53 protein-coding genes, 1 tRNA gene and 1 pseudogene (1 of these 55 only partly in view) are annotated in these 56,831 nt (G+C 63.8%); 16 read left to right on the plus strand and 39 right to left on the minus strand.

The features are described 5' to 3' along the window. Positions 1-18: 18 nt before the first annotated feature. Positions 19-216, minus strand: a pseudogene (locus tag FQ755_RS18695) (type II toxin-antitoxin system VapB family antitoxin). A 522-nt stretch (positions 217-738) separates the two neighbouring features. Between FQ755_RS18695 and FQ755_RS18700 the strand changes: the two are divergent. The 3 genes from FQ755_RS18700 to FQ755_RS18710 are packed head-to-tail and all read left to right on the plus strand — an operon-like array spanning position 739 to position 2,273. Further along, complete coding sequence (locus FQ755_RS18700; RefSeq protein WP_144156311.1) at positions 739-1,023, plus strand: H-NS family nucleoid-associated regulatory protein; 285 nt, start codon at positions 739-741, stop codon at positions 1,021-1,023. Between the two features lie 38 nt (positions 1,024-1,061). Beyond that, entirely contained in the window at positions 1,062-1,388 is a 327-nt protein-coding gene (locus FQ755_RS18705) for a hypothetical protein (protein ID WP_186308622.1), read from the plus strand. Positions 1,389-1,397: 9 nt separating this feature from the next. After that, entirely contained in the window at positions 1,398-2,273 is an 876-nt protein-coding gene (locus tag FQ755_RS18710) for a hypothetical protein (protein ID WP_144156312.1), read from the plus strand. Between the two features lie 54 nt (positions 2,274-2,327). Here FQ755_RS18710 and FQ755_RS18715 read toward each other — a convergent pair whose 3' ends face one another. From FQ755_RS18715 to FQ755_RS18835, 26 genes are all read right to left on the minus strand, one after another. Further along, the gene (locus FQ755_RS18715; protein WP_144156313.1) at positions 2,328-2,576 is read right to left on the minus strand and encodes a hypothetical protein; all 249 of its coding nucleotides are present in this window, start codon (positions 2,574-2,576) and stop codon (positions 2,328-2,330) included. A gap of 232 nt (positions 2,577-2,808) precedes the next feature. Beyond that, positions 2,809-3,621 (minus strand): DNA adenine methylase, encoded by an 813-nt coding sequence (locus FQ755_RS18720; RefSeq protein ID WP_144156314.1) that lies wholly within the window; start codon positions 3,619-3,621, stop codon positions 2,809-2,811. A 22-nt stretch (positions 3,622-3,643) separates the two neighbouring features. Then, complete coding sequence (locus FQ755_RS18725) at positions 3,644-4,708, minus strand: relaxase/mobilization nuclease domain-containing protein (protein ID WP_144156315.1); 1,065 nt, start codon at positions 4,706-4,708, stop codon at positions 3,644-3,646. 2 nt (positions 4,709-4,710) lie between these two features. Continuing rightward, on the minus strand, positions 4,711-5,298 hold the full coding sequence (locus tag FQ755_RS18730; protein ID WP_144156316.1) for a plasmid mobilization protein: 588 nt from the start codon (positions 5,296-5,298) through the stop codon (positions 4,711-4,713). A gap of 2 nt (positions 5,299-5,300) precedes the next feature. Next, entirely contained in the window at positions 5,301-7,058 is a 1,758-nt protein-coding gene (locus tag FQ755_RS18735; protein ID WP_144156317.1) for an LPD7 domain-containing protein, read from the minus strand. 42 nt (positions 7,059-7,100) lie between these two features. Continuing rightward, positions 7,101-9,035 carry a PriCT-2 domain-containing protein gene (locus FQ755_RS18740; RefSeq protein ID WP_260858699.1) on the minus strand — a complete coding sequence of 645 codons (1,935 nt, stop codon included), beginning with the start codon at positions 9,033-9,035 and terminating at the stop codon, positions 7,101-7,103. After that, positions 9,032-11,176 (minus strand): type IV secretory system conjugative DNA transfer family protein, encoded by a 2,145-nt coding sequence (locus FQ755_RS18745; protein WP_144156318.1) that lies wholly within the window; start codon positions 11,174-11,176, stop codon positions 9,032-9,034. Before FQ755_RS18745 ends, FQ755_RS18740 begins: the two co-directional genes overlap by 4 nt. Further along, positions 11,080-11,478, minus strand: coding sequence for a hypothetical protein (locus tag FQ755_RS18750; protein WP_144156319.1), 399 nt, complete (start codon positions 11,476-11,478; stop codon positions 11,080-11,082). Before FQ755_RS18750 ends, FQ755_RS18745 begins: the two co-directional genes overlap by 97 nt. 52 nt (positions 11,479-11,530) lie before the next feature. Then, entirely contained in the window at positions 11,531-12,631 is a 1,101-nt protein-coding gene (gene virB11 / locus FQ755_RS18755; protein ID WP_144156320.1) for a P-type DNA transfer ATPase VirB11, read from the minus strand. Beyond that, positions 12,618-14,024 carry a type IV secretion system protein VirB10 gene (gene virB10 / locus FQ755_RS18760; RefSeq protein WP_260858700.1) on the minus strand — a complete coding sequence of 469 codons (1,407 nt, stop codon included), beginning with the start codon at positions 14,022-14,024 and terminating at the stop codon, positions 12,618-12,620. Before virB10 ends, virB11 begins: the two co-directional genes overlap by 14 nt. Further along, positions 14,017-14,883, minus strand: a complete 867-nt coding sequence (locus FQ755_RS18765) for a TrbG/VirB9 family P-type conjugative transfer protein (RefSeq protein WP_409937528.1) — start codon at positions 14,881-14,883, stop codon at positions 14,017-14,019. Before FQ755_RS18765 ends, virB10 begins: the two co-directional genes overlap by 8 nt. Further along, positions 14,880-15,620 (minus strand): virB8 family protein, encoded by a 741-nt coding sequence (locus FQ755_RS18770; protein ID WP_144156321.1) that lies wholly within the window; start codon positions 15,618-15,620, stop codon positions 14,880-14,882. The genes FQ755_RS18765 and FQ755_RS18770 overlap by 4 nt, the downstream gene beginning before the upstream one ends. Then, a complete protein-coding gene (locus tag FQ755_RS37490; RefSeq protein ID WP_186308584.1) occupies positions 15,617-15,778 on the minus strand; it encodes a hypothetical protein in 162 nt (53 codons plus the stop codon). The genes FQ755_RS18770 and FQ755_RS37490 overlap by 4 nt, the downstream gene beginning before the upstream one ends. Before the next feature lie 12 nt (positions 15,779-15,790). Beyond that, entirely contained in the window at positions 15,791-16,456 is a 666-nt protein-coding gene (gene virB5 / locus FQ755_RS18775; RefSeq protein WP_260858769.1) for a P-type DNA transfer protein VirB5, read from the minus strand. 157 nt (positions 16,457-16,613) lie between these two features. After that, a complete protein-coding gene (locus tag FQ755_RS18780) occupies positions 16,614-17,807 on the minus strand; it encodes a type IV secretion system protein (RefSeq protein ID WP_144156323.1) in 1,194 nt (397 codons plus the stop codon). Continuing rightward, entirely contained in the window at positions 17,804-20,311 is a 2,508-nt protein-coding gene (locus FQ755_RS18785; RefSeq protein WP_144156324.1) for a VirB4 family type IV secretion/conjugal transfer ATPase, read from the minus strand. Before FQ755_RS18785 ends, FQ755_RS18780 begins: the two co-directional genes overlap by 4 nt. A gap of 1 nt (position 20,312) precedes the next feature. Beyond that, on the minus strand, positions 20,313-20,645 hold the full coding sequence (locus FQ755_RS18790) for a type IV secretion system protein VirB3 (RefSeq protein WP_144156325.1): 333 nt from the start codon (positions 20,643-20,645) through the stop codon (positions 20,313-20,315). 12 nt (positions 20,646-20,657) lie between these two features. Next, on the minus strand, positions 20,658-21,014 hold the full coding sequence (locus tag FQ755_RS18795) for a TrbC/VirB2 family protein (RefSeq protein ID WP_144156326.1): 357 nt from the start codon (positions 21,012-21,014) through the stop codon (positions 20,658-20,660). A 47-nt stretch (positions 21,015-21,061) separates the two neighbouring features. Then, positions 21,062-21,748: a lytic transglycosylase domain-containing protein gene (locus tag FQ755_RS18800; RefSeq protein ID WP_144157025.1), complete on the minus strand. Its 687-nt coding sequence runs from the start codon at positions 21,746-21,748 to the stop codon at positions 21,062-21,064. Beyond that, positions 21,748-22,347, minus strand: coding sequence for a hypothetical protein (locus FQ755_RS18805; protein WP_144156327.1), 600 nt, complete (start codon positions 22,345-22,347; stop codon positions 21,748-21,750). Before FQ755_RS18805 ends, FQ755_RS18800 begins: the two co-directional genes overlap by 1 nt. A 1-nt stretch (position 22,348) precedes the next feature. Continuing rightward, positions 22,349-23,371, minus strand: a complete 1,023-nt coding sequence (locus FQ755_RS18810) for a ParB/RepB/Spo0J family partition protein (RefSeq protein ID WP_186308585.1) — start codon at positions 23,369-23,371, stop codon at positions 22,349-22,351. After that, complete coding sequence (locus FQ755_RS18815; protein ID WP_186308586.1) at positions 23,361-24,242, minus strand: ParA family protein; 882 nt, start codon at positions 24,240-24,242, stop codon at positions 23,361-23,363. Before FQ755_RS18815 ends, FQ755_RS18810 begins: the two co-directional genes overlap by 11 nt. A 402-nt stretch (positions 24,243-24,644) precedes the next feature. Continuing rightward, on the minus strand, positions 24,645-24,926 hold the full coding sequence (locus FQ755_RS18820) for a hypothetical protein (RefSeq protein ID WP_144156330.1): 282 nt from the start codon (positions 24,924-24,926) through the stop codon (positions 24,645-24,647). Beyond that, the gene (locus tag FQ755_RS18825; RefSeq protein WP_144156331.1) at positions 24,926-25,171 is read right to left on the minus strand and encodes a helix-turn-helix transcriptional regulator; all 246 of its coding nucleotides are present in this window, start codon (positions 25,169-25,171) and stop codon (positions 24,926-24,928) included. Before FQ755_RS18825 ends, FQ755_RS18820 begins: the two co-directional genes overlap by 1 nt. A gap of 490 nt (positions 25,172-25,661) precedes the next feature. Continuing rightward, positions 25,662-26,171, minus strand: a complete 510-nt coding sequence (locus FQ755_RS38230; RefSeq protein WP_260858701.1) for a hypothetical protein — start codon at positions 26,169-26,171, stop codon at positions 25,662-25,664. Between the two features lie 121 nt (positions 26,172-26,292). After that, positions 26,293-26,928, minus strand: coding sequence for a hypothetical protein (locus tag FQ755_RS18835; protein WP_144156332.1), 636 nt, complete (start codon positions 26,926-26,928; stop codon positions 26,293-26,295). Positions 26,929-27,070: 142 nt separating this feature from the next. On the opposite strand from FQ755_RS18835, the gene FQ755_RS18840 reads away from it, so the two are divergent. Both FQ755_RS18840 and FQ755_RS18845 read left to right on the plus strand, forming a co-directional pair. Beyond that, complete coding sequence (locus FQ755_RS18840) at positions 27,071-28,117, plus strand: hypothetical protein (protein ID WP_144156333.1); 1,047 nt, start codon at positions 27,071-27,073, stop codon at positions 28,115-28,117. A 183-nt stretch (positions 28,118-28,300) separates the two neighbouring features. Continuing rightward, on the plus strand, positions 28,301-29,050 hold the full coding sequence (locus tag FQ755_RS18845) for a hypothetical protein (RefSeq protein WP_260858702.1): 750 nt from the start codon (positions 28,301-28,303) through the stop codon (positions 29,048-29,050). Between the two features lie 788 nt (positions 29,051-29,838). Here the strand turns inward: FQ755_RS18845 and FQ755_RS18850 are convergent. The 6 genes from FQ755_RS18850 to cysS all read right to left on the minus strand — a co-directional run bounded on the left by FQ755_RS18850 (position 29,839) and on the right by cysS (position 37,019). Next, positions 29,839-29,932: transfer RNA gene (locus FQ755_RS18850), tRNA-Ser, on the minus strand. A gap of 253 nt (positions 29,933-30,185) precedes the next feature. Next, positions 30,186-31,436, minus strand: coding sequence for an aspartate kinase (locus FQ755_RS18855; RefSeq protein ID WP_144156334.1), 1,251 nt, complete (start codon positions 31,434-31,436; stop codon positions 30,186-30,188). A 476-nt stretch (positions 31,437-31,912) separates the two neighbouring features. Then, positions 31,913-33,388 carry a tRNA lysidine(34) synthetase TilS gene (tilS, locus tag FQ755_RS18860; RefSeq protein WP_144156335.1) on the minus strand — a complete coding sequence of 492 codons (1,476 nt, stop codon included), beginning with the start codon at positions 33,386-33,388 and terminating at the stop codon, positions 31,913-31,915. 45 nt (positions 33,389-33,433) lie between these two features. Further along, the gene (locus tag FQ755_RS18865) at positions 33,434-34,405 is read right to left on the minus strand and encodes an acetyl-CoA carboxylase carboxyltransferase subunit alpha (RefSeq protein WP_144156336.1); all 972 of its coding nucleotides are present in this window, start codon (positions 34,403-34,405) and stop codon (positions 33,434-33,436) included. 125 nt (positions 34,406-34,530) lie between these two features. Next, positions 34,531-35,574 carry a DNA-3-methyladenine glycosylase family protein gene (locus FQ755_RS18870; RefSeq protein WP_144156337.1) on the minus strand — a complete coding sequence of 348 codons (1,044 nt, stop codon included), beginning with the start codon at positions 35,572-35,574 and terminating at the stop codon, positions 34,531-34,533. Between the two features lie 47 nt (positions 35,575-35,621). After that, a complete protein-coding gene (gene cysS, locus FQ755_RS18875) occupies positions 35,622-37,019 on the minus strand; it encodes a cysteine--tRNA ligase (RefSeq protein ID WP_144156338.1) in 1,398 nt (465 codons plus the stop codon). Positions 37,020-37,262: 243 nt separating this feature from the next. Between cysS and FQ755_RS18880 the strand changes: the two genes are divergently transcribed. From FQ755_RS18880 to FQ755_RS18895, 4 genes are all read left to right on the plus strand, one after another. Next, positions 37,263-37,994 carry a tetratricopeptide repeat protein gene (locus tag FQ755_RS18880; protein WP_144156339.1) on the plus strand — a complete coding sequence of 244 codons (732 nt, stop codon included), beginning with the start codon at positions 37,263-37,265 and terminating at the stop codon, positions 37,992-37,994. A gap of 42 nt (positions 37,995-38,036) precedes the next feature. Beyond that, complete coding sequence (locus FQ755_RS18885; RefSeq protein WP_144156340.1) at positions 38,037-38,618, plus strand: peptidylprolyl isomerase; 582 nt, start codon at positions 38,037-38,039, stop codon at positions 38,616-38,618. Between the two features lie 124 nt (positions 38,619-38,742). Then, on the plus strand, positions 38,743-39,237 hold the full coding sequence (locus tag FQ755_RS18890) for a peptidylprolyl isomerase (protein WP_144156341.1): 495 nt from the start codon (positions 38,743-38,745) through the stop codon (positions 39,235-39,237). A 14-nt stretch (positions 39,238-39,251) separates the two neighbouring features. After that, complete coding sequence (locus tag FQ755_RS18895) at positions 39,252-40,049, plus strand: UDP-2,3-diacylglucosamine diphosphatase (RefSeq protein WP_144156342.1); 798 nt, start codon at positions 39,252-39,254, stop codon at positions 40,047-40,049. A gap of 36 nt (positions 40,050-40,085) precedes the next feature. Here FQ755_RS18895 and cysE read toward each other — a convergent pair whose 3' ends face one another. Both cysE and FQ755_RS18905 read right to left on the minus strand, forming a co-directional pair. Next, on the minus strand, positions 40,086-40,901 hold the full coding sequence (gene cysE, locus FQ755_RS18900) for a serine O-acetyltransferase (protein ID WP_144156343.1): 816 nt from the start codon (positions 40,899-40,901) through the stop codon (positions 40,086-40,088). A 246-nt stretch (positions 40,902-41,147) separates the two neighbouring features. Beyond that, complete coding sequence (locus FQ755_RS18905) at positions 41,148-42,035, minus strand: RNA methyltransferase (protein WP_409937533.1); 888 nt, start codon at positions 42,033-42,035, stop codon at positions 41,148-41,150. Between the two features lie 278 nt (positions 42,036-42,313). On the opposite strand from FQ755_RS18905, the gene FQ755_RS18910 reads away from it, so the two are divergent. The 4 genes from FQ755_RS18910 to FQ755_RS18925 all read left to right on the plus strand — a co-directional run bounded on the left by FQ755_RS18910 (position 42,314) and on the right by FQ755_RS18925 (position 48,798). Next, positions 42,314-43,117 (plus strand): inositol monophosphatase family protein, encoded by an 804-nt coding sequence (locus tag FQ755_RS18910; RefSeq protein ID WP_144156344.1) that lies wholly within the window; start codon positions 42,314-42,316, stop codon positions 43,115-43,117. A gap of 258 nt (positions 43,118-43,375) precedes the next feature. Continuing rightward, the gene (gene lplT, locus FQ755_RS18915; RefSeq protein WP_144156345.1) at positions 43,376-44,674 is read left to right on the plus strand and encodes a lysophospholipid transporter LplT; all 1,299 of its coding nucleotides are present in this window, start codon (positions 43,376-43,378) and stop codon (positions 44,672-44,674) included. A gap of 127 nt (positions 44,675-44,801) precedes the next feature. After that, positions 44,802-47,483, plus strand: a complete 2,682-nt coding sequence (mutS, locus tag FQ755_RS18920) for a DNA mismatch repair protein MutS (protein WP_144156346.1) — start codon at positions 44,802-44,804, stop codon at positions 47,481-47,483. Continuing rightward, entirely contained in the window at positions 47,470-48,798 is a 1,329-nt protein-coding gene (locus tag FQ755_RS18925; RefSeq protein ID WP_260858772.1) for a hypothetical protein, read from the plus strand. Before mutS ends, FQ755_RS18925 begins: the two co-directional genes overlap by 14 nt. Here FQ755_RS18925 and FQ755_RS18930 read toward each other — a convergent pair. Further along, positions 48,778-49,320 (minus strand): peptidylprolyl isomerase, encoded by a 543-nt coding sequence (locus FQ755_RS18930; RefSeq protein ID WP_074264206.1) that lies wholly within the window; start codon positions 49,318-49,320, stop codon positions 48,778-48,780. The two genes, FQ755_RS18925 and FQ755_RS18930, sit on opposite strands and share 21 nt — an antisense overlap. A gap of 32 nt (positions 49,321-49,352) precedes the next feature. On the opposite strand from FQ755_RS18930, the gene FQ755_RS18935 reads away from it, so the two are divergent. Together FQ755_RS18935 and FQ755_RS37495 are read left to right on the plus strand one after the other, a co-directional pair. Then, a complete protein-coding gene (locus FQ755_RS18935) occupies positions 49,353-50,588 on the plus strand; it encodes a cupin domain-containing protein (protein WP_144156348.1) in 1,236 nt (411 codons plus the stop codon). Positions 50,589-50,819: 231 nt separating this feature from the next. Then, on the plus strand, positions 50,820-51,089 hold the full coding sequence (locus FQ755_RS37495; protein WP_074299784.1) for a hypothetical protein: 270 nt from the start codon (positions 50,820-50,822) through the stop codon (positions 51,087-51,089). A 218-nt stretch (positions 51,090-51,307) separates the two neighbouring features. Here the strand turns inward: FQ755_RS37495 and FQ755_RS18950 are convergent, their stop codons facing one another. The 3 genes from FQ755_RS18950 to FQ755_RS18960 form a co-directional block, all read right to left on the minus strand. Next, on the minus strand, positions 51,308-53,575 hold the full coding sequence (locus FQ755_RS18950; protein WP_144156349.1) for an ATP-dependent DNA helicase: 2,268 nt from the start codon (positions 53,573-53,575) through the stop codon (positions 51,308-51,310). Between the two features lie 63 nt (positions 53,576-53,638). Then, the gene (locus FQ755_RS18955; protein WP_137955558.1) at positions 53,639-53,857 is read right to left on the minus strand and encodes a DUF465 domain-containing protein; all 219 of its coding nucleotides are present in this window, start codon (positions 53,855-53,857) and stop codon (positions 53,639-53,641) included. 80 nt (positions 53,858-53,937) lie between these two features. Further along, positions 53,938-54,924 (minus strand): hypothetical protein, encoded by a 987-nt coding sequence (locus tag FQ755_RS18960; protein ID WP_144156350.1) that lies wholly within the window; start codon positions 54,922-54,924, stop codon positions 53,938-53,940. A 145-nt stretch (positions 54,925-55,069) separates the two neighbouring features. On the opposite strand from FQ755_RS18960, the gene FQ755_RS18965 reads away from it, so the two are divergent. Beyond that, positions 55,070-56,831 carry the 5' portion of a Tex family protein gene (locus FQ755_RS18965; RefSeq protein WP_144156351.1) on the plus strand. 587 nt of this gene lie beyond the right edge of the window, so 1,762 of the gene's 2,349 nt are visible here — the first part of the coding sequence; its start codon is at positions 55,070-55,072; the stop codon falls past the right edge of the window.

Raw genomic sequence — 56,831 nt, forward strand, 5'->3', positions numbered from 1 at the left:
CCGACGTATCTACGAGAATCATTCAACGCCCTGCCGGCGGCGAGGTGCCCCCTTGATGCCCGGCTGGCTACCGCCGAGGTTCGCGAGCCGCTTCGCGGCTTCACGCTGGATCAAGGCCCTTAAAGCTTCGCGCACGAGTGCCGATTTTTCCTCGATACCCGTATAGGCTTAAGCCTTGGCGATCAAGTCGTCATCAAGCGAAATAGTCGTCCGCATGGGGAACTCACGTAACCGTGACCATTGGTTATCGCACCATTTGATGCCCGAAAAAGTGACTGAAGTCGTCTCGGAATACGCGTGCTTCGTCACAATATTCCGAGGCGGTTGCACACAGGGATTGCGGAAATAGCGCACGAACAGAGACCTGATATCGATTCCTCGGAAATTCGGGGCCGCCGGCAACCCCTCATCCGTGCGCCAGGCGCCCGTCCGTGGTGCCGGGATGTTCTAGGTCACTGCGCTCGCCGACGGAAAGGGCTTGTTGGCCGCGTATTGTGACAAGTTAAATGCAGTCCGGCTGATCTCTCCCGTCGGAGCGGCAAGCGCCAAATTCCGTATCGGCGCCACACCGCCTGAAGACTTGGCCGCAATTGGCCTGAGAGCGGCCAGATTGATACAATCGCCCTGTTGATAGCGGCATCAAAACAAATGAAGACAGGCAGTTCATTTGCAGTATCAAACAAAACCGCAAGGCATTCAGCATGAATCCTTTCTGCCTGACATGAAGCGGAGTGATTGATGGCGACTTATCTGGAGCTCAAGGCCCAGGCCGAAGAATTTGCGGCAAAAGCGGAACAGGCCCGCCTGTCAGAACTGCAGACCGTGCTTGACGAGGTTCGGGCACGGGTGAAGGAATATGGACTGACGCCTGAGCAGGTATTCGGCCGCAAACGGGCCACATCCAACCGGGCATCCAATGGCGCGTCCTCCCCAACCGCCAGGAATGGCACACCTCTGCCGCCCGTGTATCGGGACCCAAAAACCGGCAAGACCTGGAGCGGCCGAGGTCGCGAGCCATCCTAGATCAAGGGCAAGAAGCGCGACCGGTTCCTGATCGCGACGTGAGCCAGGACCTTGTCGGCGCGGAGTCTCGCGAGCGCTCATTGACATCGGCTCAGGTGCGGACGAAAACGCTGCCGCCGTCTGACGGCCTGACGATCTCGCCCCGCATCACCGCCTCGCGTCGGCGCAAACCTGCCAAACGGCGCACCAACCCAGTCTGCCCACCAATCCGGTCGCTGATGCGCTATCAGGACCGGATTGTCCGTGTCGTCGCGGAAGCACGCGGGCAACGCGTTATCATCGAATCCATCGACGACACGGGGCGCCTGCACAAGAGCCCTGTCAAATGGACAAGCCTTGAACCGTGTGGAGAGCAGCTATTCTGAGGCACTGTCATGGACCAACTGGATATCTTCGATAACAGCCGGGACGTGATGCTGCGTAACGATGTCATCGGCGCGCTGCAGCACGACGAGACAGCCGCTGCCGGGCGGTTGCTGCTTGCGCTCGTTGCGGAGTATCCGGATGACCGCAGTATTGCCTCGCTGCGAACGATGCTGTGCGCGCTCGAAGAAAAAGCCACCGCATCATTTGCGGATCACGATGCCGCAGTTGCCGCGCGCGACCAGTTGCTCTCCCGGCTTGAGCCCGCCGCCGTTGAACTGCTCGGACAACGCGAGGCGAGTGCATGGCTTGCGAGGCGCTGGAAGGAGATGGCATGCCGTGCAGCTTCGCTTTCCTTCCGGCCTGAGCACGGCGACTGCCATGCCGCGCCCTTCTGGCTTCGAGCCGGAGACTGGGCTTCGGCGATCGATGCGGTCGGGCGTATTGAATCGTGGAGGCGCATCCCCGCGCCGCTCGCCTGGATGAGCGAGGCCACCTACCGGCTCAGTGGCATGGAAGCCGCGTGGCCCATGATGGCCGAACTCGCATGGCTGTCACCGGAGCGCCTTGACTCGCTGGCAAGGTCCCTTGCTGACCCATCACTCGACGCGCTTCTCGCGCGGTTCAATGCCACTTTCGACGGCAACGGCGACACGTCCGATCTCTGCTGGTTTCCGGCCTGGGCACTCGTGGAAAAGACCGGCCTCGCGCGATGGCTTGCACAAGCGCAGCCATCTCGACAACTCCCGCCTGAGCGGGCAATGCACCTCATCCTCGATCTGCTGAACCTCGAACGCCAGGGCCGTCATCACGAACTGGTCGAGCGACGCAAGGTGCTGCGCGATCTCAGCCCCCCGCTCTATGCGACGTACATGAAGACCCGATAGAGACCTCGATAGACGCCGCGATCGACGGCACGCTACCACATCCTTCTGTGCGGGTCACACCACGACTTCGCAAACGCCCCAACGGGTGTCGATCAACGACCCAGCTGCAAGCGCGCCTCTGCCGGCCAGACGAGCCCGGAAGCGGGCCGGCGCCTCACCGACCGCGAGTGGAAACGGTCCGATTTCCACCACATCAAGCTCAATGCCCTGATGGCTGATGCGTGAACCCACGAACGCGCTCGTACGGGTACGCACGCCTGCCGGGAGATCTCGTTCGCCGAACACCGGATCGCGCGCATTCATGCGAGAACCACCCTGACGACAACAATGCCGCCGGCCACGAACGAAACGAGACAGGGCAAATCGAGACTGTGCAAATTCATAGGTATTTCACTCCGTCACGAGGACGGCCATTTTACCCGGCGGGCGGCCCGCACGAAAATGCGCGCCGCCCGCCCTGCAACTTGCCTTGTCATCTTGCCGGCTACCGGTTCCCGTTCATGCGGCGCTGGACGCTGCGGTCACGGCGAAAAATTCAACCTGTTCCCATAGGTTTTTGGGAGATGCGTTGCGGGTCCTGGCGTCGATCCCAGCTGTAGATGATGAGTTCCGTGCGACGCACACTGCTGCCCCGCCCGCCTGCCGTATATCTGACGTCGACCGTTTCCTGCGGGAAGTCCGTAAAAAGCCGCCTCATCTCCGGGTGGTCATTCAGGCTCACGATGGCACGTCCCTTGAGCCGTTTCAGAATCTCGGCCATCTGGCCATATTCCTCGAAAGCAAAGGGCCGACTGTAGCCCCCGGTTTCCCAGAAAGGAGGGTCAAGATACATGAAAGTATGGGCCCGATCGTACTTAGCCACGCAGGTCTGCCAGTCGAGGTTTTCGACATAAGCGCCCGAGAGCCGCAGGTGCGCGGCCGACAGCGTTTCTTCGAGCCTCAGCAGGTTAAGGCTCGGTGGACTGGTGGTCCTCGTGCCGAACGTGCGGCTCTTCACGCGACCGCCAAAGCCGTTCGTCTGCAGGTAGTAAAAACGCGCCGCGCGCTGGATATCGGTCAACGTATGGGTCGGCGTGTCGCTGAGCCATCCGAAAACCTGCCGGCTGCTGAGCGCCCAGCGAAACTGCCTCACAAACTCTTCCAGGTGATGCTGAACCACACGATAAAGGTTGATTACGTCACCGTCCAGGTCATTCAGGACTTCCACCTTGGCGGGCTCGCGCAGAAAGAACAACGCGGCGGCTCCCGCGAATACCTCAACGTAGCAGCTGTGCTCCGGGAAGCGCGACAACAGGATCGGCGCGAGACGGCGCTTGCCGCCGATCCACGGAAAAATCGGTTGTGCCATAAGCTCATCCTCCTGCAGGGGTTCAACGCTGCGGATCGGACTCAACCCGACCTGGGTCCGGCTCGACGGGGCGCGGCGCATCTGCCCTGTCCGCACCGGGGTCATGCCGTGGATCGCTGCGCTTCGGTGGCCGCCCGCGAGCTTCCTCTGGCAGCGGCACGGATGCTTCACGCACGATTGCCATCCTTCTCACGAAGTCCGCCACATCAATCGCGAGGCGACGATCCTGCGCACTCGAAGACCCTGCCAGTGCCTGTCCGATTTCCCGCCATGCGACGAGTGCCCCTTCGTGCGCGCCGAGCATGGCCGTTCGATCGGCGTCATCGCGTTCGACGGCACGCTGGTCATATTCCGGCACCACACCACGTGCACGCATGTGCACCACCGCCTGCTTCGGATAGCGGTGTGTCACGCCGCGCGTGCGCCGCGGTGTCGCATTCGCGTCCACGCCGTGTTTGCGCAACTGCGCAGCGAAGGTCTCGCGCCACCCTTGCAGATCCGCCTTGCGCGGATTCAGTCGCCGGCCATCGCCGCCCCTCGCCTGCACGCTCAGATGCACATGCGGATGCGCCTCGTCGTTATGGGCCGCGAACACATAGGCATGGTTGTCGCCGAATTCGATACGCGCGAACTCACGTGCCGCGTCGCGCACCGCCTGGCGGTCCGTTCCAGGCGGCATTGACAGCAGGATATTGAAGGTTTCGCGGCGCCGGCTTTCAGCGGGAATACCCCAGCCGCCCCGGCGCCATTCCTCGACCAGATCGCCCAGCGCACCGGCACCAGAAATCGACTGGCCGTCCTGGTCTTCCAGCTCGACCTTGCCGTTGCGCGAGATATAGTCCAGATGGCGCCGAATGGCCCCGATCCCGTTACTGCCACTGGCCTTATTGGTGATCTTGACCATCACCTCGGGCACACGGCGAACCGTGCGTGCCAGTTCCGCGCGCAACCGCGCGGCGTCCTGCGCACCCGCAGATAACTTCGCACCACCCATGCGTGGTGCACGACGCCGGCGCAGCGGCTCGTAGAAGAGGCGGTCGCCCCAGTTCAGCAGCACGCCGTCGATAAAGCGTTTGGGAAACGGCATGATCAGCGACTCCACCGTGCGACATTCGCGCGGATGAGTCCACCCACGCGGTCGAGATGGCGGTCCACGTCCGCTCTCAGCGCATCCAGCGCGTCCAACGTGCCCAGCCTCTGACCTGCGGATCTGTCCGGTGCCATATTCAGGGCGCGTGCTATCTGGTTCAGGTTGCGGCCAAGCGCCGCCAGTTGGTGGTTGGAGTCCGCCAGCACCGTCAGTTCACGATCGCCGAACTGGGGCTCTCCGGTGATCTGCGCCCGGATCGCCGCCACGATCCAGCGGTTCACTGACATGCCGGCCTGCTGCGAAACTTTCTCCACGGCATCGAACTCCGCCGCGCTCAGACGGACTTCCACCCGCAGGCGCGGACCACTGTCATCGACGGGCAGCGCGACTCTTGCAGACTGGTCGGTGACTGCGAGTTGCCCGAGCGCGTCCAATATCAGTTGTCGAAGACGCCCCGCGGATGCGATCCCGGTGGATCGGCAATAGTCATCCCATCGCGGCTTTAACGCCCCCAGCTCGATCGAGACGCGCGCGCGTGGTCGCCGGACCAAAGCCCGGGAAGCGCCCACATTCGGATTCGCGTCCATCGTCACAGCCCCGGCATGGAGCGATCGGAGGCAGCCGGCGCGCGCTCCCTGTCCCGCGTGCGCTGCGGTTCCGCCTTGCGCACCGTGCGCGCACGTTCTGACGGCGCCTTGGGATCGAAGGCGCGAGGCGCGGGCACCGTGACGCCCTGCGACGCCAGGGTATCCAGCACGCGGCCGGCCCGGGCCTGGACCTTGGCGACCGACTTCTCGCTGAAGCCCTGCTCCCGCATTGCCGCCATGATCACCGCAAGCTGCAGCGCCCTGTCGACGGCTGGTGGGTCGCTGCCTTCGGGCACCGGCGGGCCACCCGCCCTGTCACCCTCCTTGCCCCTGCGCTGGACTGTGCCATCACGCATCCGGCCAGCGGCAACCCGCGTCACATCGGGCGCATCGTCGCCCGCGTCGCCAATATCGGCCTCGCGATCCGGTACCGGTTGTGCGCCCTGCGGTGCGTCCCTGGGTGCGTCCCTCGTCGTCGTACGTTCGAGCACATCGACCCGCCACGTGTTGCGATAAACCTCCTTTTCCTCGACATCGACCACCTTGCCTGCGGCATCCCGCACCGGAATTTCCACGGTGACCCAGCGCTTGCCAAGATTCTCCAGCGACACCGTATCGCCAATGTTGGCGTTGCTCTCTTCGATCGCCCGCTCGAGATCCACGCCCCATACGATGCGCTCCTTGCCTGTCCGGTTGAGGACCACCGCGTAATATGAGTCGCTGTTTTCACGATCGTTCTGATACGGCGCCGGACCGTGATCCAGCAACTGGCCGACGCGCACGGTTTCCCGCGCCTGCCGCTCCGCATCGACCGCATCCCGCCCCTCACGGCTGACCGGCCGCACCGCGTCCAGCGGATCCTGCGGTGCCGGCATCGGCGCCGGCGGCTGCACAGAAGGCCTGCGCTCCTGTCGCGCCCCTCGAGATGGCCCGCGAGGCGACCCGGTCGGCACAGGCATGGGACCCGGCGCATCCGGAGCGGGCTCACGCGGGTAGCGGCTGTCGGTCTGCGCGCCACGTGGCTGACTCGCTGTTTGAGGCTGCGGCTCAGGCTCGATCCGGTTGTGCATCCAGGACCTGCGCAGTTCGTCCAGACGCGCCCGGTCGACCGCCTTCGGCTCATAACCGCGAACCTCAATGCCGCGCAGCGACGCCTGAAGCCACACCTCACGCCGGAATTCCTCGTGGCCCGACACGCGGATACGGTGCCAGCCCTTCGCAGCCGTCATCTCCACCATCGACTCGACGATGTCCGCCCGGTTGTGCCCCGTGACCAGTCGCATGCCCCAGTCTTCAAACGCCAGGTGATGCGGCTCGTCCTTCAGGAAATACTGATGGCCCGCACGCAGATATCGCTTCTTCACGAGTTCGGGAGGATCGTCCAGTACCCCGGCAGCACGCGCGGCAGCGTCCTGATCGGGTGGGCCGCCCGGACGCCGGGTGTCCCCCGCCTGCGGTGGGGCGGCCTGCGAAGCTGATGGTGGTCCCGACTGCTGGTCCCAGCCTCGCGCATCCGTTCCCAGATGCGCACGCGCCGCATCAGCATCACGCCGGCGGCGCGCGGCGAGCGCTTCGAGCGTTGCAGGGTCCAGCCCTTCGGCCACAGGATCATCCTCGCGCTCCGGGGCCGCGGATCCCGGATCAGACGCGTCATCATCGCGCTCGATCACATTGGCCGGAATCACATCCGGTGGCGGCGCGCCGTGCGCGGGCTCAGACTCAGGTGCCTCGGCGTCTGCGGAAGAAAGGTTGTCTGCCATCACGATACCTCGTCGGTGCAAGTGCCTGCGATGCGCAGGCCGTCAACGCTGCGGGCCGTCATCAGACCGGTCCGCGCGGCCCTGACCAGTGGGTTCACTGCGGGGTTCATTGCGGGGTTCATTGCGGGGATCACTGCGCTCCTTCGCACGAGAGAGCACAGCCCGGCGCGCGTCCTTCACCCGCGACCAGGACTGTGTCTGCAGACGGTCGAGCGTCTGCACGACCTCGTCGCCCAGCCCCAGCTCCTTTGCCGATTTCTTCAGCGATGCGACGGCCCGGTCGAGATGGTCCCGCGCCCGGTCCCACGGGTACACTTTCGGTACGTCGCCGTCATACCCGATCTGGATATCCATGCCGTTCAGACGCTGATGGTCCGCAGCCCACTTCAGACGCTCGGACACAAAGTCGGCTCTCTCCTTCGAGTGAAACACCACGCTGCGCAGCGCAACCTCCTGGATCAGGTACCCATCGGTATCGAAGACCTCGCCGCGGTACGGTCCACCGTTCTCCCGTGGCGTGCCCATCCGGATGTCCGCACCGAACCGGTGTTTCCCCAATGCCTTGATCTCGTCCGGCACGTCAGCGAGCATATAAAGCGGCTCACCAACCTGACGACGCGATGCCGACGCAGCCGCCTGGGTTCCGGCAACTGCCAGCTCCGCATTCCGTTCGTTATCCTGATCACTTCCTTGCACCGCATCACGCACATCCTGCGGTCTCGATCCTTCCATTGCTGCTTTTACCTTTCCCATGATGCGGTCCTCCTCCGGACTCCCAGATATAACGGCGAATCCCGCCTCGCCGTCGTCGCTCCCCACGCCGTCAATTCCTATGTCCCCGGCATCCCGCCGGTTGGACACACCGTCCTGTTCCGCATCCGCTGTGACTCGCGGGGACATCTTCGCAACCGGCCCGTCCAGGACATGAGTCAGCGCACCCCTGACCGCTTCGGGGCCGGCCAGCACCGCCAGATCGTTAAAGTCGGTCGGCAGCTCCTCGTTCAGACGCGCTTCGGATGCAAACACCGGAATGGCCAGACGCCCATTGATGTCGTGCGCAGCACGCTGTGCGAATTCCTCTCCGCGTCCCCGGTCGCCGAGGATCACAATTTCCGCATCAGGGTACCGATCGCGCCAGACCTGTGCGACCTTCGGCAGGTTTCCGGCGGAAAGCGCCGCGAGCGCGAACCATCCGGTGGCAAGGTGGACGGAAAGCGCGGTCGCCATACCTTCCGCGACCACGATCGGTCCCGGCTCGTCGTGAGAAGGCGGCAAGACACCCGTCGCCCAGTAACCGTCCGCTTTAGCACCGCCTGCCAGCGTCGACTTGCGACCCGCTTCGTCGATAAATTCCACGGTCGAGATTGCGTCATCGATATATACGGGCACCAGCAGAACCCGCCCCGTTAGCACATCGCCCTCACTATGAGGTGTGTAACCGGCAAGACGCTGCAGATCGGGCGCATCCAGTTCGCGCAATGTCGTGGCCGCGGGTAGACCCTTGCGCACCAGATACGGATGGTCCGCCTCCGCGCCCCAGGCCTCTTCCCATAGCCTCCGTGCCAGCGTCCCTGCCGCCCGATGACGCGCGTCGAGATCGGCTTGCGCGCGACGCCGGCGCTCCTCCAGTGCCGCCGCTTCGTGCTCACGATGGGCTGGACTCACCGGCGCGGGCCGCCCGCTTCTCCACGCTGCCGGATCGAATCCGTACTGGCGCGCGAGCCAGAAGAGCGACGCAAGTGTCTTGCCGCCTTCCTCACGTACCGACTTCCAGGTGGTGCGAGCGCTGCGCTCGTCATAGTTGGCGGCGGTACGGCTCCACGTGTCCCACAGATCGAAACCCGCCTCGCCCAGGCCGCTTTTCACCGCGAAGGCCATGTCGACCCACGTCTCGTAGTCCTCGGCGGGAATGACCGACAGCGCGGCCCGCACACGGTCGGCCTCGGTTGCGAATGGCGTGTTCATGGGCGTGTTCATGGCCGCACTCCGTCATTGCCCGTCCCGGCAGCGCGCTTGCCCTTCGTGCGCTTCGGCTGATCGGGCTGCTGGTCCGGTTGCTGGTCCGGTTGCCTTCGGCCGGCCGCACCCGCGCTCTTGCGTGGACCACGCTTGCGCGACGTCTTGCCCTGTTCGCCCGCCGGTGTGGAACCGTCACCGGTGTCAACCCTATCGCCTCCAACCTGGGAGAACAGCCCGTCCACCACGGCCGCCGCAGCCGCGGGCGCCAGTGTCGGCTCGGCCTGAAGTTCACCGCCCTCCAGTTCGGCCAGCGACAGTGCACGCTCGGCCTCAGCGATGGCCGGCTGCGGCACACCGATGAACGCAAGATGGCGATTTACGTACACGCTTGCTGCCTGCTCGCTGATGTCCGCCATGTCGGCCGGCAGATCGCGCTCATCCCACGCCGCCAGCACTTCAAGGTAATCAGCCGGCGTGCCCGTGAGACGCTGCGTTGCGGTATCGACGTCTTCGATACCCAGCGCACGCACGCGCCGCTCCAGCCTCGCCCGGAAAAGTGCCACGTCGAGCACGGGGATCGCCGGCGCCGGCCGCAGTCTTTCGATGAACACCGGGTCTTTCCAGTAGCAGATCTTCTCGGCCAGGATCGGCCGGGTGTTTTCCATAAGGATGATTTCCTTCGTCTGCCCGATCTCCTTCAACTCCTGGGGCAGCAGCAACGCCCGACGCTGGTCCGAAACGCTTTCGCTCCCTCCGCGACCACCGAACCAGCCGCTCGGGCGGCTCACGCTGCGCGATTTTTCCGTGAAGGTGCCCAGCATCTCCGAATACTCGTTCGCATCCTTCTGCTCGCGCGGCGCGTACAGGATCTGCATCGCGTGATTGGTCACGAAGGTGCGTGCGTCGGCGCGCCCGTACACCGACTCAAGTTGCGACACAGACTGGATGATCGGCAGCAGGCGCAGGTTATAGCCCGCCATGTACGACACCGCTTTCGCGATGATGTCCACCTTGCCAATCGCCGTGAACTCGTCCATCAGCAACAGGCACTGATAGCGAAGCTCGGCGTTATCCTGCGGCAGTTGCTTCGTGTTCAGGTTGACGAGTTGCGAGAACAGGAGGTTGACGAGCAACGCCGCCTCAGGCAGGTGATCCGGCGTGATGCCGATATACACCGTCATGCGCTTCATGCGCACCTGGCGCAGATCAAAATCGTTGGCGCTCGTCGCCGCATCGACGATCGGGTTGGCCCAGATCGTCAGCGGCGCATTGAATGTCGCCAGAATGCTCGCGAGCACCTTGTCGTCATTCGAGAGGAAGCGATTCAGCGCGTCGACGCAGGCGCCGGACAGGTGCTGGTCGAACTGCCGCAGGGTCATCTGCAGATACCGCCTGAGCGGCATGCCGTTGCCCGACGACTGGCGCAGCACTTCGCCCATTGTCACCGGATAGTCGGGCACATCCGGTGTCGTCCCTTTCCGTCTCGCCGGTTGCCCGCTCTCCCCTGCCCCATCACGTACCGAGTCACCTATCGATTCACGGACGGACTCACGCACCGAGTCATGCACATCCCGCAGTTCGCACAGCAGCAGCACCAACCCGAGAAAGAGGTTGCGTGCCTGGTCCTTCCAGAAATCATCGTGACCACCCGCCGGATACAGGGCATAGCCGATGGCGAGGATGTCGCCCACCCGGAACACGCCATCGGAGATCGCGGACAACGGGTTGTAGCGATGAGTGCGGAAATCCTCCGCGAACGGGTTGAACAGAAAAACCTGCTGCCCGTGTGCCGCACGAAAGCCTGCCGTGATCCGAAAGTTCTCCTGCTTGATGTCCAGCACCACCGCCGAGTCGGGGTAACTCAACAGATTCGGCACCACAATGCCGACGCCCTTGCCCGAGCGCGCGGGTGCCGCCAGCAGCACGAACTGCTGCCCGGTAAAGCGAAGATAGCGGCCCCGCCAAAGCCCGACGACGATCGCGGGCAGCTGTCCGGGTGCGGCGCCGGCGGCTTTGCCCGTAGTTACGCGTGCCGTGTTCACCGTCGCTTTCACTGTCGCATTCACAGCAGCCCCGCGCGGCGGATGTCCGCTTCGGTCGCGAACTGCGCGCTGCCGTGCAACTCGCGCCGCCCGCTTCCGTTGCGGATCGCCCACCATGCAAAGAGAGGCCCACCGAAAGCCATCAGGCAACCCAGCACCGCGGCACCGACCACCTTCCGCCCCGCCTTAGGCAGCCTGCCGTCGTGCCACGCCGACATCGCATCCCACCAGCCCCACAGACCCGCGTGCAGCGGATTGTGATGCTGGCTCGCCACGAGCAGGAACGACGCAAGCCAGAATGCCCCCACCGTTGCGCACCCCAGCGCGGCAACCACTGCGACCGTCACCAGCGCCGGATACAGATGACGCCATGCATGCCGCACGAGCAGTACCCCGCGGTATAAAATGGATGCATTCATATGTACTCCTTTCAATGTAGAAAGTAATTCGGCATTCCAAATGGCCTTCTTCCTACCCGAAGGCGCTCTCCGACTTTCGGGTCGGATCGAACCAGATTTCCGTCATTGCCCAGCGTTTGCCTGTCTGGACACCCTGTTCATTGCGTACCGGCATCGCCTCCAGGTGCGCGACCACGTCGATGGTGAGGAACAGCAAGCGCTTTAACGCTGCATCCTGATAGACCGCGGCCTCGGGGTGCTCCTTGGCCATCAGCGCAAACCGTTCGATCGCCACCGCGGCGTTCTGCGCGTGATAGCTCGTAATCGACCCCGCGTGTCCCGTCGTGAGCAATTTCAGGAAGTCGTACGCCTCGGCGCCACGCAACTCGGCGAGCAGTACCCGGTCCGGCTTCATGCGCATACAACTCGCAATCAGGTCGGCCGGCGTGACACGCGCCTGGCCCTGGCCGCCCTTGCTATAGAGGAGGTGGACGCTGTTTTCGATATGCGGAATAAAGAGCTCACGCACATCCTCGATCGTGACCACGCGGTCGGTCGCCGGAATGTGCTGGCACAGCGTCTTCATGAAACTCGTCTTGCCCGAGCCCGTGTCACCGACCGTCACGAGGTTTCTGCGGCCCTCGACCGCGCGCCGGAAGAAGCCCGCAAAATCGCCCGCCGAGAGCAGCCGCACAAGCTGCTGGTCGAGCACGCCTAACCGGTCCATCACGGCGTCCAGCCGGGCGGGCCGCTGCCAGAGTGTCCCGTCGAAGAGACCTTCGCTCGCATACGTGTCGAGTGCGCGTTCGCGCGAGGACGGTCGGCGGATCGTGATCGACACGGTGCGCGGCGGGACCACCGGCGGCACCACGATCTGGATACGCTCGTCATCGGGCAGCAGCGCCGAGAGGATCGGATGCTGCGCCGAGATCTCCTGGCTCGTGAGGGTCGCGATGGCGACCGCGAACGACATCAGCCGCTCGAAGTCCAGTCCAGCCAGTTCATGCTCGTGCCATCCCGTGTGAGTCTCGGTCAACGCCCGCTCCGGCCGGTTGATCACGAGTTCGGTCACCTCAGGATCGCGCAGCAGCGGGGCGAACGGACGCATCAGTTCACGCACCGACGCGTCGTCTGCCAGCCGTTCGTCGAAGTGGGGATCGTCAGGGGCTGTCATGGCGGTTCTCCTCCATCTGTACCGGTTGCAGGGCATAGACGGAACTGAAATCCAAATCCCGCGCGATCACGATCGTGAATTCCGCCGCCTGGTTCTGCGTAAGCGTCGGCGGGATATTGATCGTGCTGTCGAGCACGCGCGTTGCCATGTCATTGCCGCTTTGCTGCGTGTTCTCGAACTCGATCGAACCGTTATCGTTGCCTCCGCGCGTGGCAAGATAGCCGATCGAGTCCTGGACAAGTCCGAGCAGCAGGGCCGCGCCAATGCGCTCGCCCCAGTGGTTGTTGACGTATCCCCCGACGCCCATTCGGCCCAGTGCGTCGGCGGCTGGTGAATCGATCTCTACCGTCACGCCCGTCGGCGTCTTGATGCGCGCCGACAGGATGAACACACGCCGCTGCCCCTGCCCGAGGTTCGCCCGGTACTCGGTGTTCACCTGAGAGCCGCGTTCGATAAGCAGCACGTGCCCGTTGTCCGAGTAGACGTTCTTCGTCACCGTGCAGGTCGATATCCCTGCTTCGGTCGAATCAAACGCGGTGTCGCCCACGCAGTCGATCTTCGCGCCCTGGGCCAGGATCAGGTTCCGGTCACCCAAGAGCGATGCGCTCGCGCGCGGGGTCAGCGTCGGGCTCAAGGCCTGCGCAAGGGGACCGCCTGATGCTGATGCGGCAGTGAGCGCGCCGCGAGGAACACCCGCCTGGGCACCGCCCGCTGTCGTACCGGCGCCGCCTTCCGGGACCACCGGTGTCGATCCGTCTTTGCCGCCCGCGCCGCCGTCAAACAGTGGCGCGTCGTAATAGGTCCGGGCCGGCGCTACGGAGGCCGTACGGCTGACTGGCCTCGCTTCGACGGGCGCCGACGCCGCTACAGAAGACGTCGGGTGCGCGACGCCGGACGTATCCGACGCACCCGGGGCCATCGCCAGCGCGGATGAGGCATCATCGAAAGTCCGACCCTGCTGGCCCTGTTCCATGGCGTGGTCACGCCTCGCCCGAGCCTCGGCTTCGTGCCGCACCAGCATGCCGTGGACCGTCCACACGGCTCCCGCCACGGCCACCACGATGATCGTCAGCGGCGTGAGCCACCACGCACGGGGACGCCCCAGCGCGCGCCGTTGCCCCAGCTCCGGCAGTCCGCGATCGGTCGCTGCACCACCCGCTGCCCCATCGCCTGCCGCCACACCACCGGCCGCCCCGCCACCAGACGGGGGCGCCTCAGCCGGCGAAATCGTGTTGGGCGCCGCAGTTGCGCCGTTAGCCGGCATCCGGTCGGCGCCCCCCTGAGCGGCCCCGCCGATGCTGCCTTGAGTGCTCCCTTCAGCACGCCCCTGCCCGTTGCGCGCATCCTGTGCATCCGCTGCATCCTGAGCATCCCGCCGTGTCTGGTCAGTCATCGCCATGCTCCCCTGTCTGCCTGGGGACCCGCTTGACCCCATCGACCGTGGTGCCTCCCGCCGGCGGTACGCCGTTCACGTCGTAGGCGTCGTTCCACAGCCCCACCACCTCATCGGCCAGACGCAGCACGAACCGGCGACCCACTTCGTGCACCACGATCAGGTCGCCCTGCATGTGCCTGTCCACCACGCTCTCCGATCCGTCTTCGGCCACCCGGAAGACCGCGGGAATCCGCCGGTTATCCGGAATGCGGATATACGTAAAGCGACCGTCGTCCCACGCCGCGCCCGGTGTGATGTCGTCGGAATGGGGCATGACCTGCATCGAGTACGCCGTATTACGGATGAGCGGCGGCGCGTCGAGCCTCGCCTGCACGGCAGCAGCGTCCTGCCGCTGCCGCGCCTCGCTGCCGGCACCCTCGCCGCCTTCGCCGCCCTGATCAGCCGGATAGGTGAAGGTGACGCGGTACATCTCCTGCCTGTTGCCCAACCGGGTCGCAAGCGGCAACACCACCAGGTCGAAGCTGTAGCTGCGCCGGTCGGTACGGATTTCGAGGTTGGTGTCGTGCGCGGCAAGTTGCGGTTTCAGATACACGTCGTGATCGCCGCGCTTCGCCAGCACCTGCCAGCCATCCCGGTCACCGGGCGCCACCACCTCGATATGCTCTTTTGCGTCGAGCACGATGTGCGTGGCAAAACCGCGCTGTGCATCGATCCGGACCACCGCATCGGGCCGGTACAACACCTCGCGCACGCGCGAATCCCTTGACCAGTCAGGCAGATCCCAGGCCAGCGCCGGCACGCAACACACACCGAGCCAGGCACAGATAACGCAGACGAGCCACATGGCCGGTTTCATTGCGCCCCTCCGCCCGATGTGACGCCCGCCTTCCCCGCGCCACTCGTGGACGCCCCCGGTGGTGTGTATTCCGGATCACGGCTGTAGGCCGTCACCCGAAACCCCAGCGGATTGCTGATCGCAACGCTCTCCCGGGTGAACACCGGCGGCCGGTAGGTGTAGGCCAGCGTGATCACGAAACGCACAGGCGGCTCGGCGTTGTCGATCCCGTGCTTGCGGGTCGTGCGCTCGATGTGCACGACGGCGTGGCCGGGCTCGTCGGGTGGCAGCGTCGTAGACAGGATGCGGATATGTCGCTCCGTGTCTGGGCCGAGCTGACGGTCAAGCGCATCGGGTCCGCCATAGATCTGCCGGTAATCCCGTGCGACCGCGTCATCACTCATGTTCAGCACGCTGTCGTAGTCCATCTGCAGCAGCCCCCACACATACCGTTCACGGGACTGGACGTATGCATCGACCCAGTGCTTGTCCTGGATCTCGCCCGCGTGAACGTGCTTCGCGTCGAGCACGTCGATGACCTGCGCCTCGCCGGTGAGCCGGTCCACCTCGATCGGCAGTGGCACAACCCGGTAGAACGGTGCCATGATCGCAAGCCCCGCCGCGCACAGCGCCGCCACGCCACACGCCACGTACGCGACGTGCCAGGCGCGGCGCTCCGAACGCTCCGTCAGGTCGGTGAGCGATGCCTCCGTGTCCAGCACGCGGCGATAGTCGCGCGTGGTCTTGTCTGGCTTCATGGCGTGCCCCTGTCCTGCGGGGTCACCTGCACCGGCAGGGTGTTCACCAGCACGCGGTGCGATCCGTCCGGTAGAACCGGTTTGGGCGGAGTACTGCTGCATGATGAAATAAGGATGACTAATTGAATAATCAGCACCATGTAAGAAAATCTATTCATGACCGTGCCTTTTCAGTTACCGAAGGTGACCGGGACCATCTGGTCCTGCGGGCGGGCGGTGTTGCCCGCGCGGCTCATCACCAGTTCCTCGTTCTGCTCCGCAATGAGCCTGTCCTCAGCATCGGCCAGCATCCTGAAGAGCTGCAGCTTCGTCATCTCGTTGCCAACAGTTGTGCTCTCTGTCTGGATACGCGCCTGCAGTTCGGCAACCCCTTTCGGATCCTGCGTCACATCGATCTGCTGCATCAGGCTCTGGATCTGGTTCAGTTCCTGCAACTCCGTCTGGTAGGCCTGCGTGCCGAACGCCTTGTCCTGGAACGGCTTGTTCAGCTGGCGCTGGCAGAGCTGCTGGTCGGTTCCGGTCTGGTCCTCGCAGTTATAGATTTCGCTCGCCGAGCGCAACGCCTGTGCGCTACCCGTGAGCCCCGCGTAGCCGCCGTGCTGGATCGCCGTGTAGACGCTCTGCCAGTTCGACGGCAGTGAATTCGCCACCACCGGGTTGCTCAGCAGCGCGCCGAAGCCGCGACTGCCGTTAAGCGAATTGAACAGCTGGATCTCCTGCTGGACCTGCTGCTCCAGTTGCATGAGTTGCGAAATCGCCTGCGCGACACTGGCCGCGTCGAACACGGGAATGCCCTGGGCGTGAGCGGACTGTGCGAAGGGCACCGTCCCGGTCATCGCGAGGAGCAAGCCCGTACGGCACAGAATGGATTTCAAGAGTCGCTTCATGACAATCACCTGCCTGTTGGTCACTCACCTGTTGGTCATCTACTGCCAGTCATCTGCCTGTTACTCGTGGGTCCCATTCGTCGTCGCCCCGTTCGTCGTCAACCTGCTAGCCGCCGTCCCGGCCGAGGTGGTCGCGAGCAGCGCGCTGGTAGGCCGGAATTGATCCCGCAGAGCCATTCCCGCCGGCCCCGCCGGCCCCGCCGGAGCGGCCGGAAGCGTTATCGATGGTTCCACCCGGCTGTCCACCGCGACCTCCGCGTGCACCGCGCAAGGCCTTGCCCAGTGAATCGACGAATGAGCGCGACGCGACGCCGGCCATGAACGAACCGAAGCCCGAGAGGGTGGCGCCACCAGCGAGCCCCGATGCAACAGCAGGCAGTTGCCAGCCGACCATCGTGAGGAACACCGCGGTCATGAAGAGACCGAGTGCAGTCGCGATGTCCGAGGCGCCGTCGAGCGTCGTCTGTACCTGCGCCTCGAGCGCAGCGGCATTCGTCGCTGGGGATGAACCCGTCACGCCCAGCGTCGTGAGGTCCGCCGAGAAGGCAGACAGCGCCATCCCGAGGAACGCGGCCACCAGCACCTGCAGCAGGGCGTAGTTGGCGACCTTTGCCGTCCACGCCTCAAAGAACCTCGCGCTCGGCGCGAACGCGGCACACGCGATGAAGATCGGACCCAGTCCCAGCACGAGATCGAGCAGCATCCTCGCCATCACCACCTCGACCCCCAGCACAATCAGGAAGATCGCCCCTCCGATCGCCGCCACCACGCCGCAGATGAGATCCCCGATCGACGCGCCGATCATCGAAAAGCCCACACTCTCGTGCGCCGCCTTCTTGAAATAGGCACCCGCCACCAGCGCCACCTGCTGGTCGTAACAGTCGAGCGTCTGGTAGATACCGGTGTCGCTTCCACCCGCGCTGCCGCCGCTCACCGCGCTGGCATTGACCGCCCCGCACCCGGGGTTGCCCGCACCGTTGCTGGCGGCTGCGTTCTGGATCGTCTGCGCGAGCCCGGTCGTCGCGCCGTTCACCGCCGAGATCACCTGGCTTTGGTAAATCCCGCTGCCGAGCGCAAACGCTAAGATCAGCGCGACCTTGAGCCCTCGCCAGGCAAACGCGGGAACCGCTTCGTGCGATTCGCCGCGAATGACCGCCAGCCCGTACGTGATGATCCAGATCGTCACCGCGGTGGTCACCACCGGCACCAGCGCACTGGACAGTGCAGCCGACGTGCTGGTGACGTATGTCGCGGTCCCGTTCTCGAGGGTCCCGCCGATCGAGGTAAAGAGGCCGCTCATGCTGCATCTCCCTTCTCTGTCGCCAAGCCCTTTGCTGCCGCCACACTCGCCACACGTCGCGCAAGGCCCTGCCGCACTGCCCTTGCCGCAGCCCGGCGCTCTGCAAGCCTTGCGTGGAAAATCGGGAGCCAGCGCGCTGGGGCATCCCCCGTTTCCGCCCGGATCTCGTCAAGCAGTTCGACGTTGTCGGTCGTCCCCGAAAGCACATCGAGGACATCACCGAGCCCGCCAAGATCCAGCTTGCCGATCGCCGAGCGGTGTCCCTGCTTGACCAGAAACATCCGGCTGTTTTCGCCAAGACTGCGCACGATGCCGAATTCGGCTTCAGTGAGCTTGAGGCCGTGCACGTAGTCGTCGTAGTCCGCACGCGGGTTCGCGAGGAAGAAGAACGTGGCCGTCTGCTCGACGAGCGCCCGGGCGATGTCGCTGCCGAGCACGTCTTCGGGCGACTGCGTGTCGAAGATGCCCAGGCCGTTCTGCTTGCGGATCGTCTTCTGCTTGTTCTTCGCAAAATCCGCGAACACCGGATCGCCCAGGCGCTTCCAGAACTCCGTCATCACATACACGAACCGGCGCCCATCGATGAGGCTTTCGGTCCGGTGCAACAGGTACATCGTGACCGGCGTTGACACCTCAGGGTCGTCCAGCAGTTCCGTGTCGTCGAACGCGAAAAGAGACCCGGCGGCGAAATCGCACCGGTCGGCCGGATTGTCGAATACCCATCCGAGCCGGCCGCCCGCGCACCATTTCGTGAGGCGCGCATACAGGCTGTTTTCGCCAACGTTGGGCAGCAGTTGCCGCACCGTCGACAGCCGCCGCAACGCCGGCGCCATCCGGGCGACTTCGCGCACCGCGCGCGAAATCTCCAGTTCCTCCTTGGCCGACAGGGGAGCACCGATATCCACGAGCTTGCGCACGAGCCGCTCCCAGAAATCAATGTTCGCCGCTGTCGGCTCCATCTGAAATGGATTGAATCCGGTCGGCTCGCCGCGCCTGATCTGCATATAGACGCCGCCCATCGCCCGGATCGCGATCTCCGTGCCCCGATCCTTGTCGAACACCACTGCAGTGATGCCGTACTTGGTCGCCATCGCGAGCAGCAGCATTTCGAGCGCGGTCTTGCCGCCCCCCGAGGGCCCGATGATCTGCACGTTGGCGAGCGCCTTCTCATCCGCCGAATCGACCTTCTCCGATGTCGCATGAAAGTTCAGATACAGCGGCTGGCCGCTTGGCGTCTTGACGATCGTGATCGCCTCGCCCCAGGGATTACCATCGCGCTTGCCCGTGGCAAAGTTGTGCAGGCTAGCGAGTCCACAGAAGTTGCGTGATGTCAGCTTTGCCTCACGCGGCCGGTAGCGCCAGTTGGCCGGTAGCTGCGCGAACCATGCCGCGTCTGCCACGAGGTCGATCAACGCGCTCTGGAATCCCGCGTCGGCGAGCTGGGTGCGCGCCGTTGCGACGTGTTTGCCCACCTGGGCGGCACTCTCGCCGAGGACCGCGAGCGAATAGTGATATTCCCCGAGCACGAAATCGCCGTTCACGAGATCATTGAGCGCGTGGTCCATCGCCGCGATCTGCATGCCCGCGACATCTTCGCCCGCGATCAACTGGTTGCGCTGACGCTCCAGCGCTTCCTTGGCCGATGGCCGGTCGAGGATCGTGAAACTCTGGGTTTCGATATATTCGTAGTCGCCGTAGAGCAGCCCGTTGAGCATCCCGGGCTCGGACTCGTCCGGATAATCCTTGATGTCGAGCAGCGCACCGTGCCGAGTCGCCGCGGGTGCGCGGATCTCAACCTTCTCGGCGCCAAAGAACAGGCGCGAGGTCGGCAGTGCCTCCCGGATCGGACCGGTGGGCACGGGCACCGGCTCCCATGTGCCATTGACGATAAACCCAAGGAATTCCAGTGCGCGCGAATAACGCACGACCGCCCGGCCGTTGCTTCGCGCCCGTTCATACACCCCGAGCACCTCGGGATCGTAGGGCTTGAGCCCCGCGTCGATCTGGTTGCCGAGTTCGGCCATGACACGCAACGCATCGGTCTGCGCCTGGCGGATTTCCGCGAGCGTGCGCCGTGCCGCCCTGCTGAAGAGCCGTCCGAGCCGGGTCCGGCTGGGCCTGTACACGACCGTGAGATACAGTTCATTGGCCATCATCCGGTATCCGTCGAAACTGCCGTAGTACCGCTCGGCCAGGTCCTGGCAAAACGCATTCTCATAACGCGTGCTGAACCGGTCGGTCACACGCCGGCGCACACGGTGCACCCACAGCGCCACATGTCCGCCTTCCAGGCCGCGAACGAGCTGGTTGAAGCCGTTGTGGCGAACCAGGATCTCCACCGGGTCCGTTGCCTCGAATGCGATGCCACCGATCTTCCTGATCGCCACGTAGTCGTCCTCGCGTGTCCGGATGACGGTGTCACTGATATGCGACGAGTAGGGAATGAAATCCGCGACGAACACCTCGCGATTCGCCACCTCCGCGAACTGGGATCTGGCCTGCATGTCACCCTCTCCTCTTGAACCGCACCGGCGCATACGCGTGTGCACCCCAGAACCGCAGGTTGCGCTGCAGGATCCTCATGCGAAGCCGCAGCGCGAGTTGCGCAAGGCGCTGGTCATCGCGCTTCGTCACCGTACGCATCGTGATGAACACGGGGATCATCAGGAAGAGAAGCCCTACGCCCAGCGGCGGGCTTGCCAGCAGCGCCCAGATCGCCGGCAGCAGCATGCCGCCGCCAATCAGCAGAAACGCGACCAGCGGTACGCCCCACAGCATCGCGGGCCGTGTGCAGCCCTTGAATACCGGGTCCCTCAGTGAGTCCTGACGTGTTTTCATGTCGCGCTCCGCTCAGCTCGTGGGAATCAGCATGGCGGCGATCACCGTCGCGCAGCCGACAAAGAGCCCACCAATGAATACGTTGGCGATGTCGCCGAAGCGGGCGTGCTGGAACATCATCCTGAAGCCCGCCCAGATAATCGCGATCGAGCAGATCACCCCACCGACACCGAGCAGCGTGGTCTGGATGGTGGTGAGCAGCGTATTGACCTGGGATAACTGCGCGTAAGCGGGCGAAGCCGCCGACAACATCAGCACTGCACCGGTCACGAGCCGCCCATACCGTCGCCGGCCGCCTGAACCTCGCGCCCACAGCGATGCCAGATGGATATTGAAAAATTCATATCTGATTCGTACTACTGATTTCATGGTCTGCTCCTGTACCGCCATTGCTCATCGCGATCTCTCGCAACTGCTCAGAACACCACCGCGCTCCCGTCCGCCGGTTCCTGCCCGCGCTCTTCGGATCGCCCCGGCTGTCCGCTACCCGGCGGATCCGTCGCACTGCCCGCTCTCCCGACATCAGCATGCCCATCGCCGCCGCTCACCGGTGCCGGCGGCCCCATGTCCTGACCCGCTGCGTCCAGTGGTAGGACGCGAATCGGCGTAACCCGTGGATCGATCGCTGGCACGACCGGTATGGCGTGCATAGCAGCGTTGTCCACAACACGCTGCACATAGCCTGTGCGATACCCTGTCACGAAGTCGCCCGCCGTATAGCACGACAGGCTGTTGCGCAGCGCCACCTGGCTGTCACGCGAGCGCGTGCGTGCCTTCGCGAAACACCCCGCCAGGATCGCCACACCCGCGGCGACATTCCGGCAGGGCTCGAACGCGGTATCCGGGCCCAGCCCATAGCGGCTGAAGTTGGACCGGTTTACCTGCGCAAGACCGACGCTGTAGTTCCAGCCCTGGCGCTCAAGTTCGCGGGCAGTCGCCACCGCCTCGGCAGCGGACGCGGGTTGTCGCACAAGACGCCCGCCGACCACCCCGATCGCGTACGGGTTGAAGCCCGATTCGGTGCGAACGATCGCGGCGAGCGTCATGGGGGCCACCTGTGGTGCGCATTGCCGCGCAAGCATGCTGAAGTCGACCGGTGCCATCATTGCCCGCCTCCGCCGCCTTCGTTGTTCCACCGGTACTGCTGCTCGAGAAATTCCCGCGCGGCCTGGGTCGGGTCATAACGCATCTGGGTACTGCCCGCGCCGTAGTATTCGGTAAGCGTTGAGCTTTCGCCTGGCGCAGCCACGCCCACGCCGCCGCCCGTGTCCCACCACACCCTTGTATAGAGCTGGCCGTTGATTTCGACGTTGATCGCGCCGGCCGCGCCACACAGCAGTTCGCTGTCTTCCGGTCCACCACAGTGCAGCAGATCCTCGCGGCAATACCCGGCGCTCGCAAACGTGTTCGATGCGGACGTGCCCGCATTGGCTTGACTCCCTTCTGCACCTCCGCTGCCGAAGTCGCATGTCGGGAATGGATCTCCGTGCCTGAGTGCGCTCCAGAGTCTTTCGATCGGCGGCACGCACTCGCTGTACTGCTCCGGGCCGCCTGGGTTCGCGAGGCACAACAGTACCTGGCAACCCCAGTCGTCTGCGTGCGCGAGCGTCGGCGTGAGAACCGAGCACGCTGTCATCAGACCCAGCGCGAGCAGGGATTGCTGCACAACCCTTTGCATGACGTGATGCAGATCGCGTTTCATGTCAGGTCTCGTTCTCCGTGAGCACCAGATCCGACAGCGCGGCCAGTTCGACATCCTCCGCATGACCGTCATCCGTCGTCACGAACACGCGACCTGGCGCGAGGGGTCGTCTGAACAACTGCACCGTAACCCCGCGACCCGCAAGCATTGCGCGCAACAGCGGTCTGTCGATCCGGTCACGCTCGAGGGTGCCAGCAGACCCATCGTTACGCCCACCTCGCGCGCCCGGCGCAGTGACCTTACGTAGCCCAGGCCGGCGCTCATCCTCCGCGCTCCGCGTCCCATCCGGCGCCGCATTGCCCGACTCCCCGGCCACCGGCCCAGCGGCGCCGGCCGTATCGGCCTTCCCGTCGATATCCGCAGCGAGGTCGGTAATCATGCGCTGCGTGATCTCAGCCGACGACGCAAGGAGTGCCTGCACCCTGTCGGGAGCGCGCTCATGCAGCAGATTCAGCCGGTACACCTGCTGCGCTCCCGTAACGCGTCCCTCATGGAAGGCTGTCAGCACCGGGGCCGGCGCCGCAAAGAGCGCCACGTGCCATGTGACAAACTCGGGGCGCACGCCCAGTCGCCGGGCAATTTCACCGTTGCGGTCCCCCGCTGCCTGGCGCCTTCCGATGAATTCCGCGATCTCGATCGGCTTCAGGTCCTCGCGCTGCAGATTCTCGATGACCTGCGAATACTCGTCGAAGCGTCGCGTATCGGCCTGAACGATGGCGGGTATGGTGGCAGCGCCCGCAAGTTTTGATGCGCGATAACGACGCGCGCCATGGATGATCCGGTGCATGCCGCCTCCTGCTGCGCTTGGACGCACGACGATCGGTGTCTGCACGCCACGTTCGCGAATTGAGTCAGACAGTTGCTCCAGTTCCGGACGATTGAAAATCTGCCTTGGCTGGCCAGGATCTTCTTCGATCTGGTCGAGCGGCAGCGCGACCACGATCCCGATCTGGTTCGCGGCGACCATGCCACGGGGCGCGTGGTCCAGTACGGAAAGATCCAGTGCGGAAAGATCAAGCGCCATGGACGACCTCCCCGGGTGCCCCATCACGCACCTGGTCCGCTACCTCCCCGGAAGCGGTTGACGACGAACCCGACTGCAGGTGCCGCACGATAGCTTCAAAACACGGGCGCACCTCGCGCCAGGCATCGCGCGCAGCGGTCTTGGTCTTGCCCAGTTCCCAGAGAGGGACGCCTTCCGCCTGCGCTTCGGCAATCGCCGAGCGCCGCGGAATCACGAGGAGTCGTTCCGGCGCGGCCGGATCGCGCACGAGGTATTGCGCAAAGTGCGTCGCGACCTCGCGGCCATTGGTCTGCTGCAGCGGAGTCTGCTCGACCATGTTGGGCAGGATGCCGATGAAGCGCAGCGCCGGATTGAAGCTCGCCTGGATGCGCCGCACGCCTCGCCGGCCATTGATGGTTTCCGTCACACCTTCCACCGCTTCCTGATTCAGCTGGATCGGGCTCAGCATGAAGTCCGCCACGGACTGCGCATACACGGTGCGCAGATCCGATGTCGGCGCGCAGTCGATCAGGCACACGTCGAATGAGGGCGACACGGTGACGAGGAAGCGCTTCAGGTTCGCGTGATAGCGGCTGAGCTCTTCGGGCTGCTCGACGAGGCGCCGCAGCACATCGTCGGCCTTCACGAGCGCAAAAGGGGCGAGGTCGGCCCCGACATCCGGATCGTCGTTCATGAACAGCGTCGACGCGGTGACACCCAGGGCGCTCGCCTTGTGCGCGCGCTCCAGTGACCGGCTGCTGTTGGCCTGGTCATCCAGGTCGATCACCAGCACACGCCACTGCACGATGAAATGCAGATAGTGAGCCAGTTGGCAGAGCAGTGCCGACTTGCCGACACCGCCCTTTTGTGTCGCGATGAGAAGGGTTTTCATAACCGTCGCTTCCATAGGTCCGGTCCATTCGGTACCGGGCAGGCAGAGACGGTAAAAAGGAACCCGCGACTGCAGTGATTGCCAGCCGCGGGTTCAACGGGGACCGTACAGGGTCAGTCAAACCACAAATGCGAAATCCTTTCTGCAAAACACAAAGCCCGCCTGCATTGATTGCCAGGCGGGCGTGTGACTGCCCTACAGATTCGCACCAGATCTACACCGGTACTTCATGGGCCGCTAACGCGTACTCGGTAGCGTCAAACGCTTTAACCGGAACAGATTGTTGAATTCACTCTAGAACACAATATTTAGGAATGCAATATATTTTTTCTGAAAAAATCAGAATCGTTCCCGGTCACTATCCGAAGAGCGCCTGGATGTTCCCATCAGGCCTCGACCGTGTCACCGCGTGTCCTCGAGCAGCCTGCTGATCGCGACCTTTGCTGCCGCGAGTTCCAGCTCGAAGAAGTGCGGTGGATGCCGCCGGATCTTCAGACGCCGGCAGGCTACCTCTCGCCCTGCTTTCCATACATAGATCAATCTCAACAGTTCCCGGTGACGCGGATCAAGTCGTCGCCACGCGGCATCGAGCCGCCGGGCGTCCTCCGGATCGTGCACGCCGCGCCGCTCACGTCCCCAGTTGCGCAGACGCTCCTCGAGGCTCCGGTGCATCACGGTGCTCATCACGCCCCCACGCCAGAGCATGGCGGTGACGATGCGCCTTGCGGCGCGCGATAGCTCATGGGGTCCGACAGAAACTGTTCGATGTCCGCCACCCGCCAGCCCACCGAACGCAAACCCAGTTGCACAGGTATGGGAAATGTTCCCGCATGCATGCGCCGGTAGATGGACGAGCGGGACAGTCCCGTTTCGCGCTCGACCTGCTTGCGCCGCAGGATCGCGAGCGCAGTGCGTGGAGCGTCGCTCATCGCGCACCTCCGTCAGCTCGCGTAGCCGCAGCTCTCGAGCGCAAGCATGTCGTGGTGCATTCACATTGCGCTGTCTGGCAAGGCGGCGCCGGCCTGCCGGCACTGCCTTGATGTATTTCGTCAGAAGAGGCTCTCATTACCGTCACTTCCTTGTCGGGCCCATTCGGTATCGACGCAGAGCCAGCTGCAAAGGACAACGTCATGGCGGCTACGCCCGTCAGCCGTACAAAACAGAAAGCCCGCTTGCATGAACTGCCAAGCGGGCTTGCTGCTATGCTGACGAGCTTGCACCTGCGCTCTACATCGATACTTCGTGGGCCGCTAACGCGTACTCGGGAGCGTCAAACGCTTTAACCGGATCAGATTGTTGAAGTCACTTTAGTTCGGGATTCGCGCTACCGCAAGCGCTTTTTTGCACGCTACGGCGCATGTCATTGACGCCCATTGTCCCTTGAGGTTCCGTGTGTTCCCATGTGTTCTTGCGGCGCCATCATCTCTCAATGATGTTTTTTAACGCGGCCTTCGCTGCAGCCACTTCGAGTTCGAAAATCTGCGCAGGATGCCGCCGGATTTTAAGACGTCGGCACACGACCTCGCGGCCCGCCTTCCACAGGTAGATCATCTGCAACAGTTCACGGTGGCGCACATGGAGCCGTCGCCAAGCCGCATCGACAACCCTGGCATCGATCGGATCGTACGACCCGCGTCTTTCACGTCCCCAGTTACGAAGACGCTCCTCGAGACTCAATACGTGCATGGTTGCGGAGCGCGGCGCGGCCCTGTCCCGGTTCCGTGGCGATGTACTCCCGCTCGACTGAGCGCCCCGCTGCACAATGTCTTTGACATGGGTCGCCTGGCAGCACCCGCACAACTGCACCCGCGCCGGGGCCACTCCTGTATCGACATGTCGATGGTTGACCAGACCTGGGCGCACTGAACCACCCTGGCCCGGTTCGCGCCGCCGCATCGCCGACATCAACTCCTGTTTGACAGCCGTCATGTGGCACCTCCTGGACTCGTTGAAGGCCTCGACCACATGACCCATTCAAGCCTCGAACCGCCACCGCGGGCAACACCGTCATACCGCGGTGAAATTCCGTCGGAACAGCGCACTGCGATGCTCAACGGCGCCCACTCGGGTGGTCGCGCCGCCGCGTTGATCCGACCTGCCTCTGCGGGTCCGGCCGAATCAAGGAGGCGATGGCCTGCGCACTTCTCGACGCATCACCATTGCGGTGATGTCTCATGCCCAGACGATCGTCAATCGCGAGCGCAATAAGCGTCGATTTGGGTGGGTGTAGCCCGTCGTAATGCTTTGACACATCACGCATGACATCGAACACACCACATAGTGGATCCGTCATGTACGGCAAGCTAACGTCGACACTGTCCTCTGGCATCGACAGTGAACTACCGGAAGCGCGATGCGTGCGAAGCGCCGCAATCTCGCGCCGCAATTCCTTCATTTCGCTTTCCGCACTCGCTCGCCACGCGCCGTATATGGCGACGGTCAGCGCGATACCCTGTTCAAGCAGTTCGACCTGACGATTGCGCCCCTGCAGCCGTCGGGCTAGTCGCCTTGCCTGCTGCTCGGCCAGTTCCAGACGGTGTCGCAGGTCCTCGCCTTCTCTATCCGTTGCCCCGTCGCGTTGTGTGGTTTCAGCTTGCCATTTCTTTTCTTTGTCAGTCACGGTATTGCTCTCACTCAGGAAGTGCGGGGCGGCCACGTTGCTCCCTTTCGTGCCGCGCGTGAGCACGATCCTCGTCTGCTGGCGGGCATTCGCCCCGGACAGCGCCGCCAGCGTTTTTGTCGCACTGGACCCTACGGTTCAGTATCGTCTAAAATAGACGAAATGACTTTTATGTAAACGTATGATATATACCCGGCCGCCTATGTCAATGACCATTGAAGACCGGATCGTCCTGTTGCTGAAAGGGCTTCTGAACGATGACGAGCGTTGGCAGGAATTCGACACTCATGCTGCGGAGCCCATCAGGTCAATATGGACGGCAGTGGACGAATGCGGTCTTGGTGGACATGGTTTCTGGGAGCGCCTCCACGGGTTCACCGGGATTTCCGCTCAACGCTGGCGTAAGGCATTCACTCGCCGTCAGCGGGCCACACCTGACATGATCCAGGCAATGGCGCATGCTTTCCCCCAATATGCATTCTGGATCGCAACCGGGATCACCGACGCCTCCAACGGGCACGTCGCCCCGGCCAACGTCCAGGCATTTCCAGAACGCCTGCACATCGAAGACCCCGCATCGACCCGGTACTTTCGCAAGGCGCTCACCCTGATGCGTCGACTATGCACGGAAGGACGAACAGAAGCCGGCGATGCAGGCCCGCACATTTGTGCGCTGGAGCGCACGCGCGCTGCCGATCACTGGGGGGAAAGCGCGTGGTGCGATGCGGCGTACAGGGTCTCGCGCTCCGAGGAGTACGCCGGACTTGAGGTTCTGTGGCATGAACGCGAGAAGGCACGGCGCCGACGCCTCGTTTCGATCGTTGGCAGGAGGCGCGCGGCAGCACGCGCGACGGCTGCCAGCGGCACACCGCGACGCGCGGAGGCCGCCCTGCGCGCTGACCCGCGGTCATCCCATCAGGAGTGCCGGGACCTGTTCTACCGGCCACCGGCCGACTGCTATCACACACGGTTCGCCCTGGAGATCCTCAATACCGCGCCCTCGGAACTGTCCGTCAGGGAGATGGCCACACTCAAGCAGTGGCTGCAGGACATGCAGGACGATGATCGCCTCACGTTCACGCAATATCTGGAATTTCACGGGCTTGATTGCCATTCGATCACGCCGCCGGCGCCGGGACAAGACCGCTACGCCACGACCGGCCTGACCGACGATGAAATCCGTCGCTTCGTCAGACTGGTCCGTTCTTCCCGTCGGGCGGCCACCCGGGCGGAGACTGTGGCTGCGCGCACCTGACGTCTCTGGTGCCCCCTGGCTCACCTTCAACGCGAGTCACGCCTCAACCTGGCCAACGGGCTCGCTCGATGCAGCGTATCCGAGCTCCCTAAACAACGGCCGGCGTCGATTATGTTTTCTGACCTTGTCGCGAATGCCCGGTACCATCCAGCTTCAGATCACGATCCATCTGCAGGAGGTCGCGTGACGCGAGACGAGCAGTACGTTCAGGCACTCGGCAACATGGAGCGCACGGTCCACCATCTCGCTTCGCGCATCGACCCGCCCGAATGGAGGTTGCACTCCAGATCGGTCTACGGTTTTCGCTACGCTGAAAAAGGCGCCATTCAGGCGATCGTGCAAAAGATGGCCAGGGTGGTGAGCGGACTTCGGGCGGCGCATATCCTCCTCACGCAGGGCTACGCTCAGGAGCACGCCGCGCTCTGCAGAATGGTTGACGAGAGCAGCGAAGACATCACGTTCCTGTCGTTGGGCATGATTCACGGCGAAACGGATCTGCACAAAAGGTTTCTCGAAGATTTTTATCTGGAAGAGTTCGAAGACGCTTCGCGTCCCGCACAAACCAGGATCAAACGGCCGAACACGCCCCGTGACCGTATCCATGCCTACCTGACCTCGAACCCATCCGCCGGCCCCGATCCCAGCTCGTCCAAAGCTATGCTGCAAGCCATTCACAAAACGTTCTCGGGATTCGTGCATGGCGCATCTCCTCACATCATGGAGACGTACGGCGGCCCGCGATCGGCGCTTCGATTTCACATGACAGGGATGCTTGGTACACGACTCTGGCAAGGCTATGCAGACAGTTACTGGAGTTATCTGTACCGCGGCATGAGCTCGTTCCGCATGGTCGCAAAGGCCATCGGTGATGAGCCACGGTTCCGGACGATTCGGGACTACCTCAAAGAATTCGAGCAGACTGCTCCGCAGTAGGCTCGGGCACATGGATCAACCGCGGACATCAACATGATCACGAGCAGCTCGCGTGATGGTCCTCATCGGACTTCAGTTTGACCGCACCGGATGATGTCGCGATAGTGATTTCGTTTCATACTCCTGCAGTGGCTCGGAGCCGAGAGGACCTTGTCCGGAGTCGGGTCGGCGGCAAGGTTATTTTGACGTCCCCGTCAGGTTTGTGAGACCACAGCGCCCCAGTCCTTAAGACTGGCGCCTCCCGCCAACGCGAAGCATTGAAAAATGGGCCCACGTGACCCCAATGCAGGTTGACGGACAACAACCGGATTCGCCTACCCTCAAAAAAAGAGAAGCACTGCTAATCTTCTAGGGCCATGGTGCAAATGACATCGTCCATGTCAGCGCGCTAATGGCCGTCGGAGGGATAAAACATGAGATCCGCGGCGTGGCTGGAACAGCTTGATCCGTTCGACCGGGAAAAGAACCTCCATCTCCTCCAGAAGAAATTTGGCAACCTCGAATTCGGCCGACCCACCGATCCATCTCGTACCGTACGGACCAATCGAAGACGCCGTCCGTCAATGGAAGCTCTGCGAGCATGTGACGTCAGAAACTCGTGACTCTCGTTCCGACGTAAAGATTAGTCGGTGCGCATGAACGCGCCCGAAGTCGCAGCGGGCAAAGCAAGCTTACAGTGGATCGACCACGCAATCTGTCGAACGCATGGCCCGTGATGGGTGGGATGATGGGTGGAAAAAACAAAACCCCCGTAAAACCTTGATTTTACGGGGGTTTTTTCCATCAAATGGCGGAGACGGAGGGATTCGAACCCTCGATCCAGGTTTTGGCCCAGATGCTCCCTTAGCAGGGGAGTGCCTTCGACCTCTCGGCCACGTCTCCCAAACTTTCGGTCGCGCAGGGAGTCAGCGCAACGAAGCCAAGATAATAGCGGCCCGAACCGCGAAGGTCAATGTCTGCGGCACATTTTTTGTGCCAGATTTCTCACCGACGCCGCAATTTGTTCACATTGGCCGCATGGCGCGCCATCGTCGTGCATCGGGCGGCGCGTGGAGCACCGCGTCAGCGCAAACGGGGCACCCTGCACCGCCCTGTTTTGCAAGGGCCCTTATGCGAGGCCCCTTACGGAGACCCATTACGCCTGATCGAGTTCGAAGGCCTTATGCAGCGCGCGCACGGCGAGCTCCATGTACTTCTCGTCGATCAGCACGGAGATCTTGATTTCGGAGGTGGAGATCATCTGGATGTTGATGCCCTCTTCCGACAGCGTGCGGAACATCGTGCTCGCGATACCCACATGCGAGCGCATGCCGACGCCGACCACCGACACCTTCGACACCTTCGGGTCGCCGAGCACCTGCTCGGCCTTCACGTGATCTTTCACCTGACCCGAGAGAATCTCCATGGCGCGCTGATAATCGCCGCGGCCCACGGTGAACGTGAAGGCCGTTTTGCCTTCGACGCTCTGGTTCTGGATGATCATGTCGACGTCGATATTCGCATCCGCCACCGGTCCGAGAATCTGGTAGGCGATGCCCGGCTTGTCGGGTACACCCATCACGGCGATACGTGCTTCGTCGCGCTGAAACGCGATGCCCGAGATGACTGCTTTTTCCATGGTCTCGTCTTCTTCAAAAGTAATCAGGGTGCCCGAAGTCATTTCGGCTTCGAGCGGGATCAGCGGATCGGTCAGGCTCGACAGGACACGCGTCTTCACCTGATATTTGCCGGCGAATTCCACCGAGCGGATCTGCAACACCTTCGACCCCAGGCTGGCCATTTCCAGCATTTCTTCGAACGTCACGCGGTCGAGCCGGCGCGCGCCGTCGACCACGCGCGGGTCGGTGGTGTAGACACCGTCCACGTCGGTATAGATCAAACACTCGTCCGCTTTCAGCGCGGCCGCGACGGCCACAGCCGAGGTGTCCGAACCGCCCCGGCCGAGCGTGGTGATATGGCCGTCCGGATCGATACCCTGGAAGCCGGTGATCACCACTACCTTGCCGGCGTCGAGATCGCGCAACACGCGCTCGCCGTCGATTTCGCTAATGCGCGCCTTGGTGAACGCGCTGTCCGTTTTGATGGGCACTTGCCAGCCGGCGTAGCTGACTGCGTCGACGCCCGCCTCCTGCAGCGCGATGGCCAGCAGCCCCGAGCTGACCTGCTCGCCGGTGGAGGCAATCATGTCGAGCTCGCGTGGGCTCGGCTGGGCCGAAATGTCTTTCGCGAGGCCGAGCAAGCGGTTCGTTTCGCCGGACATCGCCGAAGGCACGACGACCATCTTGTGACCGGCCTTGTGCCATTTCGCGACGCGCTTCGCGACGTTCTTGATGCGCTCGACCGAGCCCATCGAAGTACCGCCGTATTTATGTACGATGAGTGCCATTGTCGTTCTGAACTGGAGAGGTAACCGCGCCGCCGCGCTGGAGACGACCGCACCAAAGCACAAGAGCTCAACGTTTCAGGAACGACGGCGAAGTGTGAAGGATGGCGGCGTAGATGCAGCGCACGTGCAGCACGCGCGGATTTGCCCGCGAGGAATCGCCAAAGGCCGCTGGCTGGCGGCTCCCCGGTGGCTTATGGTCGCCGGGAAACACAGGAAACGGCCGGAAAACAGCAAAAGCGCATCAAAATGACGGCAATAGCGGCTTCGGGCAAACAAGTTAAATTACCCGATCGGACGCAAAAAGACAAGCCGCAATCCCGGCAATGCGTGTTGCAAAGGCTTGTGCGCAAAGGCGTTGCGCGCGGATTCGAGGTTTCGTCGTTTGTCGCGCGGCGGCGTTTCAGGGCGAACTTGCCGGTGTCCGACCGGTCGGTCAGCCACGCGACCCGATTCGAAGCGGAGCAAGCCGGACCAGTTCAGGCGAGCAGCAGATCTTCGCGCCAATCGATTCGTACAAAGCGCGCGTGCGGCGCCAGGGCTTGCGCCGCCCCCTCCTCCATCAGGACCGCCCGGTTCACGCCGAGCAGCGGCACAAACAGTAGCGTATCGCCGGCGAAGAGCAGCGGCACGTCGCGCTTCCAGGCCGGCACGCCTCTTTCCTGGAAGAGGTTTTTCAATGTCCGCGCAGGCCCCTCGGCGCGCGTATGCATGCGCTCGCCGCCGCCGCGCGAGCGGGCAGTGAGAAGCGCTGTGCTGAGAAGCGTAACCGGAACGGTGTCCGGATCGCCCGCGGCTGCCTCGGCAAACACGAAGGTGCCACGCCATTGCGGCAAGCGCCAGATTGATTCGCCGTGCCAGGCAAGCTGGCTGACGGCACGCGCGACGAGCGCGGTTTCGTCGGCGGGTTCAGCGCTGTCGCCCGCTTCCCAATAGATCTCGTCCCGATAGCTGCGCAGCGCCTCGCCCGCATGATCGACGCGCAGGTTGTGAGCGTCGCTTACTTCGCGCAGTTGCCGCAAGGCGTCGGTGAGGCGCGCGGTGGATGCCGCAGGCAAGCCCAGTGAACGCATCCAGAAACGCAACAGGTTCAGCGCGCGCTCGTCGTCGAGTACGAGCAGGGCCGCACGCGAAAGCACGCGGCCCGCGTCGCGCGCGGCGGTTTGCATGTCGAGGCGCGCGAGGTCGTCCAGCAGCCGTTGCGCTGATGCCGCGTGGCCCGCGGTGCGCGCCAGGGCGTCACGAAAGCCTGGAAAATGGACTGCCAGCGCCGGCATCACATCATGACGCAATGCGTTGCGCGCATAGCGGGTGTCCGCGTTCGATTCGTCGTCGACCCACGTCAGTTTTCGCTCTGCCGCGTACTGCTCGAGCTGGGCGCGCAACAGATGCAGCAGTGGCCGCACGCGCGTCACGGTAGCGCCGGCCGGCAAGTACCCGGCGGCCATCGCCGCGAGACCGGCGAGCCCCGCGCCGCGCAGTAATTGCAGCAGAACCGTTTCGGCCTGGTCGTCGGCATGTTGCGCGAGCCAGAGCGTGGTTGCGCCGTGCTGCGCGCACAACGCGTCGAGCGCGCGGTAACGCGCTTCGCGCGCGGCGGCCTCCACGCTCACGCCTCGCTCGCGCACGACTTCCACGCGCTGCGCCGCGAACGCAATGCCACGCACGCGCGCAAACGCCTCGCAATGCGCGAGCCATTCGTCAGCATGAGGACTGAGACCGTGATGAACATGCAGCGCAATGCAACGCGACGGCCCCGCGACGCGAGCCGCGGCGTCGAGCAGAACGCTGGAATCGATGCCGCCGCTGAACGCGACCGCAATGCGCGCGTCTGTCGCGTGACCAGAAAGAGCCGCGCGCGAAGGCGAGGAAGATGCAGCAGACGCCGCGGACAACGCCGCGCCGACCGCGTCGAGAACGAGGCGGTCGGCGGAAGAGTCGGCGGTGTGAGTCACGATGACGAGGCGCGGAGCGCCCTTGAGTAGAGAAAACGCGCCGGCTTATGCGCCCGGCGTGGTTTCCTTGAACTTGCCGTATGCCATCAACCGTTCGAAACGGCGTTGGCGCAGATCCGGAATGCTCATGCCCTGGAACTGACGCAGCGAATCGGCCAGCGCACGGCGCAGCATGGCCGCCATGCCCTTCGGATCGCGATGCGCGCCGCCGAGCGGCTCGTTGACGATCTTGTCGATCAGGCCGAGCGCCTTCAGACGATGCGCCGTGAGACCGAGCGCTTCAGCTGCTTCCGGCGCCTTCGCGGCGCTCTTCCACAGGATCGATGCGCAGCCTTCCGGCGAGATCACCGAATAGGTCGAGAATTGCAGCATCAACACGCTGTCGCCCACGGCGATGGCGAGCGCGCCGCCCGAGCCGCCTTCGCCGATGATCGTGGAAATGATCGGCGTCTTCAGTTCGGCCATCACGTACAGATTGCGGCCAATGGCTTCCGACTGACCGCGTTCTTCCGCGCCGATGCCAGGATAAGCGCCCGGCGTATCGATAAACGTGAAGATCGGCAGGCCAAACTTCTCGGCGAGGCGCATCAGCCGTTCGGCCTTGCGATAGCCTTCCGGACGCGGCATGCCGAAGTTGCGCAGCGACCGTTCCTTGGTGTCGCGCCCCTTCTGATGGCCGATCACCATGCAGGACTGGCCGTTGAAACGCGCAAAGCCGCCGACGATCGCGAGGTCGTCCGCGAAGGACCGGTCGCCATGCAGTTCGTGGAAATCGGTGAACAGTTCGGCCACGTAATCGAACGTGTACGGACGCTGCGGATGACGGGCAATTTGCGAAACCTGCCACGGGCTCAGGTTGGCGTACAGATCTTTAGTGAGCTGCTGACTCTTCTTGGACAACCGCTCGATTTCTTCCGAGATATCGACGGCCGAATCGTCCTGCACGAAGCGCAATTCTTCGATCTTCGCTTCGAGTTCAGCGATTGGCTGCTCGAAATCCAGAAAAGTGGTCTTCATTGGTTTTAATCCTTGGACTTACCAGGCAGCGCGTATTCTAACCGCGACCGCCGCTGTCAAAACCCCCTCAAAACTATCGGATGATCAAAACCGATAGTCTCAAAGCAGCATCACATCAGACGTGGTCAGTAATCGACCGGCAACGGATCCAGACTACGCCACATATACCAGGTTGCGACCGTTCGCCACGGCTCCCAGTTCGCGGCCACTTCGCGTGCTTCGCTGCGCGTCACCGGTTCGCCGCTGAAATAATTGACGCTGATGGCGCGGATCAGGCCGAGGTCGTCGAGCGGCAGGACGTCCGGCCGCGACAGATTGAAGATGAGAAACATCTCCGCGGTCCAGCGGCCGATGCCGCGAATCTGCGTGAGCTCGGCAATCACCGCCTCGTCTTCCATCGAGGTCCACTTGCCCACGTGCAAGGCGCCGGAGACGAAGTGCTCGGCGAGATCGAGGATGTACTCGGCCTTGCGTTTGGACAGACCGCACGCCATCAGCTTGTCCTGACCGAGCTTGATGAACTGCTGCGGCACGAGCTTCGGACAGGCGCTTTCCACCCGCCGCCACGCCGCCTGCGCCGACGGCACGGAGACCTGCTGCCCCACCACGGAACGCGCGAGCGTGACGAACGGATCGCCGCGGCTCATCAGATGCACCGGACCGAATTTCGGAATCAGTTTCTTGAGGATGCGGTCGCGCTTGACGAGATCGGCGCAGGCCTTGTCCCAGTAGTCCGGGCGCATGACTTCCGGCGCGAGGCCGCCAACCTGCGCCGCCACGGGTGCATCGGCGTCGTCGAGTACCCGCGTTTTGCGGACGACTTCGCCTTCATGCAGATCGTCGCGCGCGAGTTCCTGCGCATCGTCGGTCAGTTCGGCCGGCACCGCACCATTGCCGGTATGACTTTTCTGCCGCGCGACACGCGAGACGCGCGCCACGCGCGATGCCTTGGCGCCCTTCACCAGCTTCGGCGCATGCGCGGAAGCACCGTTGAGCGCGCGCTGCACGGTGGACTTTTTTGCGGTACTGCCCGTCTTGCCGGCGGCCTCGGCCGTTGCCGGCGACGCTTTTGCGGCGCTACCGCCCTTCGCGCGCGTCGATTTCACTGCGGCTGCCGCGCCTGTTTTAGACGCGGCGCGTTTAGCCGGCGTCTTCGTGGCCGTTGCCATCCTGCCTCCTGCCTGGCGAGTCGATCAAAGGGAAATACGAGGTGCGCTCACACGCGCCGCCACTCGGTCAACCCGCCGGGTTTGTCTTCAAGTGCAACGCCAGCCTCGAGCAATTCGGCCCGAATCCGGTCTGCTGCCGCATAGTCCTTCGCCTGCTTGGCGGCCACGCGCGCGGCGATCTGCGCTTCGATCGCGGCGGCATCGAGCGCGCCTTCACTTGCGCTGCCCGCAGCCTGTTGCAGGAACGCACGCGGCTCACGGCCGAGCAGTCCGATGATGCGCGCAAGCGCGCGCAGTTGCCGGGCCAGCGCGGCATCGCGCGTGCGGTTCACCTCACTTGCCAACTCAAACAGCACCGCCACTGCGACGGGCGTGTTGAAGTCGTCGTTCATCGCTGCCCGAAAACGTTGCGCGTGCGCCTCGTTCCAGTCGAGTCCGGCCGCGTCCGGCGTCACGTCTTTTAACGACGTGTACAGGCGCGTGAGCGCGTTGCGGGCGTCGTCGATATGCGTGTCGCTATAGTTCAGCGGCGAGCGATAATGCGCGCGCGCGATAAAAAAGCGCACCACTTCGGCGTCGTACTGCGCGAGCACTTCGCGGATCGTAAAGAAGTTGCCGAGCGACTTCGACATCTTCTCATTGTCGATCTGCACGTAGCCGTTGTGCATCCAGTAATTGACAAACGTTTGACCTGTCGCACCTTCGCTTTGCGCGATTTCGTTTTCGTGGTGCGGAAACTGCAGGTCTTGCCCGCCGCCATGAATGTCGAAATGCTCGCCGAGCAATGTGCAGCCCATGGCCGAGCATTCGATGTGCCAACCCGGACGCCCGCGGCCGTACTTCGAGTCCCAACCCGTGTCTGCAGGCTCATCGGGCTTGGCCTGTTTCCACAGGACAAAATCGAGCGGATCCTGCTTGGCGTCGTTGGCCGCCACGCGCTCGCCGGCGCGCAGGTCTTCGAGCGACTTACCCGACAGCTTGCCGTAGCCAGAAAATTTGCGCACGGCATAATTCACGTCGCCGTCGCTGCCCTGATAAGCGTAGCCATTCGCCTCAAGGGCCTCGATCATGCCGAGCATCTGCGGAATGTAGTCCGTGGCGCGCGGTTCGAGATCGGGGCGTTCGATGCCGAGCGCGTCCGCGTCTTCATGCATCGCCTTGATGAAACGATCGGTTAGCGACTTGATCGTCTCACCGTTTTCGACGGCGCGGCGAATGATCTTGTCGTCGATATCGGTAATATTGCGCACGTACGTCACGTTGTAGCCGAGCGTGCGCAGCCAGCGTTGCGCGATGTCGAACACAACCATCACGCGTGCATGACCGATATGACAATAGTCGTACACCGTCATGCCGCAGACGTACATCCGCACGACGCCTTCTTGCAGCGGCACGAAAGTTTGCTTGTCACGCGCGAGCGTGTTGTAGATGCGCAGTGATTCCATAGAGACGATGCGTGGGCCGAAAGAAACCGCAATGTGTTTCGTGCGCGCCGTGCCCGCTGCAGACAAAACGGCGATGGCGGGTATGGCGCATACAACGGCAGCAAACCGGCGCATCTGGTGCGGCGGTCAGGCTGCGATCATGGCGGAGACGACCACGAGTGGCGAAAAGACAGTCTGTGGTTCAACGGAACGCGCAGACCTTTTGTTAGAATGGGTCGGAGTATAACATCCAGACCTGAGCCTATGAAACCTTCCAGCGGCCGCGCGCGAAGCGCCGCGACCCTCGCCGCGACGGCCCTGTGCGGCCTCGCCGTCACGCTGATGCCGGGCGTCGCCGCCTACGCGCAAAAGGCGCCCGTCATCGCGCAAGGCCCCGCCGTGCGTGACGACACGCCGGAAATCGACAGTTCGATCGCGCAGAAAAACTGGAACGCCGCGCTCAAGCAACTCGACACCCGCATTGCCGCGAATCCACGCGACGCGCAGGCGCAATTCAAGCGCGCCACGGTGCTCGCGCACCTGAATCGCGACGACGAAGCGATCAGCGCGTTCGTGGCGCTCACGCAAACCTATCCGGAATTGCCCGAGCCGTACAACAACCTGGCGGCGCTCTACGCGAAGCACGGCCGCTATACGGAAGCACGCGAAGCGCTCGAAACGGCCACCAAGGCGAATCCCAACTACGGCCTCGCTTACGAAAATCTCGGCGACCTGTATCTGCGCCTTGCCGACTCGGCCTACCAGCGCGCGCACGATCTCGGCCAGGCCACCGGCCCAACGCAGCAGCGCCTCGACGACATCCAGAAAATCATCTCGCCGCCGAAAAGCGCCGGGAAGCCGGTGAAAAAAGTCGCCGCGCCGGAGGATGACTACACGAACCGCGCCACCTCGAACCTCACCACTTCACCGAACTTCCAGTTCGGTGGTCCGACCGGTTCGCTTGCCGTGCCGCCGTATATGGCGCCGTCGCAATAAGCTCGCTCATCGTTCACGTTTTTTTCCACCCTGAGGATCTTCATGAAATGGTTGATGCTGGCGCTCGGTAGCGCCGCCCTGATCGCGAACGCACCCGCATTTGCACAGTCCGCCACGCCGGCGACGCACCCGTCCGTCCTCTTCAAGACCACGGACGGCGACATCCGCGTCGAGCTGTATCCCGAGAAGGCTCCGAAGACCGTCGCGAACTTCCTCGACTACGTGAAATCCGGCCAGTACAGCGGCACGATTTTTCACCGCGTCATCCCCGGCTTCATGATCCAGGGCGGCGGCTTCACGCAGACCTACGCGGAAAAGCCGACGCGCGCGCCGATCCCGCTTGAGAGCCGTAACGGCCTGAAGAACGAAGTGGGCGCCATTGCGATGGCGCGCACGAGCGATCCGGATTCGGCGACGGCGCAATTCTTCATCAACACGGCGAACAACGTGGGCCTCGACTATCCAGGCCAGGACGGCAACGGTTACGCCGTGTTCGGCAAGGTGACGTCGGGCCTCGACGTCGTGAAGAAGATCGAAGCCACGCCGACCACCACGCGTGGCCCGATGGCCGACGTGCCGCAAACGCCGATCGTGATCGAATCGGCCACCATCGTCAGCAAGTAAACTAGCAGGTGCACGCCCCGGCGATCCAGGCGGTCGCCGCCCCTTGCACCTTCATGCCCCAGCGCGGCCCCATCCATGCGATGCGCCGCGCCTTCCACCCACCTGTCCCGCAAAGGATTCCATCATGGTCGAACTGCACACGAATCACGGCGTCATCAAACTCGAACTCGACGCTGAGAAAGCGCCGAAGTCGGTTGAGAATTTCCTCAACTACGTGAAGGCCGGTCACTACGACAACACGGTGTTCCACCGCGTGATCGACGGCTTCATGATCCAGGGCGGCGGTTTCGAACCCGGCATGAAGCAAAAGCCGACCGAAGCGCCGATCACCAACGAAGCGAACAATGGCTTGAAGAACGTCAACGGTTCCGTCGCCATGGCGCGCACCAACGACCCGCATTCGGCGACCGCGCAATTCTTCATCAACGTCAACGACAACGACTTCCTGAACCACTCGTCGCCGACGCCGCAAGGCTGGGGTTACGCCGTGTTCGGCAAGGTGGTCGAGGGTCTCGACATCGTCGAAAAAATCAAGAAGGTGAAGACCGGTTCGAAGGGCTTCCATCAGGACGTGCCGGCCGACGACGTGATCATCGAAAAAGCGGTGATCGTCGAGTAATCAGGCCTTCTTCGATGCTGCAAGAAACGCCGCTGCGAAGCGTCGCTGCGGGCGTGCCGGGTGAGGGCAAACGCCCGCACGGGGCACGCCCGTGGTTTTTTATCTCGGACCTGCATCTGAGCGAGGCGATCCCGCATACGGTCGCCGCGTTCGAACACTTCATCCGCGTCACCGCTGAAGAGGCCGATTCCGTTTTCATTCTCGGCGATCTGTTCGAGTACTGGATCGGCGACGACATGCTCGGCGAGCCGTTCGTCGCGCGCATGGCGGCCTTACTGCATACGCTGTCCGAGCGCGGCATCGCGCTTTACATCATGCATGGCAACCGCGACTTTCTTCTCGGCAAGCGCTTCATGAAAGCGGCCGGGGCGATCTGGTTACCCGATCCGTTTGTCATCACCGCATTCGGCATGCGCATCACCCTCGCGCACGGCGACGCGCTCTGCACCGCGGACCGCGCGTACCTGCGCTTTCGCCGTTTCGCGCGCCTTCGTCTCGCCCAGATGCTGTTTCTCGCCTGGCCGTTCAGATGGCGCCAGGCATTGGCTCAACGGATGCGTTCGGCAAGCCAGGAAGGCCGCTCGCGGCCGGTCTCGCCCAAGTATGACGCGACGCCTGAAGGGATCGCTGCATTGTTCAGGGATAGCGGCACCATGACGATCGTGCACGGCCACACGCACCGGCCGGCCCGTCATCGCGAACCCGGCGGCACGCGTTGGGTCCTGCCCGACTGGGATCTCGACCACGGCGAGCACCGTGGCGGCTATCTGCGCGTCGATGCCGAAGGGCTCAGGGCTCTGCCGCTCGACTAACGGGCTAGCCGATTAACCAGCCTCAAACAGCTGCGCCTAGCGTTCGACCGCGACCTCTTCCACTTTTCCCGCAATCGCCGCCGACAAACGACGCAAATCGAGCAGCGCCGCGTCCGCGCCTTGCAGCGCTTCGAGACTGGTGCCGAGCCGCTCGAACGCGGCGACGATTTCGTCGATGCGCTGCGACTGCGTCGCGGCATGATCGATCAAACCATGGATGGCGAGCGACACCGGATCGTCCGCATTCGGCGTAATGCCATACGCGCAGAAACCGCTGCGCTGCGGCGCGCGCTTCGCATCGCAACCGGCCGTTGAGGTTGGCGTGACGGACGCCGCCGCCGGCACGATCACGCGCGCCGGATTGCCCACCGCCGTGCCGCCCGCCGGCACCGGCTTGACGACCACCGCGTTCGAACCGATCTTGGCCTCCGCGCCGATCGTGAAGCCGCCGAGCACCTTGGCGCCCGCGCCGACGATCACACCGCGTTCGAGCGTGGGATGCCGCTTGGCCCCGCGCGTAAGCGAGGTGCCGCCGAGCGTGACCCCCTGGTAGATGGTGCAATCGTCACCGATTTCCGCGGTCTCGCCGACAACCACGCCCATGCCGTGATCGATAAACACGCGGCGGCCGACCGTTGCGCCCGGATGGATCTCGATGCCGGTCAGAAAGCGCGCCAGTTGCGACACGAAACGCGCAAGCCAGCGGCGTTTGGCGCGCCACAAGGCATGCGCGAGCCGATGCAGGACCAGCGCGTGCAGGCCCGGATAGCACGTGAGCACTTCCCAGGCGCTGCGGGCGGCGGGATCGCGCTCGCGGATCGTGGCGATGTCTTCGCGAAGTCTCGTGAACATGGCAGTGACGCTTTGATAGGGACGGAAAACCGCCGCAGCCTCGCGGCGCACGGCGGCAGGCCGCCGGTTAGCAGACCGGCAGCTTTGCTTATGAGGTTTCGAGGAATTGTAGGGCGATTGCGGCAAACCTGCCGGATGCCCCCGTTACCGGCAAGGTCGTCGCAGCGAGGAGCGAAGATGAGGCGCCCGGCCGGCCAGCGCGTCACCGGGGCGGCAAGTCCGGCAGATGGCGCGCGGGACCCAGGCTCAGGGCGTGCCGTCGCCCGATTGCCTGAGCTTCAGCAGAATGTGCTTGGCAATGCCGCGCACGATATTGACCTCTTCGCGCTCCAGCCCGGAACGGGCGAACAGGCGCCGCAGACGCGACATCAGCTTCTTCGGGTTGGCCGGATCGAGAAACTCGAGTGCCACCAGCGCGCTTTCCAGATGCGCATACATGCCTTCGATATCGTCGCTCGGCGCGAGCGACCCGGCCGCCGCGCCCTGCCCCTCGACGCCGCCACTGCCGCCCGCGGAAGGGCTCGCCGCGACGCCAAGACCGAGATACGCCATGCGCAGCTCGTATGCCAGCACCTGCACGGCCTGCGCCAGATTGAGCGAACTGTAGGCCGGATTGGCCGGAATATGCGCGAGCACACTGCAGCGCTCGACGTCCTCGTTCGACAAGCCGGTGCGCTCGTTGCCGAACACCAGTGCGATATCGCCATGCACCGCGTGCTCGCGCGCATGCGTGGCCGCGGCACGCGGCACGAGCTGGGGCGGCCCATATTCACGCGAGCGCGCCGTCAGCGCCACCGACCACGCCACGCCGTTGAGCGCGTCCGCCAGGGTCGGCACGATGTGGGCGCCGGCCAGCACGTCGTCGGCGCCGCTCGCCATGGCGAGCGCTTCGGGATCGGACTGGACGTGCGGCACGCGCGGCGCGACCAGCACGAGACGCGAAAAACCCATGGTCTTCACCGCGCGCGCAGCCGCCCCGACATTGCCGGGATGACTGGGCTCGACGAGCACGAAGCGGGTCGACGTAAAGCCGCCGCGCACGGGCGCCGCGCTGTCCGGCCCGCAGGTTTCAGAGGAAGACGCGGAGGACGAAGCCGGCGAATCGGGATTGTGGGGGTTGGCCACGATAAAAATAGGGAGCTAAAGAACCCCTATGTTAGCGCCAACCGCGCCGGTCATCCTAACCGCCTAGCACGGCGCGCTGCCGGAGAAGCCCGGAGTCGGGTAAAATCACGCCTATTCGCGCCGTTTTCGGACGAGCGCCTCGTTCTTATTCAATTCGTCTCCGTCGACGGAACGCCTGTCAAGCGGTCGTTCCGTGTTGTTTCAGCTGCGCTGTCGCAACTGTTCAGCTTATTTTCAGCTCATTACCGGTAAGCAGCCGCGCTGCCCCGGCACAAGGATCCAGGCTCATGCATCCCATGCTCAACATCGCCGTCAAGGCCGCCCGCCGCGCCGCGCAGATCATCAACCGGGCGTCGCTCGACCTCGATCTCGTCCAGGTCAGCAAGAAACAGCACAACGATTTCGTCACGGAGGTCGACAAGGCATCGGAAGCCGCGATCATCGACACGCTGAAGACCGCCTATCCCGATCATGCCATCCTCGCCGAAGAATCCGGCAAGTCGGACAACGAGTCCGAATACCAGTGGATCATCGACCCGCTCGACGGCACCACCAACTTCATCCACGGCTTCCAGTATTACTGCGTCTCCATCGCGCTGGCCCATAAGGGCATCGTGACGCAGGCCGTCGTGTACGACCCGAACCGCAACGACCTGTTCACCGCCTCGCGCGGCCGCGGCGCGTTCCTGAACGACCGCCGCATCCGCGTGGGCCGCCGTGACCGTCTCGCCGACGGCCTGATCGGCACGGGCTTCCCGTTCCGCGAAACCGACGGCCTCGAAGCCTACGGGCGTCTGTTCAAGGAAATGACCGAAGCCTGCGCCGGCCTGCGCCGCCCAGGCGCCGCCGCGCTCGATCTGGCGAACGTCGCCGCGGGCCGTCTGGACGGCTTCTTCGAACAGGGCCTGCACGCATGGGACATGGCCGCCGGCAGCCTGCTGATCACCGAAGCGGGCGGCCTGGTGGGCAACTACACGGGCGATTCGGACTTCCTGCACATCGGCGAGATCGTGGCGGGCAATCCGAAGCTGTACGCCCAGATGGTGCCGATCCTGTCGCGCTACAGCCGCACGAAGCAAGCGGCGGCGTAAGACTGCCTCGGGTAGCAAGCGGCTTCGGCCGCTTTTTTATTGGCTTCGACGTGTGGCGCGATGCGCCGCCAGCAGACAGTCTGCAGCGCCGCATGCCCGGGCAGCGACACACCGCCTCTGCATGCGCCGCCGCTTCATGCTACAAAGCGACAGGCCGCGCGCGATCCTCCTGTGCCATCTTCGCCGCGCCGCTCGTCCACGCTGTCATCCTTTCCAGATTTCCGGCGCGAGATCCCGCGCAGCATCCCGAACTGCTTAATGAAAAAAGGCTTCTATACGATCATCGCAGCGCAGTTCGTGTCGTCGCTGGCCGACAATGCCCTGCTGATCGCGGCAATCGCCCTGCTCTCGGTCATCCGCTCCGCTGCCTGGGTCACGCCACTGCTGCAGATCTTCTTCACGGTCTCCTACGTGCTGCTGGCGCCGTTCGTCGGCGCGTTCGCGGACGCGCTGCAAAAACGCCATGTGATGTTCGTCTCGAACGCGCTGAAGGCAAGCGGCTGCCTGATGATGATTGCCGGCGTGCATCCGATGATCGCCTACGGCGTGGTCGGCTTCGGCGCGGCGGCGTATTCGCCTGCCAAATACGGCATCCTGACCGAATTGCTGCCGGCCGACCGGCTGGTCGCGGCCAACGCGTGGCTCGAATCGGCTACGGTGCTCTCCACCATCGTCGGCACCATGATCGGCGGCGCGCTCATCAGCACTTACGCGGCCAACTTCGTCGCCCACGCGCATCTGCCATTGATCCGCTCCGCAGCCGATCTGGCGATGCTCGCCGTGATGCTCACCTATGCGATCGCGGCCGCCATCAACGTGGGGATTCCCGATACCGGCGCACGCTATCCGAACCGTCTCAAGGAGCCGAAGAAACTGGTCGGCGATTTCACGCATTGCTTCAACGTGTTGTGGTCCGACAAGCTCGCACAGATCGCGCTATGGGTCACCACGCTGATGTGGGGCGGCGCGGTGACGCTGCAACTGTTGGTGCTCAAATGGGCCGACGTGAACCTCGGCCTGTCGCTCTCGAAAGCGGCGGTCATGCAGGGCATCACGGGACTTGGCATCGCGGTCGGCGCGGCGGCGGCCGCGACGCTGGTGCCGCTGCGCAGTTCGCTGAAAGTGCTGCCAATCGGCATCATTACGGGCGCGGTCGCGATCGGCATGGCGTTTTATAACAAGGGGCTGTTTCCGGCGGGCATGGGCATTCGGGTCGGCCCGCTCGTGGCGCCCATCTATATCGTGCTGGCCTATCCGCTGATGATCCTGCTCGGCGCGCTATCGGGCTTTTTCATCGTGCCGATGAATGCGCTGTTGCAGCATCGCGGCGCCACGCTGCTTTCGGCCGGCCACTCCATCGCGGTGCAAAACTTCAACCAGAATCTCGCAGTACTGCTGATGCTGGGACTGTACGCGCTGATGCTCACGGCCAGGCTGCCGGTGCCGTGGATCATCGTCGTGTTCGGGTCCTTCATTACCTTCATGATGTGGATGGCGCAGCGCCGCAGCCAGACGAATGCGCGCACCGTCAACGTCGACGCCATGCTCAAGGAATAAGCACGCGGGCGAGTGCGGGCCTGGCCGGATGGACAATCGGCGCGGATTGGCCATCCGGCCAGGTTCGCGGCGCGCGGCAACGGGTTAAACTCACGCCCTGAACAGCTAACGCAAGAAGACACTCAGGATGGGCATTCAAACCGCAGCGGCCAGCGACGTCGCACAGCACACGCCGATGATGCAGCAGTATTTGCGCATTAAAGCGGATCATCCGGGCACGCTCGTGTTCTACCGGATGGGCGATTTCTACGAGCTGTTTTTCGACGACGCGGAAAAAGCCGCGCGCCTGCTCGATCTCACGCTGACGCAGCGTGGCGCGTCGGCCGGCAACCCGATCAAGATGGCGGGCGTGCCGCATCACGCAGTCGAACAATATCTCGCCAAGCTCGTGAAGCTCGGCGAGTCGGTCGCAATCTGCGAACAGATCGGCGACCCGGCTACATCGAAAGGACCGGTCGAACGCAAGGTCGTGCGCGTCGTCACGCCAGGCACTCTGACAGACGCCGCGCTGCTGTCCGACAAGAACGACGTCTATCTGCTCGCGGTGTGCGTCGGCCATAACCGGCGCGGCGTCGCCACCAACGTCGGCCTCGCGTGGCTCAACCTGGCAAGCGGCGCCCTGCGTCTCGCGGAAGTCGCGCCTGACCAGGCTGCCGCCGCGCTGGAACGGATCCGCCCGGCCGAAATTCTCGTCGCCGACGTGAATGCCGACGCCGCCACGTGGTCGCCGCCCGCCAATTCCGGCGCGCTGACCCGCGTGCCCGTGTGGCACTTCGACGTCGCCTCCGGCACGCAACGCCTGTGCGATCAGATGGATGTGGCCAGCCTCGACGGTTTCGGCGCGCACTCGCTGTCAAGCGCGTGCGGCGCCGCCGGCGCCCTGCTGCTGTACGCGGCCGCGACGCAGGGGCAGCAATTGCGCCACGTGCGCAGCCTCAAGGTGGAGTACGAATCCGAATATATTGGGCTCGACCCCGCCACGCGCCGCAACCTCGAACTCACCGAGACGCTGCGCGGCACCGAAAGCCCCACGCTGTGCTCGCTGCTCGACACCTGCTGCACCACCATGGGCAGCCGCCTGCTGCGCCACTGGCTGCATCATCCGCCACGTGAGGCCGCGTTTGCCCAGGCGCGCCAGCAAGCCATCGGCGCATTGCTCGACGCGCCGCCTGCGGCGAGCGTCGACACCTTGCGCAGCGCGCTGCGGCAGATCTCCGACATCGAACGGATCACCGGGCGTCTCGCCTTGCTGTCCGCACGTCCGCGCGACCTGTCGAGCCTGCGCGATACCTTCATCGCATTGCCCGAATTGCGCACGCTGCTGTCCGCCGTGACCGGCGCGGCCGATTCCCTCGCGCGCATCGACGCGGCACTCGAGCCGCCCGCGCCCTGCGTCGACCTGCTGAAGCTGGCGGTGGCGCCGGAACCGGCGGCGATGGTGCGCGACGGCGGCGTGATCGCCCGCGGCTACGACGCCGAACTCGACGAATTGCGCGACATCTCCGAGAACTGCGGGCAGTTCCTGATCGACCTGGAAACGCGCGAGCGGGCCCGCACCGGCATTGGCAATCTGCGGGTCGAATACAACAAGGTGCATGGCTTCTATATCGAAGTCACGCGCGGCCAGACCGACAAGGTGCCGGACGACTATCGGCGCCGTCAGACCTTGAAAAACGCCGAGCGCTATATCACACCGGAGTTGAAGACCTTCGAGGACAAGGCCCTGTCGGCGCAGGAACGGGCGCTGGCACGCGAACGCCTGCTCTACGACGCGTTGCTGCAGGCGCTGCTGCCCTTCCTCGCCGACTGCCAGCGGGTGGCAACCGCGCTCGCGGAACTGGATCTGCTGGCCGCGTTCGCCGAGCGGGCGCGGGCGCTCGACTGGGTCGCGCCGTCGTTCTCTCCGGATGGCGGCATCGAGATCGAACAGGGACGGCATCCGGTAGTGGAGGCGCAGGTCGAACAGTTCATCGCCAACGACTGCACGCTGAGCCCCGAGCGCAAGCTGCTGTTGATCACCGGTCCGAACATGGGCGGCAAGTCCACCTTCATGCGCCAGACCGCCCTGATCGCATTGATGGCTTATGTGGGCAGCTACGTGCCGGCGCGGCGCGCCTCGTTCGGCCCGATCGATCGCATCTTCACGCGGATCGGCGCCGCCGACGATCTGGCCGGCGGCCGTTCCACCTTTATGGTGGAAATGACGGAAGCCGCCGCGATCCTCAACGACGCGACGCCGCAAAGCCTCGTGCTGATGGACGAGATCGGCCGGGGCACGTCGACCTTCGACGGCCTCGCGCTTGCATGGGCCATCGCGCGTCATCTGCTCTCGCATAACGGCTGCCATACGCTGTTCGCCACGCACTACTTTGAGCTGACGCAACTGCCGGCGGAATTTCCGCAAGCGGCTAACGTGCATCTCTCGGCGGTCGAGCATGGTCACGGCATCGTGTTTCTGCATGCGGTCAACGAGGGACCGGCGAACCAGAGTTATGGCTTGCAGGTGGCGCAACTCGCCGGTGTGCCGACTGCCGTGATCCGCGCGGCGCGCAAGCATCTGGCGCATCTCGAACAGCAATCGGCAGGGCAGCCCGCGCCGCAGCTCGATCTGTTCTCGGCGCCCCTGATGCTGCAGGACGCCGAGGACGATCACGACGGCGCCCCGGCCGCCCCCGCCTTGAGCGCGTCCGAAGAGACGCTGCTCACACGTCTGCGCGCGCTCGATCCCAACGAGTTACGGCCGCGCGATGCGCTGGACCTGCTCTATGAGCTACACAACCTGGCCACTGCGCAGGATGCAGATCATTGACCGGCACCGCAACCCACAATCGCCGCGCAGGCTGTGCGCGGTGCTCGTGTGCGTGCTCGTTCAGGCGCTGACGGCAGGGATCTCACAACAGGCGCAGGCTGCGCCGGCCGCGCGCTATACCTTCGCGGTCATCGCCGGCACCTTGCAAAGCCCCGCTGACGAGGCGCCCACCCAGCGCCTGATCGACGCGATCGGCCGTAGCCGCAACGTGTCGTTCATCGTCTACGACGGCAATCTGCGGGGCGCGAAGGAAACCTGCGGCGACGCGCTGTACGAGCGGCGTCAATCGCTGCTCGAAGCGGCACGTCCGGCTCTGATCTTCATTCCAGGCCAGCACGACTGGACCGATTGCGGTACGGCTGAAGCGGGCAGCTTCGACGCGGTGGAACGGCTCGATCAGTTGCGGCAGACGCTGTTCGCGGATCCGTCCTCGCTGGGACAAAACCCGCTCTCACTCACGCGCGAGAGTGAAGTGTCGCGCTTTCGGCCGTATCGGGAAAACGTGCGCTGGCAACTCGGCGACACGGTGTTCATCGGCCTGAACGCGCCGGACCCGAACAATCATTATCTAACCGCCGGTGGCCGCAACGGCGAGTTCGAAGACCGCGTCGTCGCCAATGCATTCTGGCTCGAACATGCGGCGGAATATGCGAAGCGGCGCGACGCGCGCGCGATCGTGATTTTTATTCAGGGCGACCTCGACCCCGAACGCTATGAACGACCGGATCGTTTCGCCTGGCTGCGCTTCGCGCGCAACTCGCGTCGCGACGGCTTTCTGGAACTCAAGCGCAGCCTCGTCAAGGTTGCGCAGATATTTCACGGCCCGGTGGTGCTGATTCATTGCGACGACCAGCGTGCAACCGGTGGCTTCGTAATCGACCAGCCGTTACGCAATGACAAAGGGGAAGTGGTGACGAATCTCACGCGGATCGCCATTGCGCCGCGTGACCGTCTTGATCAATGGATTCAGATTGAAGCGGATATGGCGCGCCGGCCGCCGTTTCGCGTCAGTGTGCGCGACGTACCGAAGAACCTGCCGCTCCTGCCGGTGCAATTGAATCCGGCGGCGCAGCCAGCCGTACAACCCACGCCGGCATCGGACGAGAACCCGCCCGCGTTGTCCGCGCCGCCTGCGCTGAATCAGTCGCTGAACCCGGCGTCGAATCTGCCGCCATTGCTGCCCGCCATGCCGCAACCGGAAACGCCCTCTGATGGACTGTCCAGCACGCCGGTTGAAGGCGGCGCGGCGCCGTCCACGAATAGCGCGCCAGCCACGCCCAACAGCCCAGCCAGTTCAGTGCAGCGTGGGCCCTGAGGGTTCTTCGTCGCCTTCGTCGTCATCCTCGTCGAGCACTTCCAGACCATCCGCGCCGTGGGCGTGTTCGTGCTGGATTTCGTCTTCGGTGGCCGGGCGCACGTCTTTGACCGTCAGTGCAAAACGCAGCGCCATGCCGGCGAGAGGATGGTTGCCGTCGAGCACGACCTTGTCTTCCGCAACGTCCGTCACGACGTAGACCAGCGAATCGATGTCCTCGTCGCCCTCTTCCGGCGTGCCTTCGAATTGCATGCCGACTTCGAGCGGCTCCGGGAAACGGGTACGCGGCTCGATCTTCACCAGGTCGGGATCGTATTCGCCGAACGCGTCCTGCGGTTCCAGCTGGATCTGGGTCTCGAAACCAGCCTCATGGCCGTCGAGCTCTTCCTCGATCTTGGGGAACGTGCCATCATAGCCGCCGTGCAGATAGACCATCGGCTCGTCGCTTTCTTCAATCAGGTTGCCCTGCGCATCCGACAGCTTGTAAGCGACCGACACGACGGTGTTCTTTGCAATTTTCATTCGATTCTCCAGAATACAACTCACATTATACGATGCCCAAGCGGCCCCTTGACCACCCGGCGCACGCAGCTTCTGCGCGGATTTCTCCGCCGGTTCCGCCACCCTCGCCCGACGTACCCACGCCGTTGCTCGGCAATCTCACTCCGTCGCAATTCATGCGCCGGTACTGGCAAAAAAAGCCGCTGCTGATCCGTCAGGCCATCCCGAACGTGGCCGCACCGCTGTCACGCGACGAGCTGTTCGAGCTGGCCGACCAGGACGAAGTGGAAGCCCGCCTGATCACACACTTTCGCAACAAATGGCAACTCGAACACGGTCCGTTTGCAGCTGACGAGTTGCCGACGCTGAAGCAGCGCGCGTGGACCCTTCTCGTGCAAGGCGTCGACCTTCACGACGACCGTGCCCGCGCCTTGCTCGACCGCTTCCGCTTCGTACCCGACGCGCGTCTCGACGACCTGATGATTTCCTACGCCACCGACGGCGGCGGCGTCGGTCCGCATTTCGATTCGTACGACGTATTTTTGCTGCAGGTGCACGGCAAGCGCCGCTGGCGTATCAGCGCGCAGCGCGACCTGTCGCTGCAACCGGGCATGCCGTTGAAAGTTTTACAACATTTCGTGCCCGAAGAGGAATGGGTACTCGAACCAGGTGACATGCTGTATCTTCCGCCGCACATCGCTCATGACGGCGTGGCCGAAGGCGAATGCATGACCTGTTCGATCGGCTTCCGTGCGCCATCTTCGAGCGAATTGACGGCGCAGTTTCTGTATCATCTCGCCGAGCGCGGCGAAGACCGCGGCGAGGAGCGCGCGCCGAAGCTGTATCGCGACCCGCAGCAGCCCGCCGTCGAGCATCCGGCGGAGTTGCCGCAGGCGCTGGTCGACCGGGTAGGCGCGATCCTTGCTCAAGTCAGATGGAACGAGAAAGACATTGCGTCTTTTCTCGGTACGTATCTGAGCGAACCGAAGCCGAGTGTCGTCTTCGATCCGCCGAAACAGCCGCTTAACGAAGCGCGTTTCATCCAGCGCGCTTCGAACTTCGGGCTGCGGCTCGACCGAAAGACGGTTTTGCTGTACAACAGCCGCTTTTTCTTCTTGAATGGAGAAGAAAATCGGCTCGCTGGCCTGAAAAAGTGGCTAATTGAATTCGCTGATAGCCGGTGTCTGAGTGCGAAACGCTTTGTAACACTCTCAGGCGATTCATCGGTGACAGCATTGCTGCACGAGTGGTATTGTGCGGGCTGGATACAAGTGGGCGAGCCTGCGTAGGCTCGTCTGCCTGTTAGTATGTACCGTGATATTTTGTATGAGAAAGACAACGTATTGACCCCGGATTTGTCGACGGTCAGTACGAAAGTGCATATAATTTCCGCCCAAGCCGTAGGGAAGATACACGCTCTTGTGAAGTGCGTCTCCACCAGCGGCCCAGGTCGGTGTTGGAGCACATTACCGGTATTATTTTGCGCTGTTGCTTACCTTTAACCATAAAAGGACGTGATCATGAAGAAATCCCTCCTCGTAGCATCCCTGTTGGCAGCTGTGGCACTGGCTGCATGCAACAAGAGCAGCGACCAGGCAGCTGCCCCGGCTAGCGATGCATCGGCTGCTTCGGCACCTGCTGCTGCTTCGGATGCAGGCGCTGCTGCTTCGAGCGCTGCTGCTGCGAGCGACGCTGCTGCTTCGGCTACTACCGCTGCTTCGGACGCAGGCGCTGCAGCTTCGGATGCTGCTGCTTCGGCTGCTGCTCCGGCTTCGGGCGCAAGCCAGTAAGCTGTCGTACAGGGTTCGCCTCTGGGCGAAAGCTACCCCGGCGGATCCACCCGATCTGCTGGTGTGGTAAAGCAAAACGCCACGGATTCACATCCGTGGCGTTTTGCCATTCCGAGCCTGCTTTTTACGCTTTCTTCCTGACGGTTTCGTTAAGCCAGTGAGCTGCGCCGGTAAGTTGCCCCGGCGAATTTCTAACCTTCTTCAACGTTCTTCGATCTTCAATCCAGATTCGCCGCAGGCGCCGCGCCTTCCTCGAAGAACTCGCGCACCACGTCGATCTCTCTCGTGCGCTTGAAGGGTGGCAGGCTCTGCCATATACGGCGCCCATAGGGTTTGTCGACGAGACGTGTGTCGCAGATCATCAGCACGCCGCGATCGGTCTCAGCGCGAATCAGACGCCCTGCGCCCTGCTTGAGCGTAATCACTGCCTGAGGCAACTGATGAACCGCGAACGGACTCAAGCCCTTCTTGGTCAAGGCATCGAGACGGGCCGCCAGCACCGGGTCGTCGGGCGGCGCGAACGGCAGCTTGTCGATCACCACTAGCGAGAGTGCATCGCCGCGCACGTCCACGCCTTCCCAGAAACTCTGACTGCCCACCAGGATCGCATTGCCATAGGCACGGAAGCGATCCAGCAGCTCGGTACGGCTCGCGTCGCCCTGCACCAGCAGCGGATAGTCCCAGCCGCGCTTTTCGATCGTCTCGCGCAGCTTGTTGGCGATGCGGTCGACGGCGCGCAAGGTCGTACAAAGCATGAACACGCCGCCGCCCGATGCTTCGATGGCCGGTAGCGCGGCTTCGAAGACCGCGTCGGTGAACGTGGGCGAGGACGGTTGCGGCAGGTTGCGCGGCACGTAGAGCAGGCCTTGCGCGGGGTAATCGAAGGGGCTTGGCAGGGTCATCGAACGGCGCGCGTTCAGCCCCATCTGCGCCGCGTAGTGGGTGAAGTCGCCGCGCACCGAAAGCGTTGCCGAAGTGAAGATCCATGCCCGCGGCACGCCCGCGCGCTGCTTCGCAAAGATCGGCGCCACCGAGAGCGGCGTTTCGTGCAACTGCACGGTATGCGAGAACACTTCGATCCAGCGCACCTTTTCGTTCGGATCGGCGGCCACGGCCTTGCCGTCCGTATTCGCGGCGTCGCGTTCGGTTTCGGTGGGCGGCGTGGTCCAGCCTGCGAGGATGCCTTGCAGCTCGCGGGCACGCCGCAGACAGGCGCCAATCGATTCGGCGCGCTCCGCCTGGCTCGACAACGCGTCGGCGAGCGCGGTCAGTTCCGTTTCCAGTGCTTCGAGCGCGGGAAAGAGCGGATGGTCGTCCGGCAACTGGCCGATCGAGAGGCGCACCGAATCTTCCCTGAAGGCGAGCCGCACGTCGCGCGCCGAGCGTTCGAGCGCCGCGCCGAGCTTGACCCAGTCGACCACTTCGCGCGCATGGCCGAGCCCTTCGGCCACCGAATCGCGCGCCAGTTCGAGAAACTGCGCGGTCGAGAGCGTCTCGCCAAAAAACAGCGTGGCGGTCTCCGGCAACTGATGCGCCTCGTCGAAGATGATCGTATTCGCGGTGGGCAGCAGTTCGGCCATGCCGGTGTCGCGCAACATGATGTCGGCGAAAAACAGATGGTGGTTGACCACCACGATATCGGCCTGCTGCGCCTCGCGGCGCGCCTGCATCACGAAGCAGTCCTTGTAGTGCGGACACTCCTGGCCGAGACAGTTTTCGCGCGTCGAGGTGACCATCGACCACACCGCGGCCGTCTCCGGCACGCTCGCGAGTTCGGCTTTGTCGCCGGTGCGCGTGATCTTCGCAAAGCGGACGATATCCTGCAGATACGAGGTTTCCTGGCGCGACGGCAAACGGCCGTTGTCCGCGGTGCGCTGCAGGTAGTAGTGACACAGATAGTTGGCGCGCCCCTTGAGCATTGCCACCGAGACCGGCACCGCGAGCGCGTCGCGCACGGTCGGGATATCGCGCTGGAACAACTGGTCCTGCAAGTGCTTGGTGCCCGTCGAGACGATCACCTTGCCGCCCCACAGCATGGCCGGCACAAGGTACGCATAGGTCTTGCCGGTGCCCGTGCCCGCCTCCACGATCAGCGTGTTCTCGCTGCCGTCGAGACCGCCGGCGGCGTCGTTTGCTTCGGTTTCCGAAGCGGCGCCCGCAGCATTCGCCTGCGCATCGGAGCCGGGTGACGGCAACCGCCGCGCGGGCCGCTTTTGCGCTTCGAACATCGCCGGCTCCGGCATGGCCCGGCCCGACGCTTCCATCGCCGCGGCGACGGCGCGCGCCATCTCGATCTGCGAGGCCCGCGAACGGTAACCGTCGATCTGCCGCGCCAGCAGACCGTCAGCGGCGAAGATATCGTCGAGTTCGGTCTTGCGGCGCGGGTTCAGCGCGGACGCGAGCGCGCTGCCGGCGGCGCGCGGCTCGCGTGCGGGCGCTGCGTCGTCCGACGGGTTGGGCGAAGAAGTGACAAGCGGTGAATTCAAGGCAAGCGTTTCCTGCAAAGTCCGGTGCGCGCGTGGCGACCCGGCGCCTGCCAGGCCGCGAGCCTAAGCGCGCGCGTCCGGTTCGAGCTGCAATTGCAGCAAGATGATGGTGTCCTTGACCTTGAGCTTGCGCTTTTTCAGGCGCTGCAACTCGAGGTCGTCGAAGCCGGGCTCATCCGACATTTTGTCGATCAGACGGTCCAGTCCACTGTGTTCCGATTCCAGTTGCAGAATGCGGTCTTGTAGTGCGTTCGCGTCGATGACGTGATGATGGTCGCGCATGCTCGCCTCCTCCCAATGCGGCGGCGCGGGCTGCCTCGTGCAGCCCAGACGCCTGAGGTTGCTGTCCGGCTTAAAACGCGTTACTGCTGTTGCTGCTGCTTTTGCTGTTCAAGCTGTTGTTGCTGTTCCTGCAACTGTTGCTGCTGCTTTTGCGCCGCCTTGTCGGCCGCCTGCTTCTGGCGGGCCTCGACGTCCTGCTTGTGCTGCGCGGCCGTCTCCTGCTTGCGCTGGTAGCTCTCGGCCTTTTCGGTACGCTCCTTAGCCTTCTGCGCACCCTGCTGACGAGCCTGCTCGAGCTGCGTCTGGAAGTTCGCCTGTTTCTGGTCATATGCCTGCTGGTTGGCCGCCGCCTGCGGCGCGCTGATGCCGCGTTGCGCCTGGTCCAGCGCGTGTTGCTGCACCTTCTGCTGATACGCCTGCGCATTGGCCGCGCGCTGCGGCGCCTCGGCGGCGCGCTGGGCCGCATCCAGCTGATGCTGTTGCTGCTTCTGCTCGTAAGTCTGCGCGTTGCGGGCGTCGTCCGCGGCACGCTGCGGCGCGTTGGCTTCGTCCTGCGCGCGCTGGATCGCCAGTTGCTCGTCGCGCTGCTGGGCGCGCGCCGCGCGCTGTTCCGCGTCGAGCGCGAGCTGCTCACGGCGGATATCGGCCTGCACGGTGCGCATCTTGTCACGCGCCTTGTCGATACAGTAGTTCACCAAAAACTTGCTGTAGCAGTCGTGGACCGCCACGCCATAGTTATAGTTGTTTTCCGCGCTGCGGTGATTCAGGACCGCCTGCCGCGCATCGAAGCCGTTATCAGGCGTCGTGCTGGTTGCCGAATCCATCAGGCCATCACTGCCGCCCGCCGAAAATGAGGCCGCAGAAGACGCTGCGGACGCGGCCGCCGGCATGGAAGCGGCCTCGGTCGCCACCGGCTGGTCTTGCGCGAACGCCGGTGCGGACACGGCGAAACAGGCGGCGGCAACGCCAGCCGCAGCGCGGCTAAACAGCGGCGCGGCCAGCATGGCGATGAACGAAGCAAGTGGGAAACGGGAGATCGGCAACGTCGTAGATGGGCAACGGAACATGCCCGAAATTCTATCACCCCGCGGTTGAGCCCTTTTGCATTTATGGCAAAATGCCCCGCTTCAGCAACCCGGTCGCCGCGCGCACGCCTCCCGCGTGCCGCCTCGTGCGGCCCTAGATTGAGTCCGGCAGGAACACCAAGACCCTATGACGGAAACCGTAGCACTCAAGATCGTACAGCGCATCGCCAGCGAACTCTCCGTCCAGCCGCGCCAGGTCGCAGCGGCGGTGCAACTTCTCGACGAAGGCGCGACTGTTCCGTTTATCGCGCGTTACCGCAAGGAAGTGACCGATAACCTCGACGATACGCAATTGCGTAACCTCGAGGAACGGCTTTTGTATCTGCGTGAACTGGAAGACCGGCGCGCCTCGATCCTTGCCAGCATCGAGGAACAGGGCAAGATGACCGACGAGTTGCGCGCCGCCATCGAAGGCGCGGACAGCAAACAGGTGCTCGAAGACCTCTATCTGCCGTACAAGCCGAAGCGCCGCACGCGCGCCCAGATCGCCCGCGAGGCCGGGCTCCAGCCATTGGCCGACGCGCTGCTCGGCAATCCCCTGCTCGATCCGCAGACCGAAGCCGCGCAATACGTGGACGCCGAAAAGGGCGTCGCCGACGTGAAAGCCGCTCTGGACGGCGCGCGCGACATCCTCTCCGAGCAATTCGGCGAAACCGCCGAACTGCTCGGCAAACTGCGCGAATACCTGTTCAGCCAGGGCGTGGTGTCGTCGAAAGTGGTGGAAGGCAAGGAAAACGCGGAAGAAGAGAAATTTCGCGATTACTACGACTACTCGGAGACCCTCCGCACGGTGCCGTCGCATCGCGCGCTGGCGCTTTTCCGCGGCCGCAATGCCGGCGTGCTGATGGTCAAGCTGGGGCTCGGCGAAGATCTGGACGCGCAGGTGCCGCATCCGGGCGAAGCGCTGATTGCGCGCCACTTCGGCATTGCCAATCAGAACCGTCCCGCCGACAAATGGCTCGCCGACGTCTGCCGCTGGTGCTGGCGTGTCAAGGTGCAGCCGCATATCGAAAACGAACTGCTGACCAATCTGCGCGAAGAAGCCGAGCATGAGGCGATCCGCGTGTTTGCGCGCAACCTGAAGGATCTGCTGCTGGCGGCGCCCGCTGGTCCGAAAGCCGTGATCGGTCTCGATCCGGGTATGCGTACCGGCGTGAAGGTCGCCGTGGTCGATCGCACCGGCAAGGTGCTCACCACCGACGTGATTTATCCGCACGAGCCGCGCCGCGACTGGGACGGTTCCATCGCCAAGCTCGCGCGTATCTGCGCGCAGACCCAGGCCGAGCTGATCAGCATCGGCAACGGCACCGCTTCGCGCGAAACCGACAAGCTGGCGAGCGAACTGATCGCGCGTCATCCGGAATTCAAGCTGCAGAAGATCGTCGTGTCCGAAGCGGGCGCGTCGGTGTATTCGGCGTCGGAACTGGCGGCGAAGGAATTCCCCGACATGGACGTGTCGCTGCGCGGCGCGGTGTCGATTGCGCGGCGTTTGCAGGATCCGCTCGCCGAGCTGGTGAAGATCGAGCCGAAGGCCATCGGCGTCGGCCAGTATCAGCACGACGTGAATCAGCGCGAGCTGGCGCGCTCGCTCGACGCGGTGGTCGAGGACTGCGTGAACGCGGTGGGCGTGGATGCGAATACGGCGTCCGTGGCGCTGCTCGCGCGGGTCTCCGGGCTGAACGCGACGCTCGCGCGCAATATCGTGGACTTCCGCGATGCCAACGGTCCGTTCCCTTCGCGTGAACATCTGCGCAAGGTGCCACGTCTCGGTGACAAGACCTTCGAGCAGGCCGCGGGCTTTCTGCGCATCAACAACGGCGAGAATCCGCTCGACCGCTCCTCGGTGCACCCGGAAGCGTATCCGGTGGTCGAGCGCATGCTCGCGAAGA

The sequence above is a fragment of the Paraburkholderia sp. BCC1885 genome (assembly GCF_900996235.1).
Taxonomy (GTDB): Bacteria; Pseudomonadota; Gammaproteobacteria; order Burkholderiales; family Burkholderiaceae; genus Paraburkholderia.

Excerpts from the sequence above, each read along its gene's own strand:
- FQ755_RS18825 (WP_144156331.1), bottom strand. The coding sequence starts at position 25,171 with ATGAGCGACGCTCCACGCACTGCGCTCGCGATCCTGCGGCGCAAGCAG.
- FQ755_RS18730 (WP_144156316.1), bottom strand. The coding sequence starts at position 5,298 with ATGGACGCGAATCCGAATGTGGGCGCTTCCCGGGCTTTGGTCCGGCGA.
- FQ755_RS18725 (WP_144156315.1), bottom strand. The coding sequence starts at position 4,708 with ATGCCGTTTCCCAAACGCTTTATCGACGGCGTGCTGCTGAACTGGGGC.
- virB10 (WP_260858700.1), bottom strand. The coding sequence starts at position 14,024 with ATGACTGACCAGACACGGCGGGATGCTCAGGATGCAGCGGATGCACAG.
- FQ755_RS18745 (WP_144156318.1), bottom strand. The coding sequence starts at position 11,176 with ATGGTGGGCGATCCGCAACGGAAGCGGGCGGCGCGAGTTGCACGGCAG.
- cysE (WP_144156343.1), bottom strand. The coding sequence starts at position 40,901 with ATGTTCACGAGACTTCGCGAAGACATCGCCACGATCCGCGAGCGCGAT.
- FQ755_RS37490 (WP_186308584.1), bottom strand. The coding sequence starts at position 15,778 with ATGAATAGATTTTCTTACATGGTGCTGATTATTCAATTAGTCATCCTT.
- FQ755_RS18930 (WP_074264206.1), bottom strand. The coding sequence starts at position 49,320 with ATGAAAATTGCAAAGAACACCGTCGTGTCGGTCGCTTACAAGCTGTCG.
- FQ755_RS18885 (WP_144156340.1), top strand. The coding sequence starts at position 38,037 with ATGAAATGGTTGATGCTGGCGCTCGGTAGCGCCGCCCTGATCGCGAAC.
- FQ755_RS18870 (WP_144156337.1), bottom strand. The coding sequence starts at position 35,574 with ATGGCAACGGCCACGAAGACGCCGGCTAAACGCGCCGCGTCTAAAACA.
- FQ755_RS18895 (WP_144156342.1), top strand. The coding sequence starts at position 39,252 with ATGCTGCAAGAAACGCCGCTGCGAAGCGTCGCTGCGGGCGTGCCGGGT.
- FQ755_RS18790 (WP_144156325.1), bottom strand. The coding sequence starts at position 20,645 with ATGAAAACACGTCAGGACTCACTGAGGGACCCGGTATTCAAGGGCTGC.
- FQ755_RS18815 (WP_186308586.1), bottom strand. The coding sequence starts at position 24,242 with ATGAAAACCCTTCTCATCGCGACACAAAAGGGCGGTGTCGGCAAGTCG.
- FQ755_RS18710 (WP_144156312.1), top strand. The coding sequence starts at position 1,398 with ATGGACCAACTGGATATCTTCGATAACAGCCGGGACGTGATGCTGCGT.
- FQ755_RS18960 (WP_144156350.1), bottom strand. The coding sequence starts at position 54,924 with ATGTTCCGTTGCCCATCTACGACGTTGCCGATCTCCCGTTTCCCACTT.
- FQ755_RS18910 (WP_144156344.1), top strand. The coding sequence starts at position 42,314 with ATGCATCCCATGCTCAACATCGCCGTCAAGGCCGCCCGCCGCGCCGCG.
- FQ755_RS18840 (WP_144156333.1), top strand. The coding sequence starts at position 27,071 with ATGACCATTGAAGACCGGATCGTCCTGTTGCTGAAAGGGCTTCTGAAC.
- FQ755_RS18855 (WP_144156334.1), bottom strand. The coding sequence starts at position 31,436 with ATGGCACTCATCGTACATAAATACGGCGGTACTTCGATGGGCTCGGTC.
- mutS (WP_144156346.1), top strand. The coding sequence starts at position 44,802 with ATGGGCATTCAAACCGCAGCGGCCAGCGACGTCGCACAGCACACGCCG.
- FQ755_RS38230 (WP_260858701.1), bottom strand. The coding sequence starts at position 26,171 with ATGACGGCTGTCAAACAGGAGTTGATGTCGGCGATGCGGCGGCGCGAA.
- FQ755_RS18770 (WP_144156321.1), bottom strand. The coding sequence starts at position 15,620 with ATGAAGCCAGACAAGACCACGCGCGACTATCGCCGCGTGCTGGACACG.
- FQ755_RS18795 (WP_144156326.1), bottom strand. The coding sequence starts at position 21,014 with ATGAAATCAGTAGTACGAATCAGATATGAATTTTTCAATATCCATCTG.
- FQ755_RS18715 (WP_144156313.1), bottom strand. The coding sequence starts at position 2,576 with ATGAATGCGCGCGATCCGGTGTTCGGCGAACGAGATCTCCCGGCAGGC.
- FQ755_RS18720 (WP_144156314.1), bottom strand. The coding sequence starts at position 3,621 with ATGGCACAACCGATTTTTCCGTGGATCGGCGGCAAGCGCCGTCTCGCG.
- FQ755_RS18820 (WP_144156330.1), bottom strand. The coding sequence starts at position 24,926 with ATGAGCACCGTGATGCACCGGAGCCTCGAGGAGCGTCTGCGCAACTGG.
- FQ755_RS18780 (WP_144156323.1), bottom strand. The coding sequence starts at position 17,807 with ATGAGCGGCCTCTTTACCTCGATCGGCGGGACCCTCGAGAACGGGACC.
- virB11 (WP_144156320.1), bottom strand. The coding sequence starts at position 12,631 with ATGACAGCCCCTGACGATCCCCACTTCGACGAACGGCTGGCAGACGAC.
- FQ755_RS18765 (WP_409937528.1), bottom strand. The coding sequence starts at position 14,883 with ATGAAACCGGCCATGTGGCTCGTCTGCGTTATCTGTGCCTGGCTCGGT.
- FQ755_RS18735 (WP_144156317.1), bottom strand. The coding sequence starts at position 7,058 with ATGGCAGACAACCTTTCTTCCGCAGACGCCGAGGCACCTGAGTCTGAG.
- FQ755_RS18740 (WP_260858699.1), bottom strand. The coding sequence starts at position 9,035 with ATGAACACGCCCATGAACACGCCATTCGCAACCGAGGCCGACCGTGTG.
- FQ755_RS18700 (WP_144156311.1), top strand. The coding sequence starts at position 739 with ATGGCGACTTATCTGGAGCTCAAGGCCCAGGCCGAAGAATTTGCGGCA.
- FQ755_RS18805 (WP_144156327.1), bottom strand. The coding sequence starts at position 22,347 with ATGAAACGCGATCTGCATCACGTCATGCAAAGGGTTGTGCAGCAATCC.
- FQ755_RS18890 (WP_144156341.1), top strand. The coding sequence starts at position 38,743 with ATGGTCGAACTGCACACGAATCACGGCGTCATCAAACTCGAACTCGAC.
- FQ755_RS18800 (WP_144157025.1), bottom strand. The coding sequence starts at position 21,748 with ATGGCACCGGTCGACTTCAGCATGCTTGCGCGGCAATGCGCACCACAG.
- lplT (WP_144156345.1), top strand. The coding sequence starts at position 43,376 with ATGAAAAAAGGCTTCTATACGATCATCGCAGCGCAGTTCGTGTCGTCG.
- FQ755_RS18925 (WP_260858772.1), top strand. The coding sequence starts at position 47,470 with ATGCAGATCATTGACCGGCACCGCAACCCACAATCGCCGCGCAGGCTG.
- virB5 (WP_260858769.1), bottom strand. The coding sequence starts at position 16,456 with ATGACCGGGACGGTGCCCTTCGCACAGTCCGCTCACGCCCAGGGCATT.
- FQ755_RS18935 (WP_144156348.1), top strand. The coding sequence starts at position 49,353 with ATGCCCAAGCGGCCCCTTGACCACCCGGCGCACGCAGCTTCTGCGCGG.
- FQ755_RS18785 (WP_144156324.1), bottom strand. The coding sequence starts at position 20,311 with ATGCAGGCCAGATCCCAGTTCGCGGAGGTGGCGAATCGCGAGGTGTTC.
- cysS (WP_144156338.1), bottom strand. The coding sequence starts at position 37,019 with ATGGAATCACTGCGCATCTACAACACGCTCGCGCGTGACAAGCAAACT.
- FQ755_RS18955 (WP_137955558.1), bottom strand. The coding sequence starts at position 53,857 with ATGCGCGACCATCATCACGTCATCGACGCGAACGCACTACAAGACCGC.
- FQ755_RS18880 (WP_144156339.1), top strand. The coding sequence starts at position 37,263 with ATGAAACCTTCCAGCGGCCGCGCGCGAAGCGCCGCGACCCTCGCCGCG.
- FQ755_RS18810 (WP_186308585.1), bottom strand. The coding sequence starts at position 23,371 with ATGGCGCTTGATCTTTCCGCACTGGATCTTTCCGTACTGGACCACGCG.
- FQ755_RS37495 (WP_074299784.1), top strand. The coding sequence starts at position 50,820 with ATGAAGAAATCCCTCCTCGTAGCATCCCTGTTGGCAGCTGTGGCACTG.
- FQ755_RS18750 (WP_144156319.1), bottom strand. The coding sequence starts at position 11,478 with ATGAATGCATCCATTTTATACCGCGGGGTACTGCTCGTGCGGCATGCA.
- FQ755_RS18865 (WP_144156336.1), bottom strand. The coding sequence starts at position 34,405 with ATGAAGACCACTTTTCTGGATTTCGAGCAGCCAATCGCTGAACTCGAA.